At 70.1% G+C, this 43,617-nt stretch carries 34 protein-coding genes and 1 pseudogene; 11 read left to right on the top strand and 24 right to left on the bottom strand.

Annotated features, from left to right (window positions below; genetic code table 11):
* The 3 genes and pseudogenes from IE185_RS30320 to IE185_RS30310 form a co-directional block, all read right to left on the bottom strand.
* Positions 1 to 142 (bottom strand): annotated as a pseudogene (locus tag IE185_RS30320) (IS5/IS1182 family transposase); the annotation flags it as partial.
* Positions 143 to 528: 386 nt separating this feature from the next.
* Entirely contained in the window at positions 529 to 1,905 is a 1,377-nt protein-coding gene (locus IE185_RS30315; RefSeq protein ID WP_138895558.1) for an extracellular solute-binding protein, read from the bottom strand.
* A gap of 3 nt (positions 1,906 to 1,908) precedes the next feature.
* Complete coding sequence (locus IE185_RS30310; RefSeq protein ID WP_138895557.1) at positions 1,909 to 3,495, bottom strand: class I SAM-dependent methyltransferase; 1,587 nt, start codon at positions 3,493 to 3,495, stop codon at positions 1,909 to 1,911.
* Between the two features lie 268 nt (positions 3,496 to 3,763).
* On the opposite strand from IE185_RS30310, the gene IE185_RS30305 reads away from it, so the two are divergent.
* Positions 3,764 to 5,893 carry a molybdopterin oxidoreductase family protein gene (locus IE185_RS30305; RefSeq protein WP_138895556.1) on the top strand — a complete coding sequence of 710 codons (2,130 nt, stop codon included), beginning with the start codon at positions 3,764 to 3,766 and terminating at the stop codon, positions 5,891 to 5,893.
* Positions 5,894 to 5,940: 47 nt separating this feature from the next.
* Here the strand turns inward: IE185_RS30305 and IE185_RS30300 are convergent, their stop codons facing one another.
* The 6 genes from IE185_RS30300 to IE185_RS30275 form a co-directional block, all read right to left on the bottom strand.
* On the bottom strand, positions 5,941 to 7,305 hold the full coding sequence (locus tag IE185_RS30300; RefSeq protein WP_138895555.1) for an FAD-binding oxidoreductase: 1,365 nt from the start codon (positions 7,303 to 7,305) through the stop codon (positions 5,941 to 5,943).
* A 402-nt stretch (positions 7,306 to 7,707) separates the two neighbouring features.
* Positions 7,708 to 8,067, bottom strand: coding sequence for a YciI family protein (locus tag IE185_RS30295; protein ID WP_138895554.1), 360 nt, complete (start codon positions 8,065 to 8,067; stop codon positions 7,708 to 7,710).
* Positions 8,068 to 8,334: 267 nt separating this feature from the next.
* Complete coding sequence (locus IE185_RS30290) at positions 8,335 to 9,864, bottom strand: 4-hydroxyphenylacetate 3-hydroxylase family protein (protein WP_138895553.1); 1,530 nt, start codon at positions 9,862 to 9,864, stop codon at positions 8,335 to 8,337.
* Between the two features lie 54 nt (positions 9,865 to 9,918).
* Complete coding sequence (gene cmdF / locus IE185_RS30285; RefSeq protein ID WP_138895552.1) at positions 9,919 to 11,538, bottom strand: tyrosine 2,3-aminomutase; 1,620 nt, start codon at positions 11,536 to 11,538, stop codon at positions 9,919 to 9,921.
* Positions 11,535 to 14,714, bottom strand: coding sequence for a non-ribosomal peptide synthetase (locus tag IE185_RS30280; protein WP_138895551.1), 3,180 nt, complete (start codon positions 14,712 to 14,714; stop codon positions 11,535 to 11,537). The genes cmdF and IE185_RS30280 overlap by 4 nt, the downstream gene beginning before the upstream one ends.
* A gap of 557 nt (positions 14,715 to 15,271) precedes the next feature.
* On the bottom strand, positions 15,272 to 16,507 hold the full coding sequence (locus IE185_RS30275) for a cytochrome P450 family protein (RefSeq protein WP_189716417.1): 1,236 nt from the start codon (positions 16,505 to 16,507) through the stop codon (positions 15,272 to 15,274).
* Between the two features lie 406 nt (positions 16,508 to 16,913).
* On the opposite strand from IE185_RS30275, the gene IE185_RS30270 reads away from it, so the two are divergent.
* Together IE185_RS30270 and IE185_RS30265 are read left to right on the top strand one after the other, a co-directional pair.
* Complete coding sequence (locus IE185_RS30270; RefSeq protein WP_138896499.1) at positions 16,914 to 17,291, top strand: YciI family protein; 378 nt, start codon at positions 16,914 to 16,916, stop codon at positions 17,289 to 17,291.
* 266 nt (positions 17,292 to 17,557) lie between these two features.
* Positions 17,558 to 18,400 (top strand): SAM-dependent methyltransferase, encoded by an 843-nt coding sequence (locus IE185_RS30265; RefSeq protein ID WP_138896498.1) that lies wholly within the window; start codon positions 17,558 to 17,560, stop codon positions 18,398 to 18,400.
* 334 nt (positions 18,401 to 18,734) lie between these two features.
* On the opposite strand, the gene IE185_RS33910 is transcribed toward IE185_RS30265, so the two are convergent.
* Entirely contained in the window at positions 18,735 to 19,070 is a 336-nt protein-coding gene (locus IE185_RS33910; protein WP_189716415.1) for a hypothetical protein, read from the bottom strand.
* Between the two features lie 37 nt (positions 19,071 to 19,107).
* Between IE185_RS33910 and IE185_RS30255 the strand changes: the two genes are divergently transcribed.
* The 3 genes from IE185_RS30255 to IE185_RS30245 all read left to right on the top strand — a co-directional run bounded on the left by IE185_RS30255 (position 19,108) and on the right by IE185_RS30245 (position 23,450).
* Positions 19,108 to 20,442, top strand: coding sequence for a condensation domain-containing protein (locus IE185_RS30255; protein WP_138896496.1), 1,335 nt, complete (start codon positions 19,108 to 19,110; stop codon positions 20,440 to 20,442).
* A gap of 11 nt (positions 20,443 to 20,453) precedes the next feature.
* A complete protein-coding gene (locus IE185_RS30250; protein ID WP_138896495.1) occupies positions 20,454 to 21,713 on the top strand; it encodes an acyl-CoA dehydrogenase family protein in 1,260 nt (419 codons plus the stop codon).
* A 603-nt stretch (positions 21,714 to 22,316) separates the two neighbouring features.
* The gene (locus tag IE185_RS30245; protein WP_138896493.1) at positions 22,317 to 23,450 is read left to right on the top strand and encodes an IS630 family transposase; all 1,134 of its coding nucleotides are present in this window, start codon (positions 22,317 to 22,319) and stop codon (positions 23,448 to 23,450) included.
* 7 nt (positions 23,451 to 23,457) lie between these two features.
* On the opposite strand, the gene IE185_RS30240 is transcribed toward IE185_RS30245, so the two are convergent.
* From IE185_RS30240 to IE185_RS30225, 5 genes are all read right to left on the bottom strand, one after another.
* The gene (locus IE185_RS30240; protein ID WP_138896492.1) at positions 23,458 to 24,231 is read right to left on the bottom strand and encodes an SDR family oxidoreductase; all 774 of its coding nucleotides are present in this window, start codon (positions 24,229 to 24,231) and stop codon (positions 23,458 to 23,460) included.
* A gap of 15 nt (positions 24,232 to 24,246) precedes the next feature.
* A complete protein-coding gene (locus IE185_RS33400) occupies positions 24,247 to 24,444 on the bottom strand; it encodes a dihydrofolate reductase family protein (RefSeq protein WP_229843779.1) in 198 nt (65 codons plus the stop codon).
* Positions 24,444 to 24,872, bottom strand: a complete 429-nt coding sequence (locus IE185_RS30235; RefSeq protein ID WP_229843777.1) for a dihydrofolate reductase family protein — start codon at positions 24,870 to 24,872, stop codon at positions 24,444 to 24,446. Before IE185_RS30235 ends, IE185_RS33400 begins: the two co-directional genes overlap by 1 nt.
* Before the next feature lie 53 nt (positions 24,873 to 24,925).
* Positions 24,926 to 26,272, bottom strand: coding sequence for an FAD-binding oxidoreductase (locus IE185_RS30230; RefSeq protein ID WP_138896491.1), 1,347 nt, complete (start codon positions 26,270 to 26,272; stop codon positions 24,926 to 24,928).
* A gap of 244 nt (positions 26,273 to 26,516) precedes the next feature.
* Positions 26,517 to 27,785: an RNA polymerase sigma factor gene (locus tag IE185_RS30225; RefSeq protein WP_189716413.1), complete on the bottom strand. Its 1,269-nt coding sequence runs from the start codon at positions 27,783 to 27,785 to the stop codon at positions 26,517 to 26,519.
* A 122-nt stretch (positions 27,786 to 27,907) separates the two neighbouring features.
* Between IE185_RS30225 and IE185_RS30220 the strand changes: the two genes are divergently transcribed.
* Positions 27,908 to 29,410, top strand: a complete 1,503-nt coding sequence (locus tag IE185_RS30220) for an FAD-binding oxidoreductase (protein ID WP_138898120.1) — start codon at positions 27,908 to 27,910, stop codon at positions 29,408 to 29,410.
* Positions 29,411 to 29,830: 420 nt separating this feature from the next.
* Here the strand turns inward: IE185_RS30220 and IE185_RS30215 are convergent, their stop codons facing one another.
* From IE185_RS30215 to IE185_RS30195, 5 genes are all read right to left on the bottom strand, one after another.
* Positions 29,831 to 30,712 (bottom strand): phytanoyl-CoA dioxygenase family protein, encoded by an 882-nt coding sequence (locus tag IE185_RS30215; RefSeq protein WP_138898122.1) that lies wholly within the window; start codon positions 30,710 to 30,712, stop codon positions 29,831 to 29,833.
* Between the two features lie 5 nt (positions 30,713 to 30,717).
* On the bottom strand, positions 30,718 to 30,972 hold the full coding sequence (locus IE185_RS30210; RefSeq protein WP_138898123.1) for a phosphopantetheine-binding protein: 255 nt from the start codon (positions 30,970 to 30,972) through the stop codon (positions 30,718 to 30,720).
* An 11-nt stretch (positions 30,973 to 30,983) separates the two neighbouring features.
* Positions 30,984 to 31,178, bottom strand: a complete 195-nt coding sequence (locus tag IE185_RS30205) for a hypothetical protein (protein WP_189716412.1) — start codon at positions 31,176 to 31,178, stop codon at positions 30,984 to 30,986.
* A gap of 859 nt (positions 31,179 to 32,037) precedes the next feature.
* On the bottom strand, positions 32,038 to 33,507 hold the full coding sequence (locus IE185_RS30200) for an FAD-dependent oxidoreductase (protein WP_189716410.1): 1,470 nt from the start codon (positions 33,505 to 33,507) through the stop codon (positions 32,038 to 32,040).
* Between the two features lie 179 nt (positions 33,508 to 33,686).
* Complete coding sequence (locus tag IE185_RS30195) at positions 33,687 to 33,968, bottom strand: hypothetical protein (RefSeq protein WP_138896590.1); 282 nt, start codon at positions 33,966 to 33,968, stop codon at positions 33,687 to 33,689.
* A 490-nt stretch (positions 33,969 to 34,458) separates the two neighbouring features.
* On the opposite strand from IE185_RS30195, the gene IE185_RS30190 reads away from it, so the two are divergent.
* Positions 34,459 to 35,094 carry a DUF2306 domain-containing protein gene (locus tag IE185_RS30190; protein WP_229843776.1) on the top strand — a complete coding sequence of 212 codons (636 nt, stop codon included), beginning with the start codon at positions 34,459 to 34,461 and terminating at the stop codon, positions 35,092 to 35,094.
* A 479-nt stretch (positions 35,095 to 35,573) separates the two neighbouring features.
* On the opposite strand, the gene IE185_RS33770 is transcribed toward IE185_RS30190, so the two are convergent.
* Positions 35,574 to 35,708 (bottom strand): hypothetical protein, encoded by a 135-nt coding sequence (locus IE185_RS33770; RefSeq protein ID WP_268246683.1) that lies wholly within the window; start codon positions 35,706 to 35,708, stop codon positions 35,574 to 35,576.
* Between the two features lie 387 nt (positions 35,709 to 36,095).
* Between IE185_RS33770 and IE185_RS30185 the strand changes: the two genes are divergently transcribed.
* Entirely contained in the window at positions 36,096 to 37,661 is a 1,566-nt protein-coding gene (locus IE185_RS30185) for an MFS transporter (RefSeq protein ID WP_138896588.1), read from the top strand.
* 58 nt (positions 37,662 to 37,719) lie between these two features.
* Here the strand turns inward: IE185_RS30185 and IE185_RS30180 are convergent, their stop codons facing one another.
* A complete protein-coding gene (locus tag IE185_RS30180; protein ID WP_138896587.1) occupies positions 37,720 to 38,916 on the bottom strand; it encodes an acyltransferase family protein in 1,197 nt (398 codons plus the stop codon).
* A gap of 248 nt (positions 38,917 to 39,164) precedes the next feature.
* The gene (locus tag IE185_RS30175) at positions 39,165 to 40,181 is read right to left on the bottom strand and encodes an alcohol dehydrogenase catalytic domain-containing protein (protein WP_138896586.1); all 1,017 of its coding nucleotides are present in this window, start codon (positions 40,179 to 40,181) and stop codon (positions 39,165 to 39,167) included.
* A 552-nt stretch (positions 40,182 to 40,733) separates the two neighbouring features.
* Between IE185_RS30175 and IE185_RS30170 the strand changes: the two genes are divergently transcribed.
* A complete protein-coding gene (locus tag IE185_RS30170; protein ID WP_138896585.1) occupies positions 40,734 to 41,924 on the top strand; it encodes an acyl-CoA dehydrogenase family protein in 1,191 nt (396 codons plus the stop codon).
* Between the two features lie 565 nt (positions 41,925 to 42,489).
* Here the strand turns inward: IE185_RS30170 and IE185_RS30160 are convergent.
* On the bottom strand, positions 42,490 to 42,708 hold the full coding sequence (locus IE185_RS30160) for a hypothetical protein (RefSeq protein ID WP_189716408.1): 219 nt from the start codon (positions 42,706 to 42,708) through the stop codon (positions 42,490 to 42,492).
* Positions 42,709 to 43,107: 399 nt separating this feature from the next.
* Here IE185_RS30160 and IE185_RS30155 point away from each other — a divergent pair, with 399 nt between their 5' ends.
* Entirely contained in the window at positions 43,108 to 43,515 is a 408-nt protein-coding gene (locus IE185_RS30155) for an SgcJ/EcaC family oxidoreductase (protein WP_138896584.1), read from the top strand.
* The last annotated feature ends 102 nt before the right edge of the window (positions 43,516 to 43,617 follow it).

The following is a 43,617-nucleotide window of genomic DNA, read 5'->3' as shown; positions in this document are numbered from 1 at the left end:
GCCAGCGGGTGTTGCGTGTCAGACGGTGCTCGTACAGCAACCAGGAAACATGCTCGACGAGCTCGTGCGGGACGTCGAGCATGGCAGGATACGGAACCAACAGGGCCTCTTCGGTCGACAGCGTGCTGAGTGGAAACACCACGCCAACGACGAGAGGCCCTGCCTCGTCACCACGCACTCTGACCAGCCCATTTCACCCACCAGCACAGGATGAAAGAGGCTCACTGAGCCCGGAAGCGAGAGCCTGCGCACGGAAGTCAGGCTGTGCCGGAGCGGCGGAGGTCGCGGTGAGCCGAAGAGCAGGGCGACTGCCGCGAAGAGCGTCGCACGTTTTGCGATCTGCATTCTTCCACCTAATGGGTAGCCGTCGGGGCCGTCGTCCTGGCTCCGGCACTCGGACGGATCGGCGGCGCGCCGGTGTTGGGCGCCGCCGATCCGCAAGAGTGGCATGTGGTCTCCGGTCCGCGACGGCCGCGGACGGTCCGGCGTCGGCGGAGCGGACGGTTCGTTCTTGTCCCGGGTTGTGTCTCAGGTCGTGCCCGGACCGCGATCTGACGTGCGGGGTGTCAGTTGGGCGGCTTCGAGCCAGTGCGCCTTGTGCCGTTCGACGGTCCGTCTGTTGTAGTCGTCCAGCCGTTGTTGCGCCGCGTCCGTCGCCTGCGCGAAGCGCCTCGCGGGGTCGGCGCCCTGCTCCAGTACGTCCCTCATCGCCTGGACCAGGTCGGCGTGCATGTTCGCGAGTTCGCCGACCAGCGCGCCGGTCGCGGCCGGCGTTCCGTCGGAGGCGTCGAGTTGCTTCGGCGCCTCCAGATGGTGCGGCTTGTCGGCGAACCAGCCTTCTGCTTCCAGTAGGCGGTGCGAGCCGTGGGTCACCGGGATGAAGCCGCTGGACTTGTGCCAGGCAGCGGCGCCCTCCGGATTGAGCAGGTATTGCAGGAATGCCAGCGCGCCGTCCTCCACCTCCGGCGGCAGCCCGGCGGCCAGAAACAGGGAGTCGCCGCCCAGGACGTCGCCGGAGTACGGCACGGCGCCGTTGCGTGGCAGGCCGTCGGCGACGACCTCGATCCCTGCCTGCGCCCCGGCCGACACCACGGACTGGGCCATCACGGAGGAGTTGCAGAGGAACGCCACCCGGCCCTCGATGAAGGCCTCGAACGTCCCCGCCCAGTCCTGAGCCGCGCCGGTGTGGAAGTACAGGCCGTCTTTGTGCAGCCGCTGCCACCACGTGGCCCAGGCCAAAAGTTCCTCGGAGGCCAGGTCTACCTTCTGGGCCCGGCCCGACCGGCCGTTGGCGTGGTCAGCCAGCAGGCCGCCCTGCTGGCACACGGCACCCTGGAAGAACCAGCCGTCGACGGCCCACGCGATGGCATGTGGAGGGCCGCCGTCCGTCTGCACGACGGCCCGGCAAGCGGCCTCCAAGCCGTCCCAGTCCTGCGGCACCTCTGTGATTCCGGCCGCCCGCAGCATCGTCATGTTCGCGTACAGCAAGCCCGTGGAAACGCTGAACGGCATCGACACCAGTTCACCGTCGTAGCTGTAGTAGCGGCGCGCGCTGTCGACGAAGTCGTCGAGGACCACCGGCTCACCGAGAATCTCCCGGCGTCCGCCGACCGCTCGCTGCACCGGGGTGAACAGCGGCCCACCGGTCGCGGCGACCGCGTCGCGGGCGTGCTGGGTCTCGGTGAAGAAGACGTCGACGAGCGCCGGGACGCGGCCCCGGTCCAGGATCCGGATGAAGTCCTCGCGGCCGGTCTCGGCCCAGTACCGGTACGTCGAGATGCGGACCTCGTAGTCGGGATGCGCTGCGCCGAACTCCGCGGCCCGTCGGCGCACGGGGTCCAGGAAGCCCTCGAAGGGGTGGTCGGCGAGCAGTACTTCGACGACGATCCGGCCGTCGTCTCCCACGCCTCAGCCCTCCCGCTTCGCGGTGAGGAACACGAACGTCCCCGGCCCGGACTCCTCGACCACGCTCAACCCGGCGGCAGCCAGCCAGGACCGGATCTCCTGCGGCTCGAACAGCAGGTAGCCCTCTGGCCGGGCGGGGAAGATGTGCGAGCGTTGGAAGTAGCGGTACACCGGGTCGTCGGCCCAGCGGAATGTCATCAGGGTCAACATGCCGCCTGGCTGCAGGCAACGGCCGATCTCGGCGATCACCTGGGCCGCGTCCGGCATAGCCTGCAGGGCGTTCCAGCAGTTGACGGCGGCCAGGCAGCTGTCGGCGACGGGCAGCTCAAGGGCGCTGGCCCGGACCGCGGCCACGTGTGGCAGTCGGCCGCGCAGCCAGTGGAGCATGGCGTCGTTGAGGTCCAGGGCGATGACCCGGTCGGCGCCGACGGCGTCGGCGACCACCCAGGTCCAGCGGCCGGCGCCGGCCGCGAGGTCCAGGACGGGGGCACCGGTGCGGGCGGCGGCCGCGCGCAGCCGGTCGGCTATGTAGGCGTCCTCGATCGCCGGCGTGATGCCGCCGCCCCAGTTCTGGCCCATAACACGCAAGAAGGCCGGGCGCAGCCCAACCTCGTAGTGCTGGCCGACGGTGCTCATTACGGCGGCGTTCTGGAGCACGTCGGCCTCGATGTCCTCGGCGGCGTCGCTCACGCCGGCGCCGGAGCGCTCCCGGCGGGACAGGTCGAGGATGCCACCGAGGGCGACGGGGTAGTAAGTGGTGCAGCTCTGACAACGCGCGCCCCTGTCCTGGAAGGTGAGGGCGCTCCGGCAGGAGGTGCAGCGCAACGCGGATTCGTGCCGGGTGAACGTGGCGCTGTCGGCGGTGCTTGCCGGCTCGTGCGGGGCTGACCAGTACGGGTTCTGGTCGACGACCGGAGTGGGCATTCCGTTGGCCACCGACCACAGGGCCTTGGCCCCGGCCGTGGCCCACAGCGTGCGGGTGTCGTCGTCCCAGGTCGCGCTGATCTGCTCCGGTGTCAGGGTCCTGATCCAGGCCCGGTCGAAGTCCCGCTCCTGCTCGTCGATGTCCCAGTCGAACGGGGAGGGCCAGGCCCGGCCCAGATCGGGGTCGAGGTGATCCAGCCGGGTCAGCCCGCGGTCCAGTCGGGTCCGGTCGTCGGGGTCCAACGGCACACCGCTGAATGCGGACCGGACGCGGGCACGCTCGTCCGGGAAGTGCGAGAGCAGGTACAGCAGCGCCAGGGTGAGCGGTGTGACGACGGTGGTGCCGCGGACCTCGTCGAGGAAGGAGTCCAAGCCCTGGCGCACGGCGGTGGCGACCGGGCCGCCGAGCACCGGGTACTCGGCCTCGACGAGCAGGCCGAGGGCGATCGCCAGGTAGCCGCGGTGCGCGGCGTCGGCGTCGGCGTCGTCCCAGGCAACCAGCAGATCGGGGACGGCTTCCCGTGCCGAGGCGGGATCGTTCAGCACTCCGTCGGTCCAGAACGTGCCGACCAGGCGGCTGAACGCCTCGGCCAGCGCTTCGGAGTGTGCTTCACGGAAGGCGGTCAGCGGTCCGGCGGCGGTGGCCGGCTCGGCGTTCGGAGCCATGGCGAATCCTCTCTTCGACAGGTCTGCCCCCACCATCGCTTGCCCGGCGGCGGCCGACATCTTCGGGAATGCCCAACCGGTTTGCGCCCCTTCGCATCCAGCGAGAAGGGTCCGCGCCGCGCCGCTGCTAGCGTCTGGAGGCGATTGGACCGTGCGACGCTGGCGAGGTCCGCCTGTCCCACTTCCACGGCCGGGACGACCCGACCGGCGGTGGCCTGGGTGGGGCTGCGCCTGGGGCGTCGGCCCACCCCCGAACTCGGGAGCGAGCATGAAGACTGCACTCCGGACTTGTCCACTGTGTGAGACGTCCTGCGGATTACGGCTGACCCTGGACGACGCAGGCTCCGTACTGCGGGTCGAGGGCGACGAAGACGACCCGTTCAGCAAGGGCTTCCTCTGCCCGAAGGGGGCGGCGCTGGGCCAGCTCGACGAGGATCCGGACCGGCTGGCGCGTCCCCTGGTCCGGGTCGACGGTCAGTTGCGGCCCGCCAGCTGGGAAGAGGCGTTCACCGAGGTGCACCGCGGGCTCGGAGAGACCATGGCGGCGCATGGCCGCAACGCCGTGGCGCTGTACTTCGGCAACCCGACGTTCCACACCATGGCCGGATTCCTCTACCGACAGCCGCTGACCCAGACCCTCGGTAGCCGCAACGTATACTCGGCCAGCACTATCGACCAGATGCCCAAGCACGTGGCCAGCGGCCTGATGTTCGGCGATCCGATGGCCGTGGCCGTCCCGGACCTCGACCGCACAGACTTCATGTTGATCCTCGGGGCGAACCCGGTGGAGTCCAACGGCTCGCTGTGCGTAGCGCCGAACTTCAAGGGCCGACTGCGGGCTTTGCAGGAGCGCGGCGGCAAGGTCGTGGTCGTCGATCCGCGGCGCACCCGCACCGCCGAACTCGCTGACGAGCACCTGTTCATCCGCCCCGGGACGGATGCGTACCTGTTGTTCGGCATCGTGCACACGCTACTGGCCGAGGGACTGACCTCTCTGGACGTGGAAATCACCGGGCTCCCCGAACTCAGGTCCCTGGCCCTCGACTTCACGCCGGAGGTGGTGGAGCGGGCCTGCGGCGTGCCGGCGGCGACGACCGTGCGGCTGGCGCGGGAGGTCGCGGCGGCGCCGTCGGCGTCCGTCTACGCCCGGATCGGCACCTGCACCGCCGAGTTCGGCTCGACGGCGCAGTGGCTGGTCGACGTCATCAATGCCCTGACCGGGAACCTGGACCGGGCCGGCGGCGTCATGTTCGCCAAGACCGCGGGCCTGGAGATCTTCCGCAGCGGACAGCCGTTCGCCACCGGCGCGTGGCACAGCCGGGTACGCGGTCTGCCGGAGGTCCTCGGCGAGTTCCCGGTCGCCACTATGGCCGACGAGATCGAGACACCCGGGGATGGCCAGATACGGGCCCTGCTCACGGTGGGGGGCAACCCGGCGCTGTCCGCGCCGGGCGCCCCGCGCCTGGCGCGGGCCCTGTCCGGGCTGGATTTCATGGTCTGCGTCGACCCCTACCTGAACGAGACAACCCGGCACGCGAACGTGATCCTGCCACCGCCGCGGATCCTGCAGAGCCCGCACTTCGACTTCCTGGTGCAGATCATCATGGTCCGCAACTACGCCCGCTTCTCCCCGCCGGTGCTGCCGCTGGGTCACGATCAGCGCTCTGAAGCCGCGATCCTGGCCAAGCTGTTGCTGATCCTGAGTGGTCAGGGCCCCGACGTCGACCCCGAGGTGTGCGAGGAGATGCTGCTCGGGCAGCTGCTCGCGGCCGCACCGGAGCTGCGTGACGGCCTGGACGGCGCCGACGGGACCGAGCACATACTGGACGCGCTGCTGAAACTGGGGTCCTACGGTCTATCGCTGGAGGCGATGCGGCAGGCCCCGCACGGCCTGGACCTCGGTCCGCTGCAGCCGCGGCTGCCGGAGATCCTATGCACCGCGTCGGGGAAGGTCGACCTGGCGCCGGCGGCGTTGGCCGCCGACGTGCCGCGCCTGCTGGATCGGCTGAGGGATCCGGCCCCGGAGATGGTGCTGATCGGACGCCGGCACCTGCGCTCGAACAACAGTTGGATGCACAACGTGCCCTCGCTGGTCGGTGGCAGCAACCGGTGCACGCTGCAGATCCATCCGCAGGACGTGGCCCGCTTCGGCCTCGGGGAGCGGGCGCGGGTGCGGTCCGCAGCCGGGGAGGTCGAGGTGTCGGTGGAGGCCACCGACACGATCATGCCGGGGGTGGTGAGTCTGCCGCACGGCTGGGGCCACAAGGACAGCGGGCAGGCCGTGGCGCGCAGGAACGCCGGTGTCAACGCCAACGCGCTGACCGATGAGCTGGTGGTGGACCCGGTGTCGGGGAACGCGGTGTTCAACGGGGTACCGGTGAGAGTGCTGCCGGTGTGAGGACGAATGCCGAGCGGCGCCGTGCGCGATGCACGGCGCCGCGAGGATCAGTCCCGGTCGGCTTCGGCCGGGACGACGTTGACGTTCAGGTGGAAGACGTTGCAGGGGTCGTACTCGCGCTTCAGCACCGCCAGCTGTCGATACACCTGCTGCGGGTACACCGCGTCGATGTCCGCCGGGAGAATGTCGCTCAGGAAGCCGCTGTAGGCGCCGGACATCGACGGTGCCAACGCGGACCAGAACGCCTCGTAGGCGGGCAGCAGCGGCTCGTTCCCCTCCGGGGAGCCGAGCAGCACGCCCATGACCATTGCCTGGGTGGAACGGTGGGGGAACGCGGTCGCGTCCTGCGGCACCCGGTTCAGGGCGCCGCCGATGCTGCGGATCTCGACGTACAGGTTCTCGAGGTTGGCCTGCTCGGCGAGAATCGTCGTGACCAGGTCGCCGGTCAGGGCCGGGGTGAGGCGGTTACGGACGCGCGGGCGCCAGCCCGGGGGAAGGTCACCTGCGGGCTGGAGGGCGTCGCCGTAGGGCATCAGGCGGACCTGGTCGTCCACGACGGTGCCGAGTTTGCGGATCGGGTCGATGGCCAAATTCGCGGCCGCTTCCTCGTCGCCGGCGTAACAGACCACGATGGCCAGGGGCGGGGTGGCCTCGCCGAAGGTCGGCCAGCACATGGCGGTGGCTGTGAGCTCCTCGGGGGCGGAGTCCATGTGCGCCGCCCAGCCGCGCAGGACGGCGGCGGTCTCGTCGGCGGCGAAGGAGATCTGGCCGAAGAAGACCTGTGCGACCGGCTGTGCCACCACGGTGAAGGAGGTCACCACGCCGAAGTTGCCGCCGCCGCCGCGGATCGCCCAGAAGACGTCCGGGTTCTCCTCGGCGCTGGCCGACAGGATGCAGCCGTCGGCCGTCACGACCTCCGCCGCCACAAGGCTGTCCAGGGCCAAGCCGTACTTACGGGCCAGCCAGCCGATGCCGCCGCCGACCAGCAGGCCGCCGACACCCACGCTGGTGGTGTCGCCGGAGGTGAAGGCCAAGCCGTGCGGTTCCAGCGCGGCCGCGACCTGGGCCCACTGCGCGCCGGCGCCGAGGCGGACCAGACCCTCGGACTCGTCCACCACCTCAATGGAGTTCAGGTGCGCCAGGTCCAAGACCAGACCGCCGACATTGGTGCTGAAGCCGGCGTTGCTGTGGCCACCGCTGCGGGTGGAGATCTCCAGATGGTGCTCGACCGCGAAGGCTATGCCGCGGGCCACGTCGTCGTTGCTGCGGACTCGGATGATCACGGCCGGGTGCCCGGTGTGGACGATCAGATCGGTGAGCTCGTCGTATCCCTCGTCGCCCGGCACGTAGACCTCGCCGGTGATTTCGGCCCGCAGGCACTCGATGGCCGCGGGGTCCAAGTCGCTGTTCATGGTGGTCTCTCTCTTCTTCCGTTGAGCAGCACCCGTCGGCGCTGTGCTCATTCCTATACCTGTCAGTCGGAGCCGAAGCGCGGATCAAGACATGCGCAGGCACGCCGGTTTCTGCGGTGGGACGGTTTGGAGGGGGTCATCTGCGAGAAGGGCTCCCCATGGCCGACATCCGCCACCGCGCACGACCGGGGAGGGCGCCGCCGTCCTGGCCTCCGAGTGGAAACCGTTCGGGGACGTCCTGCGGGGACTCCACTACGGCGACCACGCACAGTTGTCATTCGGTTACGCAGCGCTACATCCCGCTAGGCGCCTTCCGCCAGGGCCTGTTCGGCACAGCCGCCGGGGCGGCGCGCCGTCCCGCTGGCGGCGGACGACCGCCGCCAGCCAGGCTTTACCGGCGTCTCAGCCCTCCTCGGGCATCTCGAAGAACGGCCGGACCTCGACGGCGGACCACTGCGCGTCCGGGATCATGGCGGCGAGCTCGATCGCACGCTCCTTGCTGGCCACGTCGACGATGTAGTAGCCGCAGAAGTATTCCTCGGCATCGACCAGCGGGCCTTCGGAAGCGGCCGTCCTGCCATCGCGCACCCGGACCACGGTGGTGTTGGCGGGCTCGCCCAGGGCCTCTGCGGCGACGAACTCGCCGGCCTCCTTGGTAACCGCCATCAGCTTCTCGTGGGCGGCGCCCACGGCGGCCTGCTGCTCCTCATTCAGCGCCTCATTCGCCTTCGGGTTCAGGTTGATCAGCAGCATGTACTTCATCGTTGGACTCCTCGCGATCGGGCGCCCGGCGTGGACGCTCCCACCCGTAGGTCGGAGCCGTCCCGGGGAACCGGACATCGCGTGCGGAACTTTTCGCCGGGCTGCTCACCGGCCACGTCGTCGGTGGCGCGGCCGAGCAGTTCCTGCCGCGACGGCGCGTTCGTGTCGTCCATGAAGCTCCCTGGATGTTCCCCCTGCGGATACGCGCCACTTGGGCCACGGCCGTCGGCCGCGGCAGTTTGCGGCCTGCTGGCGCGCGTCGTGTCGTCAGGGCCGGTTGATCAGATTTTTGAGGTCCGGGAACGACTCCAGGTCCGGGACCGTCCAGCCGTCCAGGTCGTACTCGGACATGCATTGCTCGGCGAACCTCTCGTAGCCGGCCAGCTGGCCGGAGGCCAGCTGGCTGGCGTACAGCTCGACCCGGGTGTTCTCGTGGTTGCCCGAGTAGTTGCGCTCGTACAGCTCGTGTCGGCTGCCGAACTCGCTGCCGATCGCGTCCCACAGCAGCTTCATGAGCTTGACCCGCTCCACGGCCGTGACCCCGCCTGAGCCGCGGACATACTTGTCCAGGTACGGCCGCGTCTGCGGGTTGCGGAAGTCCTCGGCGCTGGAGGGAACGTAGATCAGCCCACTGGCCACGTCCTGCAGGATGATCTCCCGGAGCCTCGGGTAACCGACCTGCATGAACCATCGGTAGGCCATCCCGTAGTCCCCGTTGGGCAGCACCGCTCCGTCCTTCCACGGCACCGGGTTGCGCGCGGCCGCGTCGGACAGCCCCCAGAAGAGGTTCCGCCAGGCCAGCACCTCCCCCAGCCGGCTCTGCACGCCGCGGAAGTCCCGCACGCCGGTGACCTGCAGCGCCTTGGACAGCAGACCGGCCAGAAACTCCAGCTTCACCGCGAGCCGGATGCAACCGTGGAAGGTGAACCGCTCGGGGAAGCCGGAGCGGGCGGTGAACATCTGCACCTTGCCCAGGTCCCCGTAGATGAAGACGTTCTCCCAGGGGATCAACACCTTGTCCATCACGAGGATCGTGTCGTTCTCATCCAGCCGTGAGGACAGCGGGTAGTCGAAGGGGCTGCCGGCCACGGCCGCGGTCGCGGTGTAGGAAGGCCGGCAGATCAGCTTCACGCCCGGGGCGTCCATCGGCACGGTGGCCACCAGTGCGAACTCACGCTTGCGGATCGGCAGGCCGTAGTGCGCGATGAAGTTGTAGTGAGCCAGCGCCGAGCCGGTGGCGACCACCTTGGCGCCGCTGACCACGAGTCCTGCGTCGGTCTCCGCCTCGACGTGCACGAACACGTCGGCGACCTCGTCCGGCGGCCGGTCGCGGTCCACCGGCGGATGCACGATGGCGTGGTTCCAGAACAGGACCTTCTCCTGCGACTCGCGGTACCAGCGCCGGGCGTTGTCGGCGTAGGGCCCGTAGAAATCTGCGTTAGCGCCGAGGGTGCCGAGGAAGGATGCCTTGTAGTCGGGACTGCGGCCCATCCAGCCGTAGCTCAGTCGGGCCCAGGCCGCGATCGCGCCTTGGGCGGCGACCAGGTCCTCGGCGCTGCGCGGCGTGGTGAAGAAGCGGTGGGTGTACCCGTCACCGCCGCCGTCGACCGGGCAGGTCAGGACGTCGCGGTAGCGGTCGTCGTGCAGGGCGTCGTAGAGCCGGGCGGTCATGCGCACCGGGTTGTGGAACGCCGGGTGCGTCGTGACGTCCTTGACGCGTTCGCCGTATACGTAGACCTCGCGAGCGTCGCGAAGGCTCTCCACGTACTCCTCGCCGGTCATTGGCCGAGTGGCCATTGCTGTTCTGCCTTCCTGTCGGTCCGCCGGGCCCGGGGCCGGCGGACGCCGGTGTCAAAGCAGTTCCACACCGCAGTCCTCGACGGCGGTGATGAACTCCCCGCGGGTCAGGGCGGCGGCGACAGTCTCGATGTCGTCAGCCATGTACCGGTCCTGATGCAGCGGCGGCACGAGCGAGCGGACCGCGTCATAGGCGGCGCGGCCGGCCGGTCCCAGGCCGTCGTAGCGCCCAGAGACGTCCACCGCCGAGGCCGCGGCCAGGAACTGCACGGCCAGGATGTGCTGGTTGTTGGCCAGCACCCGCCGGGCGTTTCGGGCCGCGATCAGCCCCATGCTGACGATGTCCTGGTTGTCGCCGTTGGACGGCACGCTCTGTGTGCTGGCCGGGCCGATCGTCCGGTTCTCGGCGACCAGCGCCGTGGCCGGATACTGCGCCCCGGCGTACCCGCTGCTCAGACCTGGGTCGCCGGCCACCAGGAACTCCGGCAGGCCGTAACTCAGGTGCCGGTTCAGGACCCGGTTGAGCTGCCGCTCGGCCAGCACGCCGAGCTGGGTCAGGGCGATGGTGGTGAAGTCCATCACGAAGGCCACCGGCTGGCCGTGGAAGTTCGCGCCGTGGAAGACCTCGTGGTCCTCGAAGAACAGGGGGTTGTCGTTCGCGGAGTTGAGCTCGGTCTGCACCCGGGCCGTGGCGTGCGTCAGGGTGTCCCGGACACTGCCCAGCACCTGCGGCATCGCGCGCAGGGAATAGGCCTTCTGCAGGTAGATCTCGGTCCGGGTGACGTCCCCGTCGTCCTTGGCCGCGGCGACCTGACGGCGCAGGTCCGAGTGCTCCACAGTGAGCCCGCTGCCGCGCAGCAGGGCCCGCATGTTCGCCGCGGTGTCGATCTGGCCGGGGTGCGGCCGGGCGATGTCGTGGCCCTCGGGCTGGAACGGCCCCATCGACCCGCGCATCGCCTCCACCAGCAGCGCCGAGACGATCTCGGCGTGCCGCACCTGCTCCAGCGACCGGTCGACGATCAGCGCGCCCAGCCCGGTCATCGCCGAGGTGCCGTTGATCAGCGCCAGGCCCTCCTTGAACTTCAGCTCCAGCGGCGCTATCCCGAGCGAGCGCAGCACCGGCGCTACCGGCCGTCGGCCGTCCGGGCCCAGGAAGTAGCCCTCACCGATGATGGTGGAGGCCACGTGCGCCAGCGGAGCCAGGTCTCCGCTGGCACCCAGCGAGCCGATCTCGGGGATCGCCGGGATCAGGTCGGTGTTCAGGTACAGGGCCAGCCGCTCCAAGATCTCCGGCCGGACCGCCGAGTAGCCTTTTGCCAGGGCGTTGAGGCGCGCGGCGACGATCGCACGTGCCTGGTCGTGAGGGAAGAACGGACCGACACCGGCACTGTGGCTGCGGACGAGGTTGGTCTGCAGCTCGGTCTCCCGCGAGGGGTCGACGAGCATGTAGATCATCTCGCCGTAGCCGGTGGTGACGCCGTAGACCGGGGTGCCGGCGCGGACCACGTCCTCGAACACGGCGCGGCTCTTGCCGGCCTTGGCCAGCGACTGGGGCGTCAGCCTCACCTCGGCCCGCTGCTCGGCCACGCGGCGGACAGCAGGGATGTCGAGCGTCTCGCCGTCCAGGACGGCTGGAGCGCTGATGGGGGTGGTGGACACGGGGTACTCCTTCATCGGGTTCGGTCGACCAGAGCCGCCAGGGCCGCCAGGCTCTGATGTGCGTAGAACTGGGGGACGGTCACGTCGGCCGCGAGGCGCTGGTGCACCTGGTGCAGCAGCTGCGGGACCAACAGGGAGGTGCCGCCGACGGCGAAGAAGCTCTGGTCGGCGTGGGCCGGCGGCGTGCCGAGCAGGTCCGCCCAGATCGCGGCGAGGTCTGCCTCGGTACCAGTCGCGGGGCGCCGGGCCGCTGCATCGCGCTCGGCGGCGGCGACGGTACGCGCCAGCTGGGGGCGGTCGACCTTGCCGGTGACGGTACGCGGGAGACGGTCCAGGGTGCGGTACAGGGCCGGGAGCAGCGAGCGGCCGAAGCGTCGGCGCAGGTGGGTGCGCCACTCGCTGGGTGAGCCTTGCGGCTCGCCGTCGGGTGGGCTGCGCGGGACGACGCAGATCACCAGGCGGACGGCCAGGCCGTCGCGGTCGGCGCCGGCGACGACGGCGCAGTCGGCGACGGTCGGATGCCCGGCCAGGGCCGCTTCGACGTCGGTGAGCTCCAGCCGGCTGCCGTAGAGCTTGATCTGGCTGTCCTTGCGGCCGCGGTATTCGAGGGTGCCGTCGGGGCGGCGGCGGGCGAGGTCGCCGGTGCGGTAGCAGGGTGCGTCGATGGACGGGAGGCGGGTGAAGGCGGCGTGGTCGTGGTCGGCGAGGTAGCCGTCGGCGACGTAGGGGCCGGTGATGACCAGTTCGCCGGTGACGCCGTCGGGGCAGAGGCGGTCTGATTCGTCGACGATGAGGACGCCGCGGCCGGGGATGGGGCGGCCTATGGGGACCGGAGCGGCGGCGGGCTTCGCTGACGTACCGGCTGACGCGCTGCTTGCCGCGCCGGTGACGTGTACTGACCGCCGGTGAACCGGGTGCCAGGTCGCGGCGATGGTCTCGGTGGGGCCGTAGAGGTTGGCGATGCGGACCAGCGGCAGCGCGGCCAGCAGTCCGTCGGCGAGTTCGCCGGGCAGTGCTTCGCCCATCAGCAGCAGGGCCCTGAGTGTGCCCAGTCGTTCGGCGGAGCGGCGCTCGGTGAGGACGCGGAGCAGTTCGCGGGCGAAGCTCGGCACGGTCTGGAGTACGCCGATGCGTTCGGCGGCCAGCCAATCCAGAAGGCGTTCGGGGTTGGCACGGATCTTCTCGGGCACCGGGCACAGCGTGGCGCCCGAGCCGAGCGCTGCGAACGTCTCGGCCAGGGCAGGGTCGTGTTCGGCGGCCACCCACTGCGCGACGCGTACGCCGGGGCCGATGTCGAACTCGGCGGCCATCCACGCGGTGAACTGCGCGAGGGCGGCGTGAGTGTGCGCGATGCCTTTCGGGACGCCGGTGGTGCCGGAGGTGAAGGCTACGTAGGCGCGGTCGGTGAGCCTCGGCGGCGGGGAGGGGGCGGATGCTCGTGGCGCCGGGTCCGGCTCTCCCACCGTGACGACTTGGCCTTCGATGGTCATGGGGTACCGGTCGAGGAGTTCGTCGGGGCCGGGGGCGGCAGCTCCTGCGGTTCCGGTCGCTCCAGGGGCCACCAGCATCGCCACCGGCTTCAGCGCCTCGAGGACTGCCCGGCCGCGGTCCCCGTTGTCAGCGGTCCCCAACCAGCACAGATGTGCGCCGGCCAACAACACTCCGAGCAGTGCGGCATACTGACGCGCTCCCACCGGCAGCCGCACCACAACCGGATCGCCGGCCCGCACCCCGGCGGCCCGCAGGTCCTCGGCGACCCGTATCGCGGTGGCGTACAACGCGCGGTAGGTCAGCGTGCCGTCGTGACCGTCAACGGCCACCGCGTCCGGGTCCTGCGACACGCGCCTGCTGATCGCCTCCACGATCGTGTACCCGGGCGCGCCGTCATCGGCCCGCCGGTCAGCCTCGCCGGCGGCGCGTGCCGCTCTGCCGGGACTGTCCAGCGTCAACTCACCGACGGTGGTGTCCGGAGCCCGGACGGCGTGCCGAAGCAGCGTACGGAACTGTCGCAGAATCATCCGCGCAGTCTCCGGCTCGAACTGGTCCGCGTCGTAGAGCACGGTGACGGCCGGCCCGCTCCCGCTGTCGTCGACTCGCAGCACCAGATCGGCCGGTGCCGGCCCACCGTGTTCCGGGCAGGGCTCGACGACCGCACCGGGTATCGTCAGCACCGGCTCCGGCCGCCCCCGATAGTCGAACACGACATCGCCCAACGGCACCCGCCGCACGTCGCGAACGACCGGCAGCGCCCCGAGCACACGCGCCAGCGGAACGGTACGCCGCGCCATCGCCTCGGCGGCCAGTGCCGTGCCGCGCTCGAGGACGTCGTTGAAGCTCTGCCTCGCCTCGATGTCGGCCGGCAGGATCAAAACGTTCGTCGCCGCGCCCGCCCCGCCCTGCGAGACCGGCACCGCGACAGCCACCCGGTCGCCTCCGGTGTAGCGGTGCAGGAGGACCTGGAACGCGGTGAGCATCACGACGGACGGGTTGCTGCGACTGGCTTCGGCACAGCGTGCGACGGCGTGGCCGAGCTCCGGGTCGGCCGGGGCGCTGACCGTTCCCCACCGTCCCGAGACCCGATCCGGACGCGGGCGGTCTGCGGGCAGAGGAAGTTCGCTCGGCAGCGGGTTCAGCGCATTGACCCACCAGGCCAATGCCTCAGGGGATTCGGCCTCCGCGGCGGTCAACCCGCCGTAGGGAGTGTCTGTCAGGAGCGCTCTCCCAGCGCACAGTTCGGACAGTTCTTCGACCAGCGTGTTCAGGAAGTCTTCGTCAGCGAATGCGCCAGGAACCACCAACCGAACCCGATGCTCCTCGGGCCCGCAGCGTGTGACCGTCATCTGTGCCCCCGTCGGCACGCCGACCGGATCCGACTTGCCGCCGCCGGCCGGCCCTGACTCCCTCTGGCCGGCCGGCCCGCTGTCCACCTCGCGCAGCCGAAACGCCTGCGTCCCGGAACTCGCCCAGACCCTCCGCACCGGCACGCCGTCCCGCAGCACCAGCGCCGACCGCAGTTGCTCGTGCCGGTCCACGAGCGACCGCCAGGCCACAGCCAGCGCCGCCACGTCCAGGTCGCCGACCACCCGGTACGTCCGGCATCGCGGCACCGGCTCCTGACCGAGCGCACGCAACAGCCACAGCCCTTGCTGCACCTCGGTCGCCGGCACATGCCGGTACGCGGGGTCGGTCATGGACAGCCTCCATCAATCACTCGGCACTACATGGGAATCGGACAGACCGCACACCACGCCACATCGGGACTCTGATTCACAGCGAGCGGCTCCCTGACTACACAATGACGACCGCGTCCAACAGCGGCATCTCCTGGAGTGCGGCTGTCATCGCCGTCCGCCCGCACCGGGTCCGGGTATGCCGCCGACATAGCCCGGCACCGTCGCCCCCTCGGCCCGCCCGGACTTACTGACGGTCCATCAGCAACCGCTGTGCGTGCCGCCAGTCGGCAGTCACGACGCGCGGACGGCGCGCGATGCGGCTGCCTTCCTCTCCCCCGGGCGGCGGGGTGCCTGTCCCCCCGGCGGTGGCGATGTCGTCACACGTACGTCGAACCGTTCGTCGCCGCCCACGGTCCGCCGCCACACCGACCCGCCCTGTCCACCCGCCCGCGAGGGCCCGGCCGCCGCCCGCCGACGGAACGTCAGCTTCGTTCAGCGATATCCGGGCGGTGGACCCGGGTTCCGAGGGCGGTCGGCCATAGCGCCGTATCAGTGCGTGGAGGGACCTCCTGTCCTCATCGGAGATGGACCGGCAGCTCGAGTCGGCCGTTCATGATGAATGTGCCCTGGCCGGCCAGTTCGCCCGGCTCCACCGCCAGCCGCAACCGGAGGAAGCGCGTGAACAGCTCCTCCACCGCGATGCGCACCTCCATCCTGGTCAGCGCCGGGCCGACGCACCGGTGGACGCCGTGGCCGAACGCCACGTGCCGCTTGTCCGCGTGCCGGGCGTCGAACTCCCCCGCGGCGTCGCCGTGCAGCTCCGGGTCACGGCCGGTCGCGGCGTAACCGACCACCACCGGGTCGCCCCGGGAGATGGTCACGCCGGCGATCGTGACGTCCTCCGTCGCGAACCGGAACGGCAGGTGCGCAACCGGCGCGTCGGTGCGCAGCGTCTCCTCCACCACGTCGTCCCAGTCCACCTCGCCGCCCGCTGCCAGGGCGCGCTGGCCGGGCCGGGTGAGTAGCGCCAGCGCGGCGTTCGTGATGAGGTTCCTGGCCGGTTCGGCGCCGGTGTTGAGCATCAGTTGCGCCAGGCCGACCAGTTCGGCATCGGACCCGCCGCCCGCCCCGGTCACCGGGCACCCGCTCGGCTCGGCCGCGACCAGATCGCTGATCAGGTCCTCCCCCGGTTCCCGGCGCTTCTGCGCGACCAGGGCCTCGATCTTGCTCCGCAGCGAGGCGAACTCCACAGCCGCCTTCTGCGGGTTCGGCTCGACGTACCCGGCGCGGTCCAGGATGCCGTCCGGGTCGCCGTCGGGCACGCCGAGCAGCTCGCCGATCACCCGCGACGCCACCGGGTGCGCGTACCGCGCCTTCAGGTCGACCGGTTCACCCGGCCGCTCGGCGGCATGGTCGGCCAGCTCGTCCAGCGCGCGCGCCACGATCCGCTCGACCCGCGGTCGCAGCATGGCGATCCGCCGCGGGCTGAACGCACCGGCGACAAGGCGGCGTTGGCGGGCGTGCGGCTCACCGTCCGCGGTGGACATGTTGTCCATCCGAGCCCAGACGATCAGCGGGAAGTCCGGGCCGAGGGTGCCCTCGACGTACGCCGGCCAGTGCCGCCGGGCGTTCTTGGCGAACCGCTCGTCCGCCAGGACCTGCCGGGCGGCGTGGTAGCCGGTCACCGACCAGGCCTCGACTCCGCCGGGCAGCAGCACCCGGGTGACCGGCCCGCGGGCCCGAAGCCGGGCCGCCTCGCCGTGGATGTCGGTCCCGGCCGGATCGATGACGAAGAGCGGATCGTCGTCCACGTCTGCCTCCTGTGAGGACGGATAGGTAACGGTCACTCGTATGGTGTCCGGGGGGCGCCGCCGCGGGCGTCTTCCACGGTGCGGACTCGGCTCTTGCCGAAGGGGGCCGATCGCCGTGACGCCGGTGCCGGTCGTTGTCCGGAAGCGCGGGTCCCGGGCAGACCATCACCGTCCGCTCGTCGTCCCAACCGGCCTCTCCCGCACCGAAATCACTCACAAGCCGCAGGTGATTGAGCTGCAGCACGGTTTACCGGCACGCTCGGCGTGGACCCCGGGCGTCCTGCGCTGGATCTCATACAGTGGTCTTTCGTAAGGTGAGTAATGTGATCCAGCCGATCGCTTCCACCGGACTTGAACCATTCGTTCGGGCCGTCGCGCGTGAGGCCCGAGGAGGCTGAGGGCTGACATGAAATACCTGCTCATGATCTACGGCAACGAGGAGAAGTGGGCTTCGATCCCGGCCGAGGTCCTGGACAAGGAGATCGCGGAGCAGGGCGCCTGGAACTCCCGCTACAGGGCCTCCGGCGAGCTGCTCGCGGCCTACGGCCTCGGTGACAGGAGCGAGGCCTCGCTGGTACGGAACAAGGACGGCGCCCCGTTCTCCACCGACGGCCCCTACCTGGAGGCCAAGGAGTTCGTCTGCAGCCTCTACCTCCTGGAGGTGGAGTCGGCCGAGCGGGCCCGCGAGATCGCGGCGGACATGCCGTGGGCGCGCGAGAGCCCGGTCGAGATGTGGCCGATCCTGCATGACGGATTCGCGCCGAAGCCCGACGACAACGCCTGACCGGGGTGACCGCCGCCCCCGGCTCCCGTCCGGGGGCCGGGGGCGGCGCGCTGTGACACGACCGGCAGCGGCGGCCGGGCGGTCGGTCGCCGCGAGGCCCGCTGATGCCCCGCCCAGTGCCCTTGGCGCGCCACCGGCGGGGCCGGGGTGGTTCGTTGGCGTCGTCGTCGCGGCGACCGCGCAAGCAGGAAGATGCCTGCCCCTGCCACCACTGCGACCCTGGGGCAGGGCTTGGTGAATCTGGTCCCAGCGCGAGAGGAGAAGCCATGGAAAGCACGAAGACCACTGGCCAGGCGCAGGAGACGGACGAGATCGCCGAGATGTTCGACGAGTCGTCCGACATGTCGAATGTGTTCAACGACGGCCAGGTGCATCTGGCCTACTGGTACGACGACGAGGACGAGGCTCCGTTGATCGAGGCGGCGCAGCGACTGACCCGCAAAGTGGCGGATTCGCTCCGGCTGCGCAAGGGTGATCGGGTCCTCGACGTCGGTTGCGGCCTCGGGGCACCGGCCATCCAGCTCGCCACCGAGTACGGGGTGCAGGTCACCGGCGTCAATATCAGCACCCGCCAGGTGGCCGAGGCCCGGGCCCGGGCCCGGGCGGCCGGGCTGGCCGACCAGGTCACGTTCCGGGTCGGCGACTTCGGTTCGCTGGACTTCCCGGACGGCAGCTTCGACGCGGTGGTGGCGATGGAGTCTCTCGTCTACGTCGGTGACCTCGGGCATACGCTCGGCAGCCTGCACCGGGCGATGCGCCCCGGCGGCCTGCTGTCCTTGACCGAGCCCACCCGCGAAGGGCTCGGTGTCGCGGCCGCCGGCCAGTTCGCCGCCGACTTCGGGGCGAAGCGGATGCTGTCGGTGGCCGAGTGGCTGGACACGTTGCGAGAGGCCGGGTTCGAGCCGGCGGAGTACCTGCAGTGCGGGCCGCGGGTGTTCGGGATGGGCCCCAAGTACCTGCAGGCCGTGGATACGCGGCGCGACGAGCTGGTCGGCCGGTTCGGCGAGGCCGCCGTCGACGGACTCCGGCAGACGCTGGAGAACTTCTTCGCACCGGGGGCGGACCAGATCGGTTATGCGGTTGTCACCGTCCAAAAGCCCCGAAGCTGACCTGCCGGGACGCGGCGCAGCAGGGATACGTGCTGACCGGGCAGGAGCGTGATGTCGGTCTGCGGTGGATCGCCGGTCCCAGCCGCGAGCAGCTCACCCGGACTGGGGCCGGCACCGACGCGACGGCGTTCTCGTCCGGCACCGTCCTGGCGCTCAATTCCTCAGCCCCTTACGGCACGCACGCCCGTGTGAGCTGCCGGAGTTCCACTCGCACCCCTCGTGCAGAGGCCGGTGCCGTCGGCGCCGGCGTATCGGAGGTCCGCCATGGCGTGCGGACGGGCGGCCGTTTCCTCTGGTTGAACCTGTCGGTCGTGGCGGTGGGCCGGGGGCGCAATCACGAAGATGCGCGGCCCTCGAAGCTGTGATGAGAATCGAGACGCGGCCACGTAGCAGTGCGCTGACCCATCCGTTTGGCCCGGTCGTGCCGGCCGACGACGTCCCGCCGTTCCTCACCGACCAGGAGATCTTCCACGGCGCGAACCGCTTCGGCCAGCCGATCCGTTCGTGACGGACGTGCGCAGTACCCGGCCACCACGCCGGTCGCGAAGAACCGGACGATCGGCCCGGCCGGCATTGACAGCGTGCCGTCCAACGGCGACGACCAGGGCGTGGTCGGCATGGCCCGGTCACCGCCGAACTCGACCACGACACGCTGATCGATGCCCTCCACAACGGCAGCGTCCGCCTTTTCTGAGGAGAGATCCCACATGACCACGACTTCGCAGTCCCAGCAGACAACCGCGGCGCTCTCACTGCAGCAGCAGTTTCTCTGCATGTTCGCCCAAGGCTTCAAGACCGGGCCGTTCGGGCCGCACTACACGGAGGTCTTCGCGTGGCGGGTCCACGGCCGCGTCGACGTGCGGGCCATGCGCCTGGCGTTGGCCGATGTGGTCGAGCGGCATGAGGCGCTGCGCACCGTGGTGCACTTGGAGAACGGGGGTGCGCAGAGCGTGCTGCCCGCCGTACAGCCGGAGCTGGAGCTGGTCGACCTGGATGAGTCGCCGGGCGCGGACCGGGACCGGCGCGCCGAGCAGCTCATGATCCAGGCGGAGACCCGGTCGTTCCCGGCCGACCAGGTCCCGTTGCTGCGGGCCGTCCTCGGCCGCTTCGACGAGCAGGACTCCGTTCTGGTTCTGTGCGCCCACCACAGCGCCGCCGACGTCTGGTCGATCCAGGTGATCCTGCGGGACCTGGCGGAGTGCTACACGGCTCGCGCGGCCGGTGACGAGCCGCAGCTGCCCGAGGTGGCCCAGTACCGGGACTACGTCGCCGCGCAGCAGGAGGAGGCCGACGGGCCGGCGGTGGCCGCTTCACGGGCGTACTGGCGCGAGACGCTGCGCGGCGCCAAGATCCTGGTCGCGCCGGTGCACCCCACCGGACAGTCCCCCGCGACGAGTTATCACCGGTTCACCACCGACGCGCACCTGAGCGCGGAGGTGTCCCGGCTGGCCAAGGAGACGCGCAGCTCGCCGTTCATGGTGCTGCTCGCCGCGTTCACCGTCTTCGTGAACCGCCGTACCCGGGCGACCGACATCGTGGTGCCCACCTTCACGCCGGGCCGGGAGCACCGATTCCAGTCCACGGTCGGGTCGTTCTTCAACTTCAGCCCGCTGCGGGTGAATCTCGACGGCTGCCGGACCTTCCGCGATGTCGTCTCCCGCACCAGGAAGGCCTGCATCGGCGCCTTCTCGCACGAGCTGCCGCTGCTGCACATCCTCGCCGAGGCGCCCGAGCTGATGTCCTCGGCCGGCCCCGACGCGGTGCCGACCCTGTTCCAGGCCGTCCAGCCGCCCTACCTGATGCAGGGCGACCGGATCGGCGACCTCGAGTACACGGCGATCTGGCGGCGGGTCATCCCGCAGCCGCTCGGCTCCGACACTCCGGACGGCATGATCTGGTCGATGCACCTGAGCGACACGGAAGTGGTCGGCGGGCTCAGCTTCAGCCGACACCTTTTCGAGCAGGCCGAGGTCGGCGATCAGGCAGCCGGGTTCCTTGAGGTGATCGGCGAAATGGTCGCCGCCCCGGACTCGGCGATCTGAGGGCCGGCGCCATGACCGAGACCGAGAACGCCGCGCGGGGCGCGGCCATGCTGCCCGAGGCCGACGTCACCCCGGCCGTGTTGATCGAGAGGGCCAAGGCCATGGTGCCCGCTCTGGTGGCGCGCCAGCACGAGACCGAGCAGCGGACCTATTACGCCGAGGACACCCATCGGGCGTTCCGGGACGCCGGCTTCTACCGCATAACGGTGCCCAAGCGGTACGGCGGCTACGAGTTCGGCTTCGACACGTTCCTGCAGGTCGCGATGACCCTGTGCCGCGCCTGCCCGTCCACGGGCTGGATGTTCTGCCTGGGGGCTGCACACTCGCTGTTCGCCGGCAGCATGTTCGAGGAGAAGGCGCAGGCCGAGATCTTCGGCGGCGGCGACTTCATCGCGCCGCTCGTCAACGCCCCGTACGGAACAGCCACGCGCGCCGAGGACGGCGGCTGGATCCTGGACGGTGTGTGGAGGTACTGCTCCGGCGCGCCGTACGCGACCCACCTGATCGGCAATACCGTGATCGCCGGGGATGATGCGAACCCGCCACGCCGGCTGCTGTTCATCGCGCCCCGCGATCAGTGGGACATGCTCGACGACTGGGGTGGGCAGCTGGGCCTCAAGGGCAGCGGTTCGCACAGCATCCGGATCTCCAGCGGGCGCATCCCCGATAGCTTCGGCATCGAGGTCAACTTCGAGGAGATCTCGGTGACCGAGGGCACTCCGGGGCGCAAGCTGCACGCGCACCCGCAGTACGGTGGCGCGCCGGCAAGCTCGATGGCTCTGGAGGGCGCGCACATCGCGGTCGGTATGTGCCAGGGCGCGCTCGACGCGTACACGGAGCTGATGTTCTCCCGCACCACGATCATCCCACCGTTCCTGCCCAGGGCGGAGGATCCCGACTTCCAGCTCTGGTACGGGAAGGCCAGCGGCATGATCGACGCCGCCGAGACGTTGGTTCTCGCGGCGTCGCGGCGCTGGCACGAGCTGTCCGGGCTGCCGGTCGGGGCGTTCACCGCCGAGGAGGACGTGCGGATCGCGATCACCTGTCGAGAGGCCACGGAGCTGGCCTGGCGGGCCGTTGACGAGATTCTCCAGCCGACCGCCGGTAGCCATGCCGTACGTGAGGGAACCCGCCTGGAACGGGTCTGGCGCGACCTCTCCACCGGGCGTACGCACGCCAGCTCCGCCGTGCTGCTCACTACCGTGGCCAACCGTGGGTTTGCCCAGCTCAGGCTGGCCAGCGCGCGGCGTCGGCCCGCACCGAATGCGTAGTCCCCAACCAATGTCGGTGGTCACAGGCGACCACCGACACGGGTGACCGGCGGTCGGGAAAGCCGTTGGCGCCGCTTCTCGCGCGACGAGATCGAGGAGGGTGCGGGCGCGGGCCGTGTCCGCCGGGTCCCGCACCACCAGCCGGTCCGAGCGCGGCGGGCCGCGCATATGACGACCGGCATGCCGGCGGGCCGGGCACGGAGCCCCGCGGACACGGCCCGGGGCTGGTGATCGGCGCCGGGTCGGGCGGCGGGCGCCGGGGAGGACGTGGTGGCCCGGGGCCTAGGCCACTTCGAAGGCCGCGCCTGGAACGGCCGGCGCCATCACGTCACCCTCGTCGGTGCCGCGCACCCCTTCTGCGCTCTCCAGCGCCTGGCCCGTTTCCCGCAAGGGCGGCAGCAGCCCGAGTGGCCATCAGTTGTCCGCGAGGTTCAGGGCCTTCTCTCGGTCAGGACCGGTGCCTGCCCCTCCTGTCGCCGTGACATCACGGCACCGGTGTCAACCCGGCCAAGCCCTGCTAGTGCCGCATCAGGCAACGTTCGCCCGTCATGACGCATCGCTGGGTTGCTGCGTCGGGAGGCATCAGACAGCCACAATGTCGGAGTGGCTGAACGTGTGCGGGTCCGGGAGATTGATGACGACGAGGGCCGGCGGCTGCTGCGGATCATCCGCAGAGGCACCGGATCGGTGGTGACCTGGCGGCGGGCCCAGATCGTGCTGTTGTCCGCGCAAGCCATGCCGGTGGCGAAGATCGCCGAGGTGACATTCACCAGTGCGGACCGAGTCCGGGACGTGATCCACAACTTCAACACCGATGGCTTCGAGGCGCTCTACCCGAAGTACAAGGGCGGCCGCCCGGGAACCCTCACGCTCCCCGAGCGCCGGGAGATCAAGAAGATCGCCAAGTCCAAGCCGGTCGAGCACCGCCTGCCGTTTTCGACCTGGAGCCTGGCCAAGCTGGCCGACTTCCTGGTCGCCGAGGGGGTGGTCGACGACATCAGCCACGAGGGCCTGCGCATCCTGCTCCGCGAGGAGGGCGTCTCCTTTCAACGCGTGAAGACCTGGAAGACCTCACGCGACCCGGACTACGCGGCCAAGAAGGCCCGCGTCGAGCATCTCTACGCGATCGCCGACGGCGAGGTCACGCCCGACGACGGCGAGCCCGAAGTCGTCTTCCGCATGGACGAGTTCGGGCCGCTCAACCTCCAGCCCCACCCCGGCCGGCAGTGGGCCGAACGCGGCGGCCGGCACAAGGATCCCGACCGCGAACCCCGGCCACGTCGCCGGGCGACCTACACCCGCCCGCACGGAGTCCGGCACCTGTTCGCCGCCTACGACCTCACCAAGGACCAGCTCTACGGGCACGTCAAGAAGACCAAGAACAGGTCGAAGTTCCTCGAGTTCTGCCGCTACCTGCGCTCCCTGCACCCACTGGACACACGCATTGCGATCGTCTGCGACAACTACTCACCGCACCTGACGACAAAGCGCTGCCAGCGGGTCGCGACGTGGGCGGCGGCGAACAACGTGGAGATCGCCTACACACCGACCAACAGCTCCTGGCTCAACCGGATCGAGGCCCAGTTCACCGCCCTGCGCTACTTCGCACTCGACGGCACCGACCACGCCAGCCACAAAGACCAGGGCAGCATGATCCGCCGCCACATCATCTGGCGGAACAAGCACGCCGCCGACGAACGCCTCCGCGAGGTCGTGAACAGGGCGAACGTTGCCTGATGCGGCACTAGGAGTGGAATTCACCCGCGTCGACGTTGAGACTCTGCCCGGTGATCGCCCTGGCCAGGTCCGAGGCCAGGTACAGCACCGCGTTGGCGACGTCGCCCGGGTCGGGCAGCCGGCGCAGGTCGAACGCGGCCGCGGTCTCGGCGTAGACGTCCTCCAGCGTCACCCCCCGCTCAGCGGCCTGCATCGCGAACCAGCCCTTCAACGCCTCGGTCCAGATGTAGTTCGGTACGACGGTGTTGACCCGGACGCCGCTCGGGCCCAGCTCGGTGGCCAGGCTGCCGGCCAGTGAGTGCAGCGCCGATTTCGAAGCCTTGTAGGCGCCGAAGTTGGGGCGGGAGTGGTGCACCACCGCCGAGCTGACCATCACGACCGAACCTGCGTGTCCGGTCAGGGTCGGCGCCAGGAGCTGGACCAGGCGCAGCGCGGCCAGGGCGTCCGTCTCCAGCGAGGCGCGCACGGCGTCCAGGTCCATCGTCGCCAGGTCGCCCATCGCCGGGGGTGCGAAAGCGTTGCTGACGAACACGTCCACCCGGCCGAAGGTGTCCAGGGCACGCTCGGTCAGCGCCCGGCAGGCGTCGGGGTCGAGGATGTCGGTGGGGACCGCCAGCGCCCGGCGGCCGTGGGACTCGACCTCGGCAGCCACCGACGTCAGGACCGTCTCGGTGCGGGCCGCCAGGACCACGTCGGCTCCGGCCGCGGCGCCGCGGACCGCGATCTCGCGGCCGAGGCCGGGGCCGACGCCGGTCACCAGCATCACCTTGTCGGAGAGCATCTGTGCCTTCCCTTCCTACTTGAGAACGCGATGGATTACATGGGTCACGCCGGACGACAGCTCCACGCGCGTCGTCTCCAACGCGACCGCGGGATCCATGGGCTCTGCGAACAGCGGGCGGCCGCCACCGAGCAGCACCGGCACTACGTGAAGGCGCAGTTCGTCCAGCACACCAGCGGCCCGGGCAGCGGCGATCACACGTCCGCCGCCCATCACCGCCACGTCCTTGCCCTGCGGACGGCCGCGGCGACGGCCCGCCCGACCGCCTCCGCGACGCCGCCGGCGACGAACTCGAAGCGGGTGCCGCCGGACATCGGGCGCGGCGGCAGCGGCCGGTGCGTCGCGACGAAGACCGGTACGTGGAACGGCGGTTCGTCGCCCCACGCCTTCTCGCCGTGGTCGAACATACGGCGGCCGATCACGGTGGCGCCGGTGCGGTTGCAGTACTCGCCCATGATGTCGGCGCCGACTCCCCGGTCGCCGCCCTCGCGCCCGGCTCGGGCGCGCCAGGTGTCGAGTTCGAAGAGCTGTTGGTGGAGGCGTTCGCCGCCGATGCCCAGGGCGCGGCGGTCGGAGCTGTCGTCGGGGCCGGCGACGAAGCCGTCGAGGGAGACGGAGATGTCTGCGATCACCTGGGGCATGTCTCCGACGATCGCAGGGCAGGAGGTCCTGGGCGTCTTCCTGCGTGCCGATGTCAGGGCACGATCATGGTCTCCGGCATCGCGTCGCCCCGGAACAGGCCGTCGGGGTCCACGCGCGCCCGGACCCGCTCGACCGCCCGGACATCGGCTTCGGACAGGTGCCCGCGCGGCCGGTCCAAGCCCTTCACGAAGCCGGGCGCGGTCCGGCCCGTATCCCACGGGCCCAGGGCGGCGCGCACCTTGTCGCAGTGTTCGATGATCTCCTCCGGCGTGCCGCGCAGCTCCGGGACGCCGGCGCCCATGTAGGCCAGGCGCGCGTCCAGGCGGTTCAGCACGCCGCCGGCCGGGGCGGCGACGGCCATGCGCCCGCCGAGCTGTCGCAGCTCGGCGGCGATCAGGGGCGAGCCGGAGCCTTCGCCGGTCATCCGCAGGAATGCGGCGATTCCTTCACGGCCCGGCTCGGCGAGCAGCAGGTGGTCGCCGATGAAGGTGCCGGGCTCGTCGGGGTCCATGTGGACGTCCGGGACCACTTCGGGACCGCAGTCCTGCCAGGTGTCGAGTACCGGCTCGCCGATCTTGCGCAGCGGGTCGAGCAGGTCGCGTGCGCAGGCGGCCGCCAGGGCGACGCCGGCGACGCACACCACCGGACCGCCCTTGAGCATCGGCGGGATCTCCGGCAGGTCCGGCAGGTTCATCACGCGCAGGGAGGTGGAGACCTCGTCGGGGGCGTGCAGCGTCCAGTCGTACCAGGTGCCGACCACGTCCTCGGCGTGCTCCCACGACCAGAAGGCGGCGCCGGCGATGAGATCGGTCACCGGGAAGAGATCGATCTCGACGGCGGTGACGACGCCGAAGCCGCCACCTCCGCCGCGTATGGCCCAGAAGAGTTCGGGGTCCTCGGCAGCGCTCACGCAGCGCACGTGTCCGTCTGCGGTGATGAGTTCGACGGAGCGGATGTGATTGGCGGCCAGGCCGAGTTTGCGGCCGTAGAGACTCACGCCTCCGTGCAGCAGGTAGCCGATGGCGCCGACGGTGCCCGAGGTGCCGTGGGGCGCGGCGAGGCCGTGGGGTGCGGCGGCTTGGACGACGGCGCTCCAGGGCGTGCCCGCGGGGATGCGGGCCAGACGGCGGTTAGGGTCGATCTCGACGCCGCCGGGCAGGATGGGACGGATCAGGAGGGCGCCGGTCATTGAGGTGGCCGCGCCGGCGGAGTGGCCTGTGGTGTGGATGCGAACGCCCTGGCCTCGCGCCGACGCATGGCTGATCGCGGCCCGCACGTCGGCGAGGCCGGTGGCGGTGAGTGCGGCGGCGGGGTGCGCAGGGCCGGCGAGGTTGAACACGCCGGTGGCGGCGTCGTAGGCGGGGTCGCCAGGGAAGGCGATGGGCGAGGTGTCGAGCATGAAGTCCCCTTCAGTGGTCCGGGCGGCTCTGCTTCTCAGGGTGCGACCCGGCCAGTCGCGCGAGCATCCGTCAGAGTGCTCAGCGACCGCAGCGCAGGCTCGAAGACGCTCGACCCGGTCGCCTGGACCACGGTGCCGGTCAAGCCGGAACTGCTCGCCTGCTGCCGGTCACCGTTGTCAGCCCGCGGTGACCTGTTGCCAGCCTCGGTCGCCCGTCCGCCAGCACCCGACCAGCCGCGCTCCCCTACCCCGCCCCGTCCTCCAAAGCCGCCCCCACCCGCTCCGCCTGCTCCATGAGGAACCGCTGCTCCGGCCCACTTGCGGCCTGCCGTGCCGCGGTCCGGTACGCCTCTCGTGCCCTGTCCAGACCGCCGTCCATCTCCAGCAGGTACGCCCGCACCGCGCTGAGCCGGTGGCTGCCGGTCATCCAACGATCCTGCTCCAGCGGCTCCAGCAGTCGCAGGCCCTCGCGGGGGCCCTTGACCATCGCCATCGCCACCGCGCGGTTCAGGCGCACCGCCGAGCCGGGCGCGATCTGCTCCAGCAGGTCGTACAGGGCCAGGATCTGCGGCCAGTCGGTCTCGCCGCCTTCCGGGGTCTCGACGTGCACCGCGGCGATGGCGGCCTGCAGGCGGTAGAGGCCGACGCCGGGGCGGGCCAGTGCCTCGACGACCAGCGCCAGGCCCTCCTCGGCGAGGTCGCCGTTCCACTGGGAGCGGTCCTGCTCGGCCATCGGGACAAGGGTGCCGTCGGCCAGGGTGCGGGCTGGGCGGCGTGCTTCGGTGAGAAGCATCAACGCCAGCAGTCCGGCGACCTCGCCGTTGTAGGGCAGGACGCGGTGGGCCTGGCGGGTGAGCCGGATGGCTTCGGCGGTCAGGTCCGGGCGCAGCAGGTCGGGTCCGGCGGTGGCGGTGTATCCCTCGTTGAAGATGAGGTAGAGGACGTGTAGGACCGCGCGGGTGCGTTCGGGGCGTTCGGGTTCCGGCGGCATACGGAAGGTCATGCCGGCGTCCTTGATCTGCTGCTTGGCGCGGGAGATGCGGCGGCTCATCGAGGCCTGCGGGACCATGAAGGCGCGGGCGATCTCCTCGGTGGTCAGCCCGCCGACCGCGCGCAGGGTCAGTGCTACCTGTGAGGGCGGGGTCAGCGCCGGGTGGCAGCACATGAACAGGAGCATCAAGGTGTCGTCGTCGACGGAGACCAGGTCTTCGTCGTCGGGGGCCGGGGCCACTGACGCCTCGGGCAGTGCCATCGAGGCGACGGTGACCTCACGGGTGCGGCGGGCCCGGTCGCTGCGCCAGTAGTCGGTGAGGCGGCGTCCGGCGACGGTCAGGAGCCAGGCTCGCGCGTTGTCCGGGACGCCTTCGGTCGGCCACTGCGTGGCAGCTGCTACGAGCGCCTCCTGCACCGCGTCTTCACAGCCGTCGAACTGCCCGTGGCGCCGGACCAGGGCGCCGAGGACCGAGGGCCGCAGCTCCGCGAGCAGGCTTTCCAGACGTTGATCGGAACGCACCAGCTCATTCTATATGCGGGGCACCCGACCGCCCGATGAAGTGCGCACACGTTGAGATGCCCGGCGCCCGCCGGCGGTGGCACGGTCGGGGCAGAGACCGCGAACCAGTGAGGAAGGCCGCCATGACGGAAACGACCGCCGCCGTCGTCACCCGCGACGACCCCCGCTACCCCGCCCTCGTCGAGGGCTACAACCATCGCTTCGTGGGCCGGCCCGACGAGGTCCGGCTCGCCACCGATGCCGCCGACGTGCAGGCCGCAGTCCAGGCGGCCGTGGACGCCGGCCGACGAATCGCCGTGCGCAGCGGCGGCCACTGCTTCGAGGACTTCACCGCGCATCCGGACGTGAAGGTGCTCGTCGACCTGTCCGCGCTGAACCACGTCGGCCACGACGCCGGGCGCGACGCCTTCGTGATGGAGCCCGGAGCGCGGCTGGACCACGTCTACCGCGCACTGCACGACGGCTGGGGCGTGACCATCCCGGCCGGCACCTGCTTCGAGGTGGCCGTCGGCGGGCACATCGCGGCCGGCGGCTACGGTCCGTTGTCCCGGCGCGACGGCCTGGTGGTGGACCACGTCACGGCGGTCGAGGCGGTCGTCGTCGGCGCGGACGGCCGGGCCCGGACCGTGGTGGGCACCGACCAGCCCGACGACCCGCACCACGATCTGTGGTGGGCGCACACCGGCGGCGGGGGCGGCAGCTTCGGCGTGGTCACGAAGTACTGGCTGCGCACGCCGGGGACGCCGGACGGCGACCCGGCCCGGCAGCTCCCCCGCGCGCCGCGAGCGGTGCTGCGCCGCGACACCATGTGGTCCTGGGACGCGATCTCGGACGCCGACTTCCGCACCCTGCTGCGCAACTACTGCACCTGGTACGAGGAGAACAGCGAGCCGGGCGCACCGGCCGCGGCGTTGTGGAGCAACCTGATCATCACCCACCGCTCCGGCACCATGTTCATCCTGACCTCGGTGATCCCCGACGACGCACCGGATGCGGCCGGGGTCCTCGAAGCCCACACCGCGGCGGTCACCTGCGGAATCGACGCCGAGCCGATGTCGGTGACCTCTGAGACCTCCCCGTGGCTGGACACCTGGCTGCCGTCCTACAGCTGGCCCAGCGATCCGCAGGGCCGGTACAAGAACAAGGCGGGCTATCTGCGGCGCGGGTTCTCCGACGCGCAGATCACGGCGATCCACCGGCATCTGTCGTCGTCGGATTACGAGAATCCCATGGGCTGCCTGGTTCTGACCGGTTTCGGTGGCAAGGTGAACGCCGTCGCCCCGGACGCCACCGCGGTGGCGCAGCGCGACTGCATCCTCAAGGCCTCCTACAGCACCGGTTCCTGGACCGACCCGGCCGACGACGAGCGCCACCTGGCCTGGGTGCGCGCGTACTACCGGGACGTCTACGCGCACTCCGGCGGCGTGCCGGTCCCGGACGACACCAACGACGGCTCCTACATCGGCTACCCCGACACCGACCTGGCCGATCCCGAGTGGAACACATCGGGGATCGACTGGTCTGTGCTGTATTTCAAGAACAACTACGCCCGGTTGCAACGCGTGAAGCGGGTCTATGACCCGCTCGACGTGTTCCACCACGGGTTGTCCGTCCGCCTGCGTTGAGAGGGCAGCAGGTCCCTCCCTGCGCTGATACGGCGTCATGAGATGGCGCGAGTGCACAGCTTCGGGCAGGTCGTCGGCGTTGCCCATGGTTGAGGTTGTCGTCATGGGCAACGGCTGCCCCGGCGGCCTGCGCGCCGTGCAGGGGGGACTGCTCCGGCCCTTCCTCGCCTCCCGGCGCCACCAGGGCGCGGTCCGCTCCCCGGCCCAGCGGGCGGCGGAGGACAGGCCGGCGGGCGCCGGCGCGAGGAGGCGACGGCCGCGGCACGAGCGGCGATCTTGACGGCCTGGTCGCCGCGCTGGAGGGCAGGCCGTCCAGGCTGCCGCCCGCGCCGAGGAGTTGCACTTGCGCCGCCCGGTAAACGCCGCAGCCGGTGCGCCCGCTTCCGCGACGGCGCACCGGCTGCTTTCGGCTCACGACCCCTACGTCAGCGGATTGGCACCGCGTGGCCTGGTGGCGAGCTCCTGCTGTGACTGCTCCAGCAGCAGGTGCGGGTCCTGCGTCTCGACCTGACCGAGGCCGGGCGGGCAACGGTCCCAGCCGAGCAGCCGCTGCACCTCCTCCGGCAGGGTCAGCACGGTTTCCCGGGAGACGGCGAGATACTGGTTCTCCTCCTGCCGCAGGTTGCCCAGGTCGAGCGCGACGGAGAGGCTGTAGCGCGGCGAGTCCGTGGTGTTGGCGCCGCCGCCGTGGTAGACCCCGCCCGGCCAGAGCAGGGCGGATCCGGCGGGCATGACCGCCGGAACCGCCTCGGCGTAGGCGGGGGCCCGCTCGTCGTCCCATTGGTGACTGCCGGGGATGACCAGGGTCGCGCCGTTGGCGCGGGTGAAGTCAGTCATCGCCAGCATCAGCTGCAGCCGGCACGGCGGCCCCGGATGCCGCCACAGATGCATCGCGTCGTCGCGGTGCAACGGCTGCCGGCCCTGGCCCGGATCGATTCTTATCGCCTGGGTGAAGCTGATCTGGATGCTCGGAGTCACCTCCATGCGGAGCTTGCCGATCCACATGTGCGTGGTCTGCTGCAGCAGGCGCCGGGCCGCGCCGAGGAACTGCGGTTGGAGGACCACGCTGGTCATCTGGCGCGGCGACCGCTGGAACAGACTGGACAGCCGCTTGGTCTTCTTCCCGTCGTAGCCGCTCTCGCTGTAGCCGGCCGCCTCGAGACCGAGTTCGAGGTCCGCCCGGAGCGCGGCGAGCGTCTCGGAATCGACGAAGTTCTCGACGATCACCGCTCCGTCGCGTTCCAGGATTTCGACGACTTCGTCGAGCGAGGTGGCAGGGTTGACGTGGGTCAGTTCGGCCATCCCACTCACTCCTCGATGCGGGCCAGTATGCCCCGGGTGAGGGTCTCCAGGTCCGGGTCCTCGAACAGGTCGCCGATGTCGAGCGTGATGCCCAGTTGCTCCTCGACCCCCGCGGCGATCCGCACGGCGGCGATGGACTGTCCGTTGAGCTCGACGAACGTGGCGCCGGGCCGATCGGAGCCCGGGCCCAGGACTTCGGCCCAGATGGCGGCGACCCGCTGGGCGATGTCCGCGGTGGCCGACGGCTGCTGAGTGGTCATGTCACTGCTCCTCACTGCGTTTCAGAGGTATTGGGTGTTGGGGGCGTGCCCGCAGGCCACCCGCCCGTACAGTTCGAAGTTCGTGTCTGGTGCATGATCGCGTGCAGGTTCAGCGCCTTGGTGTCCCGCTCGATCCGCGCGATCGGCACATCAAGCTGCAACGACGTGCCGCCGGCACCAGCCGACAGATCGGCGGCTTCCTTCACCCTCGGATCACCGCGCCGTGGCCGAGGCGGGCCCGGACCCGTTTCGGCACCCGCGTCCGCGGCAGACCCGATCCGCACAGCGATCCGAGAACCTCAACGCTGAGCCGCCGCTGATCCTCCGACGACTGCGCATCGGCCCTCGCCAACAGGCCGCGCTCAGCCGCGGCTCGGCGGCTCGGTTCGCGGCAACGTGGTGACTTTTCCCATTACCCCTCCCGAGTCCTGACACCCTCGGGTTCGACTTTCGCAGCCGCGGCGACTGCGCAGCATCTCCTGAACTGCCATCTCGCCCGGCCTGCGGGAGCAATAGCCGGTCAACGAGCAGCGCACAGGGTTCCGCGCAGCCCGGCGAACCGGCGCAGAGCGGGCCCTGACGGAACGTCGGCACCAGCCGGGGGCAAGCACCATGGCGGCACCGTGCCGCGCGGTGACGCCGGGCAGGTCCATGCCGTCCACCCGGATCCTCGGCATCGGGAGCCAGCCCCTCGGCACGACGCCGGACCTCAGCGGCCCCGAAGGCGGCGAGTGGGACCCCGGTGCCTTCCGGCGCCTGCGCCGGATATCCACGGCCGAGCCGGCCGCTGAGAAGTACGGCCTGGTCAGTCGGCCGCGCATCCACGTCCTCCGCCACTCCCACGCGTCGTTGCTGATCGCCGTGAAGGTGTCCCTGCCGCCATCGAATAGGCCGTGGACCCAGCCGCCCCGCTGCCGACGAAGTGGGCGCAGGGTATCGAAGCTCCCCTTGGCCGACGGCGGCGTCACGTGGCGCGCCGTGCCCGCGAAAAGCCCAGTCGTGCACGGCCGATGCCGCGTCCGCCGATGTCCCAATCCTCATCAGGGTCACGGGCTCTTGTCCTCATTACTCGTCGGGGTCGGGATCTGCTGGGCTGATCCGGTCGCCGGACCCGGTCAGTGGGGTACCGGCCGGCTCGGGGGGGGTGTCGGCCACGGCCGGGGGCACGGCGGCGGGCCCGGCCGGGCCGCGCAGCGCGTTCAGCAGGACCCGGACGATCATGCCGGGGCGCATCAGCTGCTCCGGCCGGTCGAGCATCCCGGCGGCGCGCATGTACCCGCGGGTCACGGAGCGGTCGCGGGTCGCCGCTACCTGGACCATCGCCAGGTAGCGCTGGCCTATGCGCAGCTTGAGGTCCCGCTTGCCCTCGACGCCGTCGAAGCCCAGGTCGACGGTGCGTGTCATCTCCCACGGCGGGTCGATGACGTCGCGCGCCAGGTCGCGGAAGTACTGCCGCGCGTCCGGCGTGGCACCGGAGTGGAGGTGGCTGCGCAGGGTGAGGGCGGACAGCGCCGCAACCGTCATGCCCTGCGCGTAGACCGGGTTGAAGCAGGACACCGCGTCACCGATGACCAACAGGCCGGCCGGGAACCGGCCCATCCGCTCGTACCGGCGGCGCTGTGTGGTGGGGAACCGGAAGGCGACCGGCTCGTCCAGCGGCTCGGCGTGTTTCAGCGCCTCGTGGATGTCCGGGACCGGCAGGCGCTTGACGAACCCGTACAGCCCCTGCTGGTCTGTCGGCGGGTGGTCGCCGAGGATGCCGTAGACGGTCATCAGGGTCGTGTCGCCTTCGGTCTTGGTGAAGATGACGCCGCGCGGGACGTCGGGGGAGGCGACAGCGATGATCGCGAGGTCGCCGTCGTAGGGGTCGGCCTTCATCTTGTAGTTCTGGGTGACGTAGCCCAGCCCGATGTTGGTCCGCTCCTCCTCGACGCGCGGGTAGCCCATTGCCTCAAGCCACCCCGGGGTGCGCGAGCCGCGCCCGGTCGCGTCGACCACCAAGTCGGCCGCGATCGTCTCGCCGGGCGTGCCGCTCCTTTGGACCTTGACCCCCGTCACCTGCGCGTGGTCGGCGGTGGCGATCAGGCCCAGGATGTCGCAGCGTTCGACGAACCGGACGTTCGCCAACTCGGCCGTGCGTTCGCGGATCCGGCGCTCCATCAGCGGCGCCGAAGCCGGCACCGCGATGTAGCCGATGTCGGCGCGCTTGACCGGGCGGCCGCGGAAGTACCAGCGGACCGAGCCGGAGTAGTCGCCGACCGGGGTGCCGTCTGCGATGAGTTGGTCGGTGATGCCGGGGTAGAGCTCTTCCATCACCACCCGGCCGCGCACGTGCATGGCGTTGATGTGCTTGCCCTGGGGACGTCCGCGGCGCGGGCCGTCGACGCCGGTGACCGTGTCCCGGTCGACGACCAGGACCTCGTCGTAGGCCTCGGCGAGCACACGGGCCGCGAACAGCCCGGCGATGCTGGCGCCCAGCACGACGGCGCGGGTCGGGTCGCCGTCGGCCGCCGGCCGGGGTGTTTCCTGGGGCATCTTGCCCACCTCCTGGGGGTCGTGCTGGGGATGTCGGAGTCTGCGGTTCCGGGGTTTCCGGGGTTCTGGGGTGTGGGGCGGTCGCCGGGGGCCGGGCGGACCGGTCCGGTCAGCCGCCCGGGTTGAAAGGGGGCCGAGCGGGTGAGCGTGACGTCGGAGCGAAAGAGCTCCCGGACCTGCTACGAGCCGGTGATCGCGTCGAGCATCTCGGTGTGGGGGCGGCCTTCGGATCGCGGTGTTGCCCCGGATTCCCGGGGTCGCCAGGTCCCCGCCGGGGCCAGGGCGCCGACCAGGTTGAGCACGGCGGCCCTGGCCGCGCCCCCCGGGCGGTCGAGGACCGCCCGGGGGTGATCGGCGAACCGGCTGGTCATGCCGGTGACGGACACGCCGGTCGGCACGGTCGGCACCCGGTTGCCCCTGTCCAGCCGTTCCGCGGCGTGGTCGGGGAGGACGACGTTCACACCGACGGCCCGCAGGGGGCGTGCCGTCGCCAGCCGCTGTCGCCGGTGACCCGGATCGTGTTGTCGTCGGCATCGCCCATGGGCTTCACGATGTGGTCTGGGGCCGGGGCCGGGCATCTCTTGGATTGCGGGCCGGTCGCGGCCGGTGTCGGCCGGTGTGTGTCCCCAATGCGTTGAGAGAGGCGTAGAGCCTCTGCGACCGCGGTGTCCTGCTGGGAGTCCGCTCCGGGCACTGTGTCGGTGAACTGAGCTCAGCGTGCCCGGAAACCTCATAACACAGCACTTACGAAGATGCCCGCCGGGGCCCTCAGGTCCGATGCTCTATCTGCGTTTCACCCCAGCCGTGAGAGAGCCGAGGACAGGCATGTCTCAGAACAGGCAACAGACAGGCCTCCAGATGCCCCCTCCGGAGGACCCTGACACCGACCAGCGGCCCGCGACACATGCGGAACGGCCTTGGTGGAAGAGGTACTACCCCTGGTACGCCGTCGTGGGCGGGACTGTGCTGTTCAACCTGCTTTACTCCTTCCCCCACTACTTCGCCACGGACCCCGAGGCCTCCCGGAGCCAGCTCGATCCGGGCTTCCAGCCGCATTTCGCGTTCCTGGTCGCCCACGTAATCACCGGCAACCTGGCCCTGGTGACGATGATGCTCCAGGCCTGGCCCCACCTGCGCCGTACGCGCCCCAGAGTCCACCGCTTCATCGGCCGGGTGTACGTGTTCGGCGCGGTAGTCCCGACGACGCTCATCGTGCTGTTCGTGCTGGTCCCGCACCGCGCCAACCAAGGGAGCACCGGCCTCGCCTGCGGCGCGGTCCTGTGGCTGGGTACGACGCTGTACGCCTGGCGCAAGGCCCGTCAGCGCCGCTACGCCGAGCACCGCCGCTGGATGATCTACAGCTTCTCGCTCGCGCTGTTCACAACCTACGGCCGTATCGTCGCCTGGATGATGCTGAACTGGGGCCTGCAGGTGAACATCCAGATCCTGATCGAGGCCACCAGCTGGGGCGTGTGGATCATGCACCTGCTGATCGCGCAGGCGTACCTGGAGTTCACGGCGCGCCGGCGTGACAAGAACCCGCACGCCGGACGGTTCGACCCGGCGACCGGGGCGATCCGACAGTAAGAGGCCCGAGCCCGAATCCACGGTCGATGAGGGTTGTTGACCGAACCCCATACGAAGAGATGCCTTGCGATCTGCGGTGATGGACTTGTTCCGGGACCACCGGCGCACGATCGGCAAGGCATCTCGTCAGGGCATCCTCTCGCGGCTCCTGCGGGGTCTCAGCCGCCTTCGATGAATCGGCCCCCCGCCCATGGGCCGGCGCCGGGCTGGTCCCGCTCGTTCGCCTCGCCGACCGCTCTGGGCTCCCCGCCCTGCTGACGTACCTGCATCCGACCGGCGCGGACAACCACGGCGGTGGCCACGCCGGCGCCGGGGTGATGTCCCTCAGCGGCGCGAGGTGTGCCGGGGCCGACAGCGTCGACGATGCCGACCGGCTGCGCACCGGAGCCATGGACACGCTGTTCGGCCGGCCGCCGTGCACCGAAGGTCGCTGACCGCGCTGACGCGTCAGGCATCGCTGCGGCCCGGCACGGGGTCCCTCAACTCGCAAGGACCCAGTGCTCCTCACGGATGGTCACCTCGCACAGGCCGTCGCCGCACTCGCGCCGTCCGACGACGAAGGGTGAGCTCGATCCGCCCGCCACGCTCCCCCGCCCGGCCACGGTGACGATCACGGCGTATGCGGTAGTGAAGCAGCAGGATGGGCCCGTGCCGAAAAATCCGCCCAAGTCCATGACGGACCACCTGCGCCACCGTCCGAACGCCCGCGCCAAGGAACGCCGGCCCCGGCTCGCCCGCGTCCGTCCGGGTGCGCTTCCGCTCCGGATACCTCTCCACGGACTTCTGCGAGGCAGCACTGGAGGGGGCTGAAGCGGAGCTCGGGGCGCCACGCTGTACGCCACCGCGACGCCGTCGGGCCTGCGGCATGATCGCCCCTGCTCGACCCGAACTGCTCGCACTCCGCACGCCTCACGTGTCGGATTCTCGGAACCTGCTCCGACTACCGGATGACGGCGCCATGCGCGGGTGCCACCCGCGGTGGTGAACGAGAAAGGATCTGCATGAGTGACACGACTCAGGACACGGCCCCGTTGGCTGGGCGTCGGCAGTGGCTGGGCCTGGCCGCACTGGCCTTGCCCACACTGCTCGTCGCCTTCGATATCGGTGTCCTGTTCCTAGCACTGCCCCATCTGAGCGCCGACCTGGGCGCGACCGGCACCCAGCAGCTGTGGATCACCGATATCTACGGCTTCATGCTCGCCGGCTTCCTGATCACCATGGGTACTCTCGGTGACCGGATCGGCCGTCGCAAGCTTCTCATGATCGGCGCAAGCGCCTTTTCCGCCGCCTCGCTGCTCGCGGCGTTCTCGACCAGCCCGTTGATGTTGATCATCGCCCGTGCCCTGCTGGGCATCGCCGCCGCCACGCTGTCACCCTCGACGCTCGCCCTGATCAGCAATATGTTCCGCAACCCCAAGCAGATGGGCACTGCCATCTCGCTGTGGGCTTTCTGCAATTTCGGCGGTGCGGCCCTGGGCCCGGTCATCGGCGGGGTCCTGCTGCAGCACTTCTGGTGGGGCTCGGTGTTCCTGATCAGCATCCCGGTCATGCTGCTCCTGCTGATCGCCGGTCCGATCCTGCTGCCCGAGTACCGCGACGCCAATGCCAAGCGCCTCGACCTGGTCAGCGTGGTGCTGTCGCTGGCCGCGATCCTGCCGGTGATCTATGGCATCAAGCAGCTGGCCGCCGGCGGCGACAGCTCCCCGGTGGGGGCGTTCGTGGCCATCGCCGTCGGCGTCGCGTTCGGTGTCATTTTCACCCGCCGACAGCTGCGCCTGCCCAACCCGCTGCTCGACCTGCGGTTGTTCCGCAACATCAGGTTCAGCAGCTCCCTGCTGGCCATGTTGCTCGCCTCGGGGACGCTGGCCGGGCTGGGCCTGTTGACCAGCCAGTTCATCCAGAGCGTGCTCGGGCTGGAGCCGACCGAGGCCGGGCTGTGGCAGGCCCCGACCGGCGTGGGCATCGCCGTCGGAGTCCTGGTCACACCGGTGATCGTCCGGCGGATCCAATCACGCACCGCGATTCTCGGCGGACTCGTGCTGTGCTTCATCGGCCTGGTCGTGCTCAGCACGGTGACCAAGACCAGCAGCCCCGGCCTGGTGTCACTGAGCGTGGCGCTGGTGGCGTTGGGCATCGCGCCGATGTTCATGCTCGGCACCAGCCTGGTCGTCGGCGCGGCCCCGCCCGAGAAGGCAGGCTCGGCGGCGTCGATGTCGGAGACCAGCAATCTCCTCGGCTCGACCCTCGGACTCGCCCTGCTCGGCAGCATCGGCGGCGCGGTCTACCAGTCCGGCATGGCCGACTCTCCGGTCGCCGAGGCCCGGCAGACGCTGGCCGAAGCGGTCTCCGCCGCCGCCAGGCTCCCGGCCGCCCAGGCCCAGTCGCTGCTGGACATGGCCCACAACGCCTTCACCGACGGGCTGAACGTGGTGGCCGTCGTCGGCATCGTGATCATCGCGGTCGTCTTCGTCCTCGCGTGGATGACGCTGGGCCAGAAGGCAGCGACGCCGTCAACGTCCGACGATCTGGATCCGGTCACCGAACGCCCCGAGGCGGCCACATCCTGATGAGGCATTCCGCCCGGTACCCGCCGCAGCGGGTACCGGGCGGAGCGCCGGGATCGGCTCAGCTCGTGGTCGTGGGGGTGTTGACCTCACCGGTATCGACAGCGGGCACCGGCGGCCGGTGCGGCCGGGGCCTGGACCACCTCCGCATGACCGGCATCTCGACGAACCGGTGGAGCAGCCAGGCCAGGACGATGCTGACGGCCAGGCAGCCCAGCAGGAACAGCACCGCCACCGGCGTACTCAACGACGTCCGGTCGAAGGCGCCGTACCCCATCCACTCCCCCTTGAACGCCGCCTGCGCCGAGTTCAGCACGTTGAGGTGGATCAGGAAGAACGCGTACGAGATCTCGCCCAACCAGACCAGCGGACGACGGGCCAGCGGTGTTCCCCGCCCGGCGAGGTCGTCGGCGGCGGCGGCCGCGACCAGCAGCCCGAGCGGAAACGAGTAGGGCGCGGCAAACGACCAGAGCTGGGGCAGCCACAGCGCCCCCACGTACACCGCGAGGACGCTGAGCGCGGCCGGCCCCAGGCCGAGGCGGACCCACCGCCCGCTCAGGACGATGCGGGCGAAGAGGATGCCGACGATGAACTCGAGGCAGCGCACCAGTGGGAACTGGTAGGCGAACCACATCTGCGGCCAGGAGAACTGGTCGTACCCGGGGAACATCGGAGCGTCGGGCAGGACAGCCTTCGACAGCAGCGGAACCGACAATGCCAACGCCGACACAGCGATGGCCCAGTACCAGAGCCGGTTGGCCCGGATCTTGGTCATACCGAGAATCAGGAACGGGAACAGCAGGTAGAAGGCGATCTCCGCCGACAGCGACCACGTGACCCCGTTGACCGCGAAGATGAGGTTGTTCATGTCCGGCACCCAGGCATTCACCAGGAAGAGGTTGGCCGTGGCAGGTCCGGCCTCGATCGTGGTACCGGATGCGACCAGCATGGCGACGACGATCAGCCAGACCACGGCGTGACTCGGGAAGATCTTGAAAAACCGCCGGCGCCAGAACTTGCCCGTCGTGTCGGTCGGCTTCACCGCCCAGGTCAGTACGAACCCACTGAGCACGAAGAAGAACGAGACGCCGACCCCGCCGGCACTGCTGGTGACGAAGTTGTACGCCTTTTGCACCGAGGTGTCGCTGAATATGCCCAAGTAGTGCGCGTGGAAGACGAAGACCAGGAATGCGGCAACGAATCGTAACGCGGTCAGGGAAGGAAGTCTGCCCGGACTGGGGGCCGTTGTCTCTGTCATGCGTACCTGCCTCGTCGTCAAAAAGGGCCGGGAGAGAGCCACAACCGGTCTCGGAAGTGGATTGTCCGGGCTGCGCCACGGGGCCGGCGTCTTCCAGAGTGCGGTATTCCCCTGACCGTTCTTTCGACGTGCTGGGTCGCTCCGGTCTGCCGGGGCTCGCGAAGTCCGGCCGGTCATTCGACGATCCGCCCGGTGGTAGGCCCTGGGGGCACCACGTGGGCGCCCCTCCGGCGGGGGCATTTCGCCGGTCAGTACGTCACGACGGCCCGGAAGCGGACATCTCCCTTCGCCGCCTTGTCGACGGCGTCCGCGACCCTGTCCATCGGGAAGACCTCGATCATCGGGGTCACCGCACCCTCCGCGACCAGATCGAGTGCCTCGGTCAGATACCGCAGCCCGTTGTGGGTGGCGCCCAGCACGCGCTGGCCCCGCGCCCAGAACGGTGTGGCGGGGTCAATGGTGAACGAACCCGACGGGTCGATGGTGGCCAGCACGATCCGCCCGCCGACCCGCAGTCCCTGGAGCGCGTCCGTGGCGGCCTCGTACGACGTACCGGTCACCAAGACGACGTCGGCGCCGCCGGCCTCACGCAGTTCCTCCCCGTCACGGACGACGAGGTCGGCCCCGAGGCTCGCGGAGAGTTCGTGCTTGTCCGACGAGCGGGTGATGGCGACGGTCTCGAACCCGCAGGCTCGGGAGTACTGCACGGCCATGTGCCCCAGCCCCCCGATGCCGAGAACGGCAATCCGCTCGTGCGGCTGCGGTTCGCTCACGCGCAGCGCGCTCCAGGCCGTGTAGCCGGCGCAGAGGACGGGCGCGGCCGTCGCGTAGTCGATCCCGTCGGGGAGCAGCACGGTGCTCGCGGCGGCCACGCAGAGGTATTCGGCATGGCCTCCTTGTACGGTCAGACCGGTCATCACCGGCGCGGCGCACGTCATGCCGGACTGGCCGGTCAGCGGCAGGTTGCGCCGGCAGTAGGAGCATCGGCCGCAGGCGGCCTGGACCCAGGTCGTGCCGACCCGGTCGCCCACCTGGCGGGTCGTGGTGCCCGGACCCAGTTCGACTATCTCGCCCGCCGCCTCGTGCCCTGTGATCGCCGGTTCGCATGCCGGGAAGGGGAAGACGCCTTGGGCAACCCAGATGTCGTTGTGGCAGATCCCGCACGCGTGCACCTTGATGAGCACCTCGCCGGGGCCCGGCCGGGGGGGCGCGACCTCCTGTATCTCCCACTGGGCGTTGATCGCGGGAATGACGGCTGCTTTCATGGGCGTACACTCTCCGGCTTCAGACGTTCGGGAAGGCTGCGTGAGCCGTTCATGATGAAGGGGCCCTGCGGCTCGTTGTCCTCGGGACCACTGTCAGATGGAGGTCGGGGAACCGGGTGAGGAGTTCGGGGAGCGCGGTCCGGGCTTCCTACCGCGCCAAGGGCATGTCGATGCAGCGGTAGCCGCCGTGGCCGAGGGCGGGATGGGTCTTGTCGGCTCCGGCCGGGTCGAGGCCGTCAAACGGGCGGTGACGAGTTCCTTGGAGCAGAGGGCAGCCGTCAGGCGGACACGGCCGTGGAGGACCTTTCCGTCCGAAGAGCTTCGACCGGCGTCAGCCTCACACCCGGCCAGGCGTCCGGCATCTTCCGGATTGCTCTTGGCTGCCCGCGCCCCTCCCGGGGCCGGGTTCGAACCGCTGCCCCGAGTGATGGGATTGGCCCGAGCCCGCAACCCAGAAGATGTCACGCACACCGGTGCCTGCGACGGTGATCCAGGACTCCGATCACCGGGCGCCCAAGGAACACCCCTGTCATCGCTTCCCAAGGAGAATCTGTGGACACCACCGAGCTTGCGGACTCACCGAGCCGCGCCGACCTTGTTGCTCGCGCAGCGAAGTTGGTGCCGACGCTCCGCGAGAACGCGTCCTGGGCCGAAGAGAATCGCCAGTTGCACGAGGGCACCATCAAGGCGATGGCAGAGGCCGGCCTGCTGCGCACCCGGCTCCCCGCCCGCCTCGGCGGTTACGAGTCCGACATGAGGACCCAGGTGGAGGTACTCGCGGAACTGGCCAAGGGAGACGGATCCGCGTCGTGGACCGCTGGCGTGTGGTCCATCAGCGCGTGGGTCGCCGGGCTCTTCCCTGACACGGTGCAGGACGAGGTGTTCGCCTCCCCGGACGACCTGGTGAGCGGCATCATCAGTCCGACGGCCATGGCGGTGCCGGCGAAGGACGGTATCGTCGTCAACGGCAGGTGGGCGTTCAACAGCGGGGCGAAGCACAGCAAGTGGAACACCAACGCGGCGGTGCTGGCCATGCCAGACGGCAGTTTCCAGCCGGTCATGACCCTGATTCCACTGGCTTCGCTGGAGATCGACGACGACTGGCACACCGCCGGACTGCGCGGTTCGGGCAGTGTCAGTACCGTCGCCCACGAGGTCTTCGTGCCGGACGGCTGGTACATCCCGCTGGGCGGCATCCTCCAGGGACACAGCGGTCACGGCAGTAATGCCGATGCGCTCATCCACCGGGCGCCGATCATGCCGACGGCGTGCGCCACAGTCAGCGCGACCGCACTGGGGCTGGCCAAGGGCGCCAAGGACGTCTTCTTCGAGCGGCTGCCCGGCCGGAAGATCACCTACACCGAGTACACCGACCAGAGCCAGGCCCCACTCACCCACCTCCAGGTCGCCGAGGCATCGGTCAAGATCGACGAGACCGAGTTCCACGTGTACCGCATCGCCGACCTTGTGGACGCCAAGAACGCATCCGGCGAGCCGTGGACGCTGGAGGAACGCGCCCGCGTCCGGCTCGACACAGGCGCGGCGTGCCAGCGGTCAAAGGAAGCCGTCGACATCCTGAACACGGCGAGTGGCGCCTCGTCGATCTACACCGACGTGCCCATCCAGCGCATCGAGCGCGATGTCCAGACGCTGAACCTCCACGCCATCATGCACCCGAACACCAACCTGGAGCTGTACGGCCGCATCATGTGCGGACTGGCCCCCAACACCCAGTACCTCTGAACATCCCGCTCCTCGCAGTAGGGCCGGGGACCGGGGCGGTGGCTGCTGCTCCGTTCCAGTCCCCACCGCTGCACACCGGGCGTGTCGATCTCCCTCCGCACGGCTTGGGACATCGTTCACCGACCGGCACCCGCCGCCGCCCGGCCCCAGCAGGGTCCGGTTCGGATCGGCGGCTTCTGCAGTCGCCGGGCGGGAGACCGAACGACTCCGGCGGACACCGCCACGCGCACCCGCGGGTCAGCACGTAGTACACCACGGCAGTGAACACCGCCCGCTCGTCTTCGGACAGCACCGGCCCGCCCATCGGCCGGCCCGTCCTCGCCACAGCTCCGAAGCGCTGTGGCCGGAGAGCCGGATGCACCGGGAATCGAGACTCACGCGGGTCGGACCGGTCTCGTCGGCCTTGTTCCCATGGTTCCGGTTCACCGCCGCACCTGCCCCCGCATCGCCCTCGGCCGCCGAGTGGTTTTTCGCCCCTTTCTCCTGTTCGCCCCGGGCGGAGTTCGTCCCCCGGGCACGCGTCAGCGGAAGCCGGCAATCGACCTCGCCGTCACGGTGGTTGTCATCACCCGTCCGTGCGGAAATCGCCGACGGCAACGTTCACCGGAAAATGGATCCGGAAAGTCGGTGCGCTCTGGAAGCAGCAAGCGCCCGTGCCGAGCACCTCCGCCGCGAACGACTTCACGAGCAACCGGTACAGCGGCCGGACCTTGGACTCGGACTCCTGGTAGAAGGCGGTGTGGAAGACCGTGGACCGGCCGGTCTTCCGGGTGAGCCTCTCCATGGGCCGGCCCGGTCGCAGCCCGTCCGGCGCATCGTCTCGTAGACCGACTGGGCCGTGCACCGAAGCCGAATGCAGCCGAATCGTCTTCGTACATCTTCGGCTGCCCGCTCCTTCGCACTCCCCGGTCGTCTTCCGTCAGCTGCCGGCTTCCTGTCTCGAAGAGCTGGCACGGAGACTTTCCCGAACTCATATGCCCGCCCGGCAGGAGCACGTTCCGAGAAACACCAATCCGCACCCGGGTTCCTTTCCCACCCGTCCCACTCTCCGGTGCGGGCCGTCATTTCGAGTCCGGTCCCGGCCCGTTCCGCGATGCAACGGCATCGTCGGAGTTGACCCGGTGCGAGGAAATTTGCCACGCTGTCGCGGACCGGGAAACACGCGTAGCAGAGGGAGATGACAATGCCGAACACGACCGGCTCCGCCCATCCCGACCAGGCAAGTGCGGCGGCAGTTCCGCAGCGGATTGTCGCGGCGTGGGCGAGCCACGACGCGAAGAAGTTCGCCGCGATATTCACCGAGAAATGCACGATGATCCTGCCCGAAACTTTCAAAAAGGGCCGCGAGGCCGTCGAAGAGTTCATGACCGAGGCATTCGCCGGCCCCTACAAGGGGACGCGCGTGACCGGTGAGCCGATTTCGGTCGAGTTCCTCAGCCCGGACTCCGCGGTTCTCGTCACCGCGGGAGGCATTCTGCTGCCCGGAGAGAAGGAGGTCTCGACGGAGCGCTCCATCCGGGCCACCTGGGTGGTCGTCAAGGAGGGAACCAGGTGGCAGCTCGCCGCCTATCAGAACACTCCGGTCAACTGAGAACGCTCCACCGGACGGGCCGGGGGCCCGGGGCCATCCGGACGCTGTTGGTTAATTCGGGCCCTGCGTGACGTCGGCCTTCAAGACCCGGTTGTGGTCTTG

It is taken from the genome of Streptomyces chryseus (assembly GCF_014650755.1).
Taxonomy (GTDB): domain Bacteria; phylum Actinomycetota; class Actinomycetes; order Streptomycetales; family Streptomycetaceae; genus Streptomyces; species Streptomyces chryseus.
This window is presented reverse-complemented; position numbering and strand designations above follow the sequence as displayed.

Excerpts from the sequence above, each read along its gene's own strand:
- IE185_RS30310 (WP_138895557.1), bottom strand. The coding sequence starts at position 3,495 with ATGGCTCCGAACGCCGAGCCGGCCACCGCCGCCGGACCGCTGACCGCC.
- IE185_RS30305 (WP_138895556.1), top strand. The coding sequence starts at position 3,764 with ATGAAGACTGCACTCCGGACTTGTCCACTGTGTGAGACGTCCTGCGGA.
- IE185_RS30300 (WP_138895555.1), bottom strand. The coding sequence starts at position 7,305 with ATGAACAGCGACTTGGACCCCGCGGCCATCGAGTGCCTGCGGGCCGAA.
- IE185_RS30295 (WP_138895554.1), bottom strand. The coding sequence starts at position 8,067 with ATGAAGTACATGCTGCTGATCAACCTGAACCCGAAGGCGAATGAGGCG.
- IE185_RS30290 (WP_138895553.1), bottom strand. The coding sequence starts at position 9,864 with ATGGCCACTCGGCCAATGACCGGCGAGGAGTACGTGGAGAGCCTTCGC.
- cmdF (WP_138895552.1), bottom strand. The coding sequence starts at position 11,538 with ATGAAGGAGTACCCCGTGTCCACCACCCCCATCAGCGCTCCAGCCGTC.
- IE185_RS30280 (WP_138895551.1), bottom strand. The coding sequence starts at position 14,714 with ATGACCGACCCCGCGTACCGGCATGTGCCGGCGACCGAGGTGCAGCAA.
- IE185_RS30270 (WP_138896499.1), top strand. The coding sequence starts at position 16,914 with ATGAAATACCTGCTCATGATCTACGGCAACGAGGAGAAGTGGGCTTCG.
- IE185_RS30265 (WP_138896498.1), top strand. The coding sequence starts at position 17,558 with ATGGAAAGCACGAAGACCACTGGCCAGGCGCAGGAGACGGACGAGATC.
- IE185_RS30255 (WP_138896496.1), top strand. The coding sequence starts at position 19,108 with ATGACCACGACTTCGCAGTCCCAGCAGACAACCGCGGCGCTCTCACTG.
- IE185_RS30250 (WP_138896495.1), top strand. The coding sequence starts at position 20,454 with ATGACCGAGACCGAGAACGCCGCGCGGGGCGCGGCCATGCTGCCCGAG.
- IE185_RS30240 (WP_138896492.1), bottom strand. The coding sequence starts at position 24,231 with ATGCTCTCCGACAAGGTGATGCTGGTGACCGGCGTCGGCCCCGGCCTC.
- IE185_RS33400 (WP_229843779.1), bottom strand. The coding sequence starts at position 24,444 with ATGGGCGGCGGACGTGTGATCGCCGCTGCCCGGGCCGCTGGTGTGCTG.
- IE185_RS30235 (WP_229843777.1), bottom strand. The coding sequence starts at position 24,872 with ATGCCCCAGGTGATCGCAGACATCTCCGTCTCCCTCGACGGCTTCGTC.
- IE185_RS30230 (WP_138896491.1), bottom strand. The coding sequence starts at position 26,272 with ATGCTCGACACCTCGCCCATCGCCTTCCCTGGCGACCCCGCCTACGAC.
- IE185_RS30220 (WP_138898120.1), top strand. The coding sequence starts at position 27,908 with ATGACGGAAACGACCGCCGCCGTCGTCACCCGCGACGACCCCCGCTAC.
- IE185_RS30215 (WP_138898122.1), bottom strand. The coding sequence starts at position 30,712 with ATGGCCGAACTGACCCACGTCAACCCTGCCACCTCGCTCGACGAAGTC.
- IE185_RS30210 (WP_138898123.1), bottom strand. The coding sequence starts at position 30,972 with ATGACCACTCAGCAGCCGTCGGCCACCGCGGACATCGCCCAGCGGGTC.
- IE185_RS30200 (WP_189716410.1), bottom strand. The coding sequence starts at position 33,507 with ATGCCCCAGGAAACACCCCGGCCGGCGGCCGACGGCGACCCGACCCGC.
- IE185_RS30185 (WP_138896588.1), top strand. The coding sequence starts at position 36,096 with ATGAGTGACACGACTCAGGACACGGCCCCGTTGGCTGGGCGTCGGCAG.
- IE185_RS30180 (WP_138896587.1), bottom strand. The coding sequence starts at position 38,916 with ATGACAGAGACAACGGCCCCCAGTCCGGGCAGACTTCCTTCCCTGACC.
- IE185_RS30175 (WP_138896586.1), bottom strand. The coding sequence starts at position 40,181 with ATGAAAGCAGCCGTCATTCCCGCGATCAACGCCCAGTGGGAGATACAG.
- IE185_RS30160 (WP_189716408.1), bottom strand. The coding sequence starts at position 42,708 with ATGGAGAGGCTCACCCGGAAGACCGGCCGGTCCACGGTCTTCCACACC.
- IE185_RS30155 (WP_138896584.1), top strand. The coding sequence starts at position 43,108 with ATGCCGAACACGACCGGCTCCGCCCATCCCGACCAGGCAAGTGCGGCG.